The sequence below is a fragment of the Actinomadura meridiana genome (assembly GCF_039537545.1).
GTDB lineage: Bacteria > Actinomycetota > Actinomycetes > Streptosporangiales > Streptosporangiaceae > Spirillospora > Spirillospora meridiana.
The window spans coordinates 762,779-819,543 of sequence record NZ_BAABAS010000005.1 but is presented as its reverse complement, the minus strand read 5'-3'; the positions used below and the strand labels follow the sequence as shown (position 1 = coordinate 819,543).

At 71.5% G+C, this 56,765-nt stretch carries 53 protein-coding genes (1 of these 53 cut by a window edge); 16 read left to right on the top strand and 37 right to left on the bottom strand.

The features are described from left to right. From ABD808_RS13065 to ABD808_RS12980, 18 genes are all read right to left on the bottom strand, one after another. Window positions 1-1,030 carry the 5' portion of a glutamate synthase subunit beta gene (locus ABD808_RS13065; protein ID WP_344895113.1) on the bottom strand. Its footprint begins 434 nt before the window's first position, so the window shows 1,030 of its 1,464 coding nt (coding positions 1-1,030); the start codon lies at window positions 1,028-1,030; the stop codon falls past the left edge of the window. A 19-nt stretch (window positions 1,031-1,049) separates the two neighbouring features. Continuing rightward, window positions 1,050-5,642, bottom strand: coding sequence for a glutamate synthase large subunit (gene gltB, locus ABD808_RS13060; protein WP_344895110.1), 4,593 nt, complete (start codon window positions 5,640-5,642; stop codon window positions 1,050-1,052). Between the two features lie 192 nt (window positions 5,643-5,834). Beyond that, entirely contained in the window at window positions 5,835-6,866 is a 1,032-nt protein-coding gene (locus ABD808_RS13055; RefSeq protein ID WP_344895107.1) for a hypothetical protein, read from the bottom strand. An 11-nt stretch (window positions 6,867-6,877) separates the two neighbouring features. Continuing rightward, complete coding sequence (locus tag ABD808_RS13050; protein ID WP_344895104.1) at window positions 6,878-7,678, bottom strand: hypothetical protein; 801 nt, start codon at window positions 7,676-7,678, stop codon at window positions 6,878-6,880. Window positions 7,679-7,765: 87 nt separating this feature from the next. Next, window positions 7,766-8,467 (bottom strand): VIT1/CCC1 transporter family protein, encoded by a 702-nt coding sequence (locus ABD808_RS13045; protein WP_344895101.1) that lies wholly within the window; start codon window positions 8,465-8,467, stop codon window positions 7,766-7,768. Window positions 8,468-8,470: 3 nt separating this feature from the next. After that, window positions 8,471-9,577, bottom strand: a complete 1,107-nt coding sequence (lgt, locus tag ABD808_RS13040; RefSeq protein ID WP_344895098.1) for a prolipoprotein diacylglyceryl transferase — start codon at window positions 9,575-9,577, stop codon at window positions 8,471-8,473. A 41-nt stretch (window positions 9,578-9,618) separates the two neighbouring features. Next, on the bottom strand, window positions 9,619-10,434 hold the full coding sequence (locus ABD808_RS13035) for a DsbA family protein (protein ID WP_344895095.1): 816 nt from the start codon (window positions 10,432-10,434) through the stop codon (window positions 9,619-9,621). 254 nt (window positions 10,435-10,688) lie between these two features. Continuing rightward, window positions 10,689-11,462: a DsbA family protein gene (locus ABD808_RS13030; protein ID WP_344895092.1), complete on the bottom strand. Its 774-nt coding sequence runs from the start codon at window positions 11,460-11,462 to the stop codon at window positions 10,689-10,691. A 59-nt stretch (window positions 11,463-11,521) separates the two neighbouring features. Continuing rightward, window positions 11,522-12,013, bottom strand: coding sequence for a vitamin K epoxide reductase family protein (locus tag ABD808_RS13025; RefSeq protein WP_344895089.1), 492 nt, complete (start codon window positions 12,011-12,013; stop codon window positions 11,522-11,524). 175 nt (window positions 12,014-12,188) lie between these two features. Further along, window positions 12,189-13,001, bottom strand: coding sequence for a tryptophan synthase subunit alpha (gene trpA / locus ABD808_RS13020; protein WP_344895086.1), 813 nt, complete (start codon window positions 12,999-13,001; stop codon window positions 12,189-12,191). After that, window positions 12,998-14,209, bottom strand: coding sequence for a tryptophan synthase subunit beta (trpB, locus tag ABD808_RS13015; protein WP_344895083.1), 1,212 nt, complete (start codon window positions 14,207-14,209; stop codon window positions 12,998-13,000). Before trpB ends, trpA begins: the two co-directional genes overlap by 4 nt. 96 nt (window positions 14,210-14,305) lie before the next feature. Beyond that, window positions 14,306-15,112 carry an indole-3-glycerol phosphate synthase TrpC gene (trpC, locus tag ABD808_RS13010; RefSeq protein ID WP_344895080.1) on the bottom strand — a complete coding sequence of 269 codons (807 nt, stop codon included), beginning with the start codon at window positions 15,110-15,112 and terminating at the stop codon, window positions 14,306-14,308. A 79-nt stretch (window positions 15,113-15,191) separates the two neighbouring features. Next, on the bottom strand, window positions 15,192-15,611 hold the full coding sequence (locus ABD808_RS13005; RefSeq protein ID WP_344895077.1) for a DUF2752 domain-containing protein: 420 nt from the start codon (window positions 15,609-15,611) through the stop codon (window positions 15,192-15,194). Window positions 15,612-15,672: 61 nt separating this feature from the next. After that, the gene (locus tag ABD808_RS13000; RefSeq protein ID WP_344895074.1) at window positions 15,673-16,338 is read right to left on the bottom strand and encodes a response regulator transcription factor; all 666 of its coding nucleotides are present in this window, start codon (window positions 16,336-16,338) and stop codon (window positions 15,673-15,675) included. Beyond that, complete coding sequence (locus tag ABD808_RS12995; RefSeq protein WP_344895071.1) at window positions 16,335-16,925, bottom strand: Trp biosynthesis-associated membrane protein; 591 nt, start codon at window positions 16,923-16,925, stop codon at window positions 16,335-16,337. The genes ABD808_RS13000 and ABD808_RS12995 overlap by 4 nt, the downstream gene beginning before the upstream one ends. Then, the gene (gene hisI / locus ABD808_RS12990) at window positions 16,922-17,308 is read right to left on the bottom strand and encodes a phosphoribosyl-AMP cyclohydrolase (protein WP_344895067.1); all 387 of its coding nucleotides are present in this window, start codon (window positions 17,306-17,308) and stop codon (window positions 16,922-16,924) included. The genes ABD808_RS12995 and hisI overlap by 4 nt, the downstream gene beginning before the upstream one ends. A gap of 133 nt (window positions 17,309-17,441) precedes the next feature. Beyond that, window positions 17,442-17,648, bottom strand: coding sequence for a cold-shock protein (locus tag ABD808_RS12985; protein WP_018657218.1), 207 nt, complete (start codon window positions 17,646-17,648; stop codon window positions 17,442-17,444). Window positions 17,649-17,896: 248 nt separating this feature from the next. Further along, window positions 17,897-18,589: a TIGR03085 family metal-binding protein gene (locus ABD808_RS12980; RefSeq protein WP_344895063.1), complete on the bottom strand. Its 693-nt coding sequence runs from the start codon at window positions 18,587-18,589 to the stop codon at window positions 17,897-17,899. Between the two features lie 185 nt (window positions 18,590-18,774). On the opposite strand from ABD808_RS12980, the gene ABD808_RS12975 reads away from it, so the two are divergent. The 4 genes from ABD808_RS12975 to ABD808_RS12960 all read left to right on the top strand — a co-directional run bounded on the left by ABD808_RS12975 (window position 18,775) and on the right by ABD808_RS12960 (window position 24,376). Further along, window positions 18,775-20,658 carry an ABC transporter ATP-binding protein gene (locus tag ABD808_RS12975; RefSeq protein WP_344895404.1) on the top strand — a complete coding sequence of 628 codons (1,884 nt, stop codon included), beginning with the start codon at window positions 18,775-18,777 and terminating at the stop codon, window positions 20,656-20,658. Further along, window positions 20,655-22,454: an ABC transporter ATP-binding protein gene (locus ABD808_RS12970; protein WP_344895060.1), complete on the top strand. Its 1,800-nt coding sequence runs from the start codon at window positions 20,655-20,657 to the stop codon at window positions 22,452-22,454. Before ABD808_RS12975 ends, ABD808_RS12970 begins: the two co-directional genes overlap by 4 nt. Window positions 22,455-22,528: 74 nt before the next feature. After that, complete coding sequence (locus ABD808_RS12965; RefSeq protein ID WP_344895057.1) at window positions 22,529-23,809, top strand: hypothetical protein; 1,281 nt, start codon at window positions 22,529-22,531, stop codon at window positions 23,807-23,809. Window positions 23,810-23,899: 90 nt separating this feature from the next. Continuing rightward, a complete protein-coding gene (locus ABD808_RS12960; RefSeq protein ID WP_344895054.1) occupies window positions 23,900-24,376 on the top strand; it encodes a hypothetical protein in 477 nt (158 codons plus the stop codon). Window positions 24,377-24,387: 11 nt separating this feature from the next. Here the strand turns inward: ABD808_RS12960 and ABD808_RS12955 are convergent, their stop codons facing one another. Then, window positions 24,388-25,041, bottom strand: a complete 654-nt coding sequence (locus ABD808_RS12955) for a phosphorylase family protein (protein ID WP_344895051.1) — start codon at window positions 25,039-25,041, stop codon at window positions 24,388-24,390. A gap of 126 nt (window positions 25,042-25,167) precedes the next feature. On the opposite strand from ABD808_RS12955, the gene ABD808_RS12950 reads away from it, so the two are divergent. Both ABD808_RS12950 and ABD808_RS12945 read left to right on the top strand, forming a co-directional pair. After that, on the top strand, window positions 25,168-25,512 hold the full coding sequence (locus ABD808_RS12950) for a hypothetical protein (protein WP_344895048.1): 345 nt from the start codon (window positions 25,168-25,170) through the stop codon (window positions 25,510-25,512). A 60-nt stretch (window positions 25,513-25,572) separates the two neighbouring features. Further along, on the top strand, window positions 25,573-26,748 hold the full coding sequence (locus ABD808_RS12945) for a winged helix DNA-binding domain-containing protein (RefSeq protein WP_344895045.1): 1,176 nt from the start codon (window positions 25,573-25,575) through the stop codon (window positions 26,746-26,748). 19 nt (window positions 26,749-26,767) lie between these two features. On the opposite strand, the gene ABD808_RS12940 is transcribed toward ABD808_RS12945, so the two are convergent. Next, on the bottom strand, window positions 26,768-27,349 hold the full coding sequence (locus tag ABD808_RS12940; protein WP_344895042.1) for a hypothetical protein: 582 nt from the start codon (window positions 27,347-27,349) through the stop codon (window positions 26,768-26,770). 202 nt (window positions 27,350-27,551) lie between these two features. Here ABD808_RS12940 and ABD808_RS12935 point away from each other — a divergent pair, with 202 nt between their 5' ends. Continuing rightward, window positions 27,552-29,264 (top strand): CocE/NonD family hydrolase, encoded by a 1,713-nt coding sequence (locus tag ABD808_RS12935; RefSeq protein ID WP_344895039.1) that lies wholly within the window; start codon window positions 27,552-27,554, stop codon window positions 29,262-29,264. 2 nt (window positions 29,265-29,266) lie between these two features. Here the strand turns inward: ABD808_RS12935 and hisF are convergent, their stop codons facing one another. The 8 genes from hisF to ABD808_RS12895 all read right to left on the bottom strand — a co-directional run bounded on the left by hisF (window position 29,267) and on the right by ABD808_RS12895 (window position 35,559). Beyond that, window positions 29,267-30,028, bottom strand: coding sequence for an imidazole glycerol phosphate synthase subunit HisF (hisF, locus tag ABD808_RS12930; protein ID WP_344895036.1), 762 nt, complete (start codon window positions 30,026-30,028; stop codon window positions 29,267-29,269). Next, on the bottom strand, window positions 30,025-30,744 hold the full coding sequence (gene priA / locus ABD808_RS12925; RefSeq protein WP_344895033.1) for a bifunctional 1-(5-phosphoribosyl)-5-((5-phosphoribosylamino)methylideneamino)imidazole-4-carboxamide isomerase/phosphoribosylanthranilate isomerase PriA: 720 nt from the start codon (window positions 30,742-30,744) through the stop codon (window positions 30,025-30,027). The genes hisF and priA overlap by 4 nt, the downstream gene beginning before the upstream one ends. A 35-nt stretch (window positions 30,745-30,779) precedes the next feature. Continuing rightward, window positions 30,780-31,415, bottom strand: a complete 636-nt coding sequence (hisH, locus tag ABD808_RS12920) for an imidazole glycerol phosphate synthase subunit HisH (RefSeq protein WP_344895030.1) — start codon at window positions 31,413-31,415, stop codon at window positions 30,780-30,782. Further along, window positions 31,412-31,582 (bottom strand): hypothetical protein, encoded by a 171-nt coding sequence (locus tag ABD808_RS12915; RefSeq protein WP_344895027.1) that lies wholly within the window; start codon window positions 31,580-31,582, stop codon window positions 31,412-31,414. Before ABD808_RS12915 ends, hisH begins: the two co-directional genes overlap by 4 nt. Before the next feature lie 2 nt (window positions 31,583-31,584). Next, entirely contained in the window at window positions 31,585-32,178 is a 594-nt protein-coding gene (gene hisB / locus ABD808_RS12910; protein ID WP_344895024.1) for an imidazoleglycerol-phosphate dehydratase HisB, read from the bottom strand. Beyond that, window positions 32,175-33,275 carry a histidinol-phosphate transaminase gene (locus ABD808_RS12905; protein ID WP_344895021.1) on the bottom strand — a complete coding sequence of 367 codons (1,101 nt, stop codon included), beginning with the start codon at window positions 33,273-33,275 and terminating at the stop codon, window positions 32,175-32,177. The genes hisB and ABD808_RS12905 overlap by 4 nt, the downstream gene beginning before the upstream one ends. Then, on the bottom strand, window positions 33,272-34,579 hold the full coding sequence (gene hisD, locus ABD808_RS12900; protein ID WP_344895019.1) for a histidinol dehydrogenase: 1,308 nt from the start codon (window positions 34,577-34,579) through the stop codon (window positions 33,272-33,274). Before hisD ends, ABD808_RS12905 begins: the two co-directional genes overlap by 4 nt. Before the next feature lie 164 nt (window positions 34,580-34,743). Further along, window positions 34,744-35,559 carry a PhzF family phenazine biosynthesis protein gene (locus ABD808_RS12895; protein WP_344895016.1) on the bottom strand — a complete coding sequence of 272 codons (816 nt, stop codon included), beginning with the start codon at window positions 35,557-35,559 and terminating at the stop codon, window positions 34,744-34,746. Window positions 35,560-35,689: 130 nt separating this feature from the next. On the opposite strand from ABD808_RS12895, the gene ABD808_RS12890 reads away from it, so the two are divergent. Then, window positions 35,690-36,352 (top strand): LON peptidase substrate-binding domain-containing protein, encoded by a 663-nt coding sequence (locus tag ABD808_RS12890; RefSeq protein ID WP_344895013.1) that lies wholly within the window; start codon window positions 35,690-35,692, stop codon window positions 36,350-36,352. Between the two features lie 52 nt (window positions 36,353-36,404). Then, window positions 36,405-36,902, top strand: a complete 498-nt coding sequence (gene ybaK, locus ABD808_RS12885) for a Cys-tRNA(Pro) deacylase (RefSeq protein ID WP_344895010.1) — start codon at window positions 36,405-36,407, stop codon at window positions 36,900-36,902. Here ybaK and ABD808_RS12880 read toward each other — a convergent pair. Beyond that, window positions 36,786-37,406 carry a hypothetical protein gene (locus tag ABD808_RS12880; RefSeq protein WP_344895008.1) on the bottom strand — a complete coding sequence of 207 codons (621 nt, stop codon included), beginning with the start codon at window positions 37,404-37,406 and terminating at the stop codon, window positions 36,786-36,788. The genes ybaK and ABD808_RS12880 overlap by 117 nt on opposite strands. Window positions 37,407-37,501: 95 nt before the next feature. Here ABD808_RS12880 and ABD808_RS12875 point away from each other — a divergent pair, with 95 nt between their 5' ends. Then, window positions 37,502-38,221 (top strand): DUF6882 domain-containing protein, encoded by a 720-nt coding sequence (locus ABD808_RS12875; protein WP_344895005.1) that lies wholly within the window; start codon window positions 37,502-37,504, stop codon window positions 38,219-38,221. Between the two features lie 12 nt (window positions 38,222-38,233). Here ABD808_RS12875 and ABD808_RS12870 read toward each other — a convergent pair whose 3' ends face one another. From ABD808_RS12870 to ABD808_RS12860, 3 genes are all read right to left on the bottom strand, one after another. Next, a complete protein-coding gene (locus ABD808_RS12870) occupies window positions 38,234-38,635 on the bottom strand; it encodes a hypothetical protein (protein ID WP_344895003.1) in 402 nt (133 codons plus the stop codon). Window positions 38,636-38,639: 4 nt separating this feature from the next. Beyond that, window positions 38,640-42,170: a DNA polymerase III subunit alpha gene (dnaE, locus tag ABD808_RS12865; protein ID WP_344895000.1), complete on the bottom strand. Its 3,531-nt coding sequence runs from the start codon at window positions 42,168-42,170 to the stop codon at window positions 38,640-38,642. A 126-nt stretch (window positions 42,171-42,296) separates the two neighbouring features. After that, on the bottom strand, window positions 42,297-43,151 hold the full coding sequence (locus ABD808_RS12860) for an AraC family transcriptional regulator (protein WP_344894998.1): 855 nt from the start codon (window positions 43,149-43,151) through the stop codon (window positions 42,297-42,299). 286 nt (window positions 43,152-43,437) lie between these two features. On the opposite strand from ABD808_RS12860, the gene ABD808_RS12855 reads away from it, so the two are divergent. The 3 genes from ABD808_RS12855 to ABD808_RS12845 are packed head-to-tail and all read left to right on the top strand — an operon-like array spanning window position 43,438 to window position 44,901. Continuing rightward, window positions 43,438-43,821, top strand: a complete 384-nt coding sequence (locus tag ABD808_RS12855) for a chorismate mutase (protein ID WP_344894995.1) — start codon at window positions 43,438-43,440, stop codon at window positions 43,819-43,821. A gap of 55 nt (window positions 43,822-43,876) precedes the next feature. Beyond that, complete coding sequence (locus tag ABD808_RS12850) at window positions 43,877-44,593, top strand: AzlC family ABC transporter permease (protein WP_344894993.1); 717 nt, start codon at window positions 43,877-43,879, stop codon at window positions 44,591-44,593. Next, the gene (locus ABD808_RS12845; protein WP_344894990.1) at window positions 44,590-44,901 is read left to right on the top strand and encodes an AzlD domain-containing protein; all 312 of its coding nucleotides are present in this window, start codon (window positions 44,590-44,592) and stop codon (window positions 44,899-44,901) included. The genes ABD808_RS12850 and ABD808_RS12845 overlap by 4 nt, the downstream gene beginning before the upstream one ends. A 42-nt stretch (window positions 44,902-44,943) precedes the next feature. On the opposite strand, the gene ABD808_RS12840 is transcribed toward ABD808_RS12845, so the two are convergent. Genes ABD808_RS12840 through ABD808_RS12830 form a run of 3 tightly spaced genes read right to left on the bottom strand, consistent with a single transcriptional unit; the run spans window position 44,944 to window position 46,897 of the window. Continuing rightward, the gene (locus ABD808_RS12840; protein ID WP_344895402.1) at window positions 44,944-45,876 is read right to left on the bottom strand and encodes an RluA family pseudouridine synthase; all 933 of its coding nucleotides are present in this window, start codon (window positions 45,874-45,876) and stop codon (window positions 44,944-44,946) included. 14 nt (window positions 45,877-45,890) lie between these two features. Beyond that, a complete protein-coding gene (lspA, locus tag ABD808_RS12835; protein ID WP_344894987.1) occupies window positions 45,891-46,511 on the bottom strand; it encodes a signal peptidase II in 621 nt (206 codons plus the stop codon). After that, a complete protein-coding gene (locus ABD808_RS12830; RefSeq protein WP_425548924.1) occupies window positions 46,484-46,897 on the bottom strand; it encodes a TraR/DksA family transcriptional regulator in 414 nt (137 codons plus the stop codon). Before ABD808_RS12830 ends, lspA begins: the two co-directional genes overlap by 28 nt. A 668-nt stretch (window positions 46,898-47,565) precedes the next feature. Between ABD808_RS12830 and ileS the strand changes: the two genes are divergently transcribed. Together ileS and ABD808_RS12820 are read left to right on the top strand one after the other, a co-directional pair. Next, window positions 47,566-50,841 (top strand): isoleucine--tRNA ligase, encoded by a 3,276-nt coding sequence (gene ileS / locus ABD808_RS12825; RefSeq protein WP_344894985.1) that lies wholly within the window; start codon window positions 47,566-47,568, stop codon window positions 50,839-50,841. A 338-nt stretch (window positions 50,842-51,179) separates the two neighbouring features. After that, window positions 51,180-52,445: a helix-turn-helix domain-containing protein gene (locus ABD808_RS12820; protein ID WP_344894982.1), complete on the top strand. Its 1,266-nt coding sequence runs from the start codon at window positions 51,180-51,182 to the stop codon at window positions 52,443-52,445. Window positions 52,446-53,103: 658 nt separating this feature from the next. On the opposite strand, the gene ABD808_RS12815 is transcribed toward ABD808_RS12820, so the two are convergent. Continuing rightward, entirely contained in the window at window positions 53,104-54,246 is a 1,143-nt protein-coding gene (locus ABD808_RS12815) for a site-specific integrase (RefSeq protein ID WP_344894980.1), read from the bottom strand. Window positions 54,247-54,789: 543 nt separating this feature from the next. Here ABD808_RS12815 and ABD808_RS12810 point away from each other — a divergent pair. Then, window positions 54,790-55,557: a DUF1707 SHOCT-like domain-containing protein gene (locus ABD808_RS12810; protein ID WP_344894977.1), complete on the top strand. Its 768-nt coding sequence runs from the start codon at window positions 54,790-54,792 to the stop codon at window positions 55,555-55,557. Window positions 55,558-55,563: 6 nt separating this feature from the next. On the opposite strand, the gene ABD808_RS12805 is transcribed toward ABD808_RS12810, so the two are convergent. Further along, window positions 55,564-56,652 carry a PspC-like choline-binding domain-containing protein gene (locus ABD808_RS12805; RefSeq protein WP_344894975.1) on the bottom strand — a complete coding sequence of 363 codons (1,089 nt, stop codon included), beginning with the start codon at window positions 56,650-56,652 and terminating at the stop codon, window positions 55,564-55,566. Window positions 56,653-56,765 lie beyond the last annotated feature (113 nt).

Below are 56,765 nucleotides of genomic sequence, written 5' to 3'. Positions count from 1 at the left end.
CGAGTTCCTCGTGGGCGCTCTCGACCTTGAACAGCATCGGGTACGTCGGCCACGGCTGCGCGTCCGGACGGGTCTCCGGCGGGCGCGGCATGATCTCCAGCTGGGTGACGGACGCGGCGCCCTGCCGGATCGCGGTGCCGAGGCAGTCGGCGCCGGTGTCGCCGCCGCCGATGACCACGACGTGCTTGCCCTGCGCGGAGATCGGCGACTCCTCGAAGTCGCCCTCCTGCACGCGGTTGGACGGCGGCAGGTACTCCATCGCCTGGTGCACGCCGTTCAGCTCGCGTCCGGGGGCGGGCAGGTCGCGCCACACGGTCGCGCCGCCCGCGAGGACGACGGCGTCGTGGCGCGCGCGCAGCTCGTCGGCCGTGATGTCGACGCCGACGTCCACCGACGTGACGAACACGGTGCCCTCGGCGCGCATCTGGTCGAGACGCCGGTCGAGGTGCCGCTTCTCCATCTTGAACTCGGGGATGCCGTAGCGCAGCAGGCCGCCGACGCGGTCGGCGCGCTCGTACACGGTGACGTCGTGTCCGGCGCGGGTGAGCTGCTGCGCGGCGGCGAGGCCCGCGGGCCCGGAACCGACGACCGCGACGCTCTTTCCCGTCCTGGTGGTCGGCGGCTGCGGACGCACCCAGCCCTCGGCGAACGCCCGGTCGATGATCTCGACCTCGACCCGCTTGATCGTCACCGGGTCCTGGTTGATGCCGAGGACGCAGGCGCTCTCGCACGGGGCGGGGCACAGCCGCCCGGTGAACTCGGGGAAGTTGTTGGTCGCGTGCAGCCGCTCGATCGCCTCACGCCAGTCCGAGCGGTGGACGAGGTCGTTCCACTCGGGGATGAGGTTGCCGAGCGGGCAGCCCTGGTGGCAGAACGGGATGCCGCAGTCCATGCAGCGGCTCGCCTGCTTCTCCAGCCGGTCGTGGCCGAAGTCCTCGTAGACCTCGGACCAGCTCCGGATCCGCACGTCGACCGGGCGGCGCTTCGGGAGCTCCCGCCGGACGGTCAGAAAACCCTTCGGGTCGGCCATGTGAAGGAGTCCCCCTCTCTCAGCTCTGCGCGGCGGCCATGACGGCCTCGTCGACGTCGCGGCCCTCGGCCTCGGCCTCGGCCATGGCGGTCAGCACGCGCCGGAAGTCCCGCGGCATGATCTTGGTGAAGCGGGTCGCGGCGGTCGCCCAGTCGTCCAGCAGGCGGCGCGCGACGGCGGAGCCCGTCTCGGCCAGGTGCCGTTCGACCAGCGTCCGGACGTCGTCCACGTCGCCGGAGTCGAGCGGTTCCAGGTCGACCATGTCGCCGTTGACGCGGTCGGGCACCAGGTCCAGGACGTAGGCGATGCCGCCGGACATGCCCGCCGCGAGGTTGCGTCCCGTCGCACCGAGGATGACGGCGCGGCCGCCGGTCATGTACTCGCAGGCGTGGTCGCCGACGCCCTCGACGACGGCGGTGGCGCCGGAGTTGCGGACGCAGAACCGCTCGCCGACGATCCCGCGGGCGAACAGCTCGCCCGAGGTCGCGCCGTACAGGATGACGTTCCCGCCGATGATCTGCTCCTCGGCGGCGAACCCGGCGTCCGCCGGGGGACGCAGCGTCAGCCGCCCCCCGGACAGGCCCTTGCCGACGTAGTCGTTGGCGTCGCCGACGAGCCGCAGCGTGATGCCCCGCGGCAGGAACGCGCCGAACGAGTTGCCCGCCGACCCGGTGAACGTGATGTTGATCGTGTCGTCGGGCAGGCCGTCCGCGCCGCGCTCCCGGGTCAGCTCGTGCCCGAGCATCGTCCCGACCGTGCGGTTGATGTTGCGGATGGGCAGTTCCAGGTTGACGCGGGTGCCGTGCTCGACGGCGCCCTCCGACAGCTGCATCAGCGTGTTGTCGAGCGCCTTCTCCAGGCCGTGGTCCTGGACGGTGGTGCGGCGCAACGCGGCGCCGTCCGGGACGTCGGGCGCGTGCAGGATCGGCGCGAGGTCGAGCCCGGACGCCTTCCAGTGCTCGACGGCCTCGCGGGTGTCGATCAGCTCGACATGCCCGATCGCCTCGTCGAGCGTCCGGAACCCGAGGGCCGCCAGGTACTCGCGGACCTCCTCGGCGATGAACTCGAAGAAGTTCACGACGAACTCGGGCTTGCCCGAGAACCGCTGCCGCAGAACCGGGTTCTGCGTGGCGACGCCGACCGGGCAGGTGTCGAGGTGGCAGACCCGCATCATGACGCAGCCCGACACCACGAGCGGCGCGGTCGCGAAGCCGTACTCCTCCGCGCCGAGCAGCGCGGCGACGACGACGTCGCGGCCGGTCTTCATCTGCCCGTCGGTCTGCACGACGATGCGGTCGCGCAGGCCGTTCAGCAGCAGCGTCTGCTGCGTCTCGGCGAGGCCCAGCTCCCACGGCGCGCCCGCGTGCTTCAGCGACGTCAGCGGGGACGCGCCGGTGCCGCCGTCGTGCCCGGAGATCAGCACCACGTCGGCGTGCGCCTTGGACACCCCGGCCGCGACCGTGCCGACCCCGACCTCAGCGACCAGCTTGACGTGGACGCGCGCCGCCGGGTTGGCGTTCTTCAGGTCGTGGATGAGCTGCGCCAGGTCCTCGATGGAGTAGATGTCGTGGTGCGGCGGCGGCGAGATGAGGCCGACGCCCGGCGTGGAGTGCCGGGTCTTGGCGATCCACGGGTACACCTTGTGGCCTGGCAGCTGGCCGCCCTCGCCGGGCTTGGCGCCCTGCGCCATCTTGATCTGGATGTCGTCGGCGTTGGTGAGGTACTCGGAGGTGACGCCGAACCGGCCGGACGCGACCTGCTTGATCGCGCTGCGGCGCAGGTCGCCGTTGGCGTCCGGGACGAAGCGGGCCGAGTCCTCGCCGCCCTCGCCGGTGTTGGACTTGCCGCCGAGCCGGTTCATCGCGATCGCGAGGGTCTCGTGCGCCTCGGCGGAGATGGACCCGTACGACATCGCGCCGGTGGAGAACCGCTTGACGATCTCCGCGACGGACTCGACCTCGTCCAGCGGCACCGGCGCCCGCTCGCCCTCCTTCAACCGGAACAGGCCGCGCAGCGTCATCAGCCTCTCGGCCTGCGAGTCGACGGAGGCGGTGTACTCCTTGAAGATCTCGTACCGGCGGGTGCGGGTGGCGTGCTGGAGCTTGAACACCGTGTCCGGGTTGAACAGGTGCGGCTCGCCCTCGCGGCGCCACTGGTACTCGCCGCCGACCTCCAGCGTCCGGTGCGCGAGGTCGTTGCCGCCCGGCGGGTAGGCGCGGGCGTGCCGCTGGGCGGCCTCGCGGGCCAGCACGTCGAAGCCGACGCCGCCGAGCCGGGACGTGGTCCCGGTGAAGCAGCGGGACACGACCTGCTCGCCGAGCCCGATCGCCTCGAAGATCTGCGCGCCGGTGTAGGACGCGACCGTGGACACGCCCATCTTCGACATGACCTTCAGGACGCCCTTGCCGTACGCCTTGACCAGGTTCCGGACGGCCCCGTTCACGTCACGCGCCGCGTCGCCGCCCTCGATGGCCCCGCTGCGGACGAGGTCCTCGACGGTCTCGATCGCCAGGTACGGGTTGATCGCGGACGCGCCGTATCCGATGAGCAGCGCCATGTGGTGGCACTCGCGGGCCTCCCCGGTCTCGATGATGAGGCCGACGCGCGTGCGGGTCTTCTCGCGGATCAGGTGGTGGTGGACGGCGCCGGTCAGCAGCAGCGACGGGATCGCGGCATGCGCGGAGTCGGCGCCGCGGTCGGACAGGACGATGATCCGCGCGCCGTCCTCGATCGCCCGGGTGACCTCGGCGTTGATCTCCTCAAGACGGGACTGGAGTGCCTCTCCCCCACCGGCCACGTCGTACAGGCCGTGCACGACGTGGGCGCGCAGGTGCGGCAGCGACCCCTCGTCGTCAATGTGGATGATCTTCGAGAGCTCGTCGTTGTCGAGGATCGGGGTCGGCAGCACGAGCCTGCGGCACGACTCGGGCCCCGGCTCCAGCAGGTTGCCCTCCGGGCCGAGCGTCGACTGCAACGAGGTGACGAGCTCCTCGCGGATCGCGTCCAGCGGCGGGTTCGTGACCTGCGCGAACAGCTGCTTGAAGTAGTCGAACAGCAGCCGCGGACGCTCCGACAGCACCGCGATCGGCGTGTCGGTGCCCATCGACCCGATCGGCTCGGCGCCGGTCCGCGCCATCGGCGTCAGGATGATCCGCTGCTCTTCGAGCGTGTAGCCGAACGACTGCTGGCGCTTCACCAGCGTCTCGTGCGTCGGGATCTCCCGCTCGCGGCGCGGCAGCTCCTCGAACCGGACCAGGCCCTCGTGCAGCCACTCGCCGTACGGGTGCGCGGCGGCCAGCTCGGCCTTGACCTCGTCGTCCTCGACGATCCGCCCGGCGGCGGTGTCCACCAGGAAGATCTTGCCGGGCTGGAGGCGGCCCTTCCGGACGACCTTGGCCGCCGGGATGTCGAGCACGCCCGCCTCGCTGGCCAACACGACCAGGCCGTCGTCGGTCACCCAGTACCGGCCGGGCCGCAGGCCGTTACGGTCCAGGACGGCGCCCGCGACCGTTCCATCGGTGAAGCTGACGCTGGCGGGGCCGTCCCACGCCTCCATCAGCGTCGAGTGGAACTCGTAGAACGCGCGGCGCTCGGCGTCCATCTCGGCGTGGTTCTCCCACGCCTCCGGGATCATCATCAGCACGGCGTGCGGCAGCGACCGGCCGCCGAGGTGCAGCAGCTCCAGGCACTCGTCGAACGACGCGGTGTCGCTGGCCTCGATGTCGATCACCGGATAGATCCGGGACAGGTCGCCCGGGATCAGGTCCGACTCCAGCAGCGCCTCGCGGGCCCGCATCCAGTTCCGGTTGCCCTTCACCGTGTTGATCTCGCCGTTGTGGGCGATGAACCGGTACGGGTGGGCCAGCTCCCAGGCGGGGAACGTGTTGGTCGAGAACCGCGAGTGGACGAGGGCGATCGCGCTGGTGAACCGGCGGTCCGACAGGTCGGGGAAGAACGGCTCCAGCTGCGGGGTCGTCAGCATCCCCTTGTAGACGATCGTCCGGCTGGACAGGCTCGGGAAGTAGACCGCCACGTCCTGCTCGGCGCGTTCGCGCATGCAGAACACGACGCGATCCAGCTCCAGGCCCGTCGTGCCGTCGTGCGGGCCGCCGGGCTCGGCGGCGACGAACAGCTGCGCGAAGTGCGGCATGACCCGGCGGGCGGCGGGGCCGGTGAAGTCGGGATCGTGGGGAAGCTCACGCCACCCGAGGACCGTCAGGCCCTCCTCGGCGCACAGCGCCGCGACGTGCGCGGTCACGGCGGCGCGCTCGTCGACGTCGCTCGGCAGGAACGCGATGCCCGCCGCGTATGCACCCGGCTCGGGCAGCGGGAAGTCGCAGACCTCGCGGAAGAACGCGTCCGGAAGCTGGACGAGGATGCCGACGCCGTCGCCGTCGTCCGGCTCGGCGCCGACGGCGCCCCGGTGGTCGAGGTTCTTCAGGACGGTCAGGGCGTTCTGCACGATGTCGTGGCTCGTGCGGCCATGCAGGTCGGCGACGATGCCGACGCCACAGGCGTCGTGCTCGTTCGCGGGGTCGTAGAGGCCCTGGGCGCGGCCAGCGGCCGTCGCGCCGGGCGTGCGGGCAGCAGGTGTGAAGGCGGCAGCGGCCATCAACCCTCCCGTCGTCGTCGTGTCACTGCTTCGGAGTCAGTGCAGGCACGGGACGGCGTTGGCCCTGCTGCGGTGAGATGACATTACAGCACTGCCGGGATCATGCCCGGCTGCCCCAGATCGCGAAACTTCCGAGCGTGGATCCGACCGTGCGTCATCTCACAGTGGTTTAGACCAGTCTACCCGGGTCGATCAGTTTGAAGCGCGGGCGGCCCTGCCCAGAACGGCCGGGGCCTGCCCGCCCGCGATCAGCAACGACAGCAACGTCTCGTCCTTCTCGTCGCCCTTGCCGTCCACGCGCTCCGCCCACGTGACGACGGCGAAATGGCCCATGGCGAGACCGCGCGCCATGCCGAAGCCGCGTCCGAACCCGTCCAGCGGGGCGGGCGCCTCCAGCGGCCGGACGAAACCCGCGCCACGGGTCTTCTCCAGCGTCTCGACGAACCGGTCGGCGTCGGCCGACTGGGCCAGGTTGAACACCGCGACGGCCAGGGCGTGGTCGTCGTCGGCGTAGATCCCGCGGACCGCCTGCGTGCAGCCGCCCTCGCCCAGCACGTCACCGACGGTGCCGCCCCACACGGCGGCGGCGCAGTCGCCGTCCAGCCGCTTGGCCCGCAGCTTCACCTTCACGTCGCTGTCGGGGACCGCCAACTCGGTGGCGCTGGACGGGAACGCCTCCGCGATGGTCAGCGGCGCCGAGTCCGTGGAGCGGGACGCGATGCCCGCGTACGCCTCCGTCGTCGGGGAACTGGAGTAGGAGTCGGGCGACGGGCCCGTCCCGGCCGGTTTCCCGATCTTCGCGTGGGCAGTGACGCCCCCGTGGGCGGCGTCGCCGCCGTCCCGCAGGACCAGGACGCCCAGCCCGACGAGCACCAGCACGCCGAGCACGGCCGCCGCGCCGAAGTACAGCTTCGGCCCGTGCTGCTTCCCGCCGCGCCGTTTCTTGCCAGAGCGCTTCTTGCCAGCGCGCGGCGGCGGGACGGTCTCGTGGGCGTCGTCGTAGTCGGCGCCGTACTCGGACGACCCGTCGCCGACCGGGGCGGGCGGCGGCGGGGCGGGGCGTTCCTGGCGGGGCGGGCGGCGGGCCGGGGTACGGGAGCGCGGGGCGCCCGAGCGGCCCGGCGCCGACCGTCGCGGGCCGGGCCGTCCCATGCCGGACGGCCTGCCCTGACGGCTCACCGGCGCCCGCCGGGGGCCGCCGCGACGCGGTTCATCGGGATCCACGAACGCGCAGACTACTGGCCGGGCTTGCCCGTGGCGGCCAGGTCGAGCCGTCCGTACAGGAAGTCGGCCGCGTTCTCGATGACCAAACTCACGTCGATCATCTCGTTGAGCGAGCTGGGCTGCGCCCCGCCGGCCCGCTCCACCAGCGTGATCACCGCGTAGTGGCCGTAGGTCTTGGCGTAGGCGGCGCTGAACCCGGCCCCGGACGCGGGCACCCCGGGCGCCTTCAGCAGGGTCGGCCAGCCCGCGTCGGTGCGCGGGTCGAGGTCGCGGAGGACCTGCTTGACGCCCTCCTCGCCGTTCAGGTTGATCACGATGAACTGGCCGACGTGCTGCTTGTCGGCGCTCACGTAGGCGGACCGGACGATCTGGGTGCAGCCGAACTTGGCGAGGTCGCCCTGCAACCGGGCGCCCCAGGTCGCGGCCTTGCAGTCCGACGTCAGGTCGGACGCGGCGAGCGCGTAGGTCTGGCCGCCCGACTTCAGGTTCTTGGCGGAGAACGCCTCGCCCTCGGTGATGGCGCGGCCGTCGGCGGACCTGGCCGCGATCGAGCCGAAGCCCTCGCCGTCGTAGTCCGGCGTGTACGCGGTCGGCAGGACCTTGCGCGGGGGCGCCTTCTCCGTCCCGCCGCCGGTCAGCATCGTCACCGCCACGATCGCGACGGCGACCGCGACCAGCGCGGCGGCGCCGCCGAACAGGAGCTTCGGGCCGGGAAGCCGGCGGCCCGGTTTCTTGTCGTCGTCCGGCCAGAAGTCCCGGCCGCGGCCCTTGCGCCCGGCCTGCGGGGAGCCTGTGTCACGAGCCTCGATCACGCCCCGGAGCTTAGCGGCCCCGGCGCTCCCCGCGTGGCCAAAAGGGCGTTTCATCCAGATTCCTTTGGGGAAGGACGAACCGTCCTATCAGCCGGTGCCGATCAGCGCGCCGACCCCGTAGGTGATCCCCGCGGCGGCGGCGCCGAACAGCAACTGCCGCGTCCCGCCGAACCACCAGGCGCGGGTCGTGACCCGTGACACCAGGGCGCCCGCCGCGAACAGCCCCGCCGCCGCGACGCCCGCGGCGGGCCACAGCGACGACGCGCCCAGCAGGTACGGAAGCACCGGCAGGACCGCCCCGATCCCGAACGACAGGAACGACGAACCCGCCGCCAGCACCGGGGACGGCAGGTCGCCAGGTGTCACCCCGAGCTCCTCCCGGGTGTGCACCAGCAGGGCCTCGTCCGGGTCGCGCGACAGCTGCCGCGCGACCTCAGCCGCGGTCTCCGGGTCGACGCCGCGCGCCTCGAACACGCCCGCCAGCTCCCGCTCCTCGGCGCCCGGATGCCGGGCGAGCTCGCGCCGCTCGACCTCGATCTCCGCCTCCGCCAGCTCCGACTGGGACGCGACCGAGATGTACTCCCCCGCCGCCATCGAGAACGCGCCCGCCGCCAGGCCCGCGAGACCCGCCAGCAGGACGACCCGCTGGGTCGCGTGGCCGCCCGCCACACCGGCGATCAGCGCGAAGTTGGACACCAGTCCGTCCATCGCGCCGAACACGGCGGGCCGCAGCCAGCCGCCGGTGACGTCGCGGTGCTGGTGATGGCGTTCCGAGGTCCGGTCGGTCAAGCGTTACTTCCCGTCCTTGACGGGCTCGCCCTTCTCCAGCTCCACGGCGTCTTCGGCTTCCTCGGCGTCCTCCGCCTGGTCCGCGTCCTCCGGCCGCTCGGGCTTCTCGGGCTCGTCGGCCTCAGCGTCCGTGGGCGCGGGATCGTCCTGCTCGTCGGCGGGCTCCTCGGCCGCGTCCGCCGCGTCGTCCTTCGCCCTGGCCTCTGTCTCGGACTCGGACTCCGGTTCGGCGGTGGCCGGGGTGTCGGACACCGGCTCCGCGCCCGGCACGACGACGATCTCCGGGTCGGTGCGGCCACGGGCCTGGTACATGTAGGCGACGGCGGCGACGAACAGGAGGAACGACGTCCAGTCGTTCAGCCGCAGGCCGAGGATCTCGTGCGCGTCGTCGATGCGCAGCGCCTCGATCCAGGCCCGTCCCACCGTGTAGGCGGCGACGTAGAGCGCGAACGCGCGGCCGTGCGTGAGCTTGTAGCGCCGGTCAGCCCAGAGGATCAGAATCGCGACGCCCACGCACCACAACGACTCGTACAGGAACGTCGGATGGTAGTGGGCGATGTCGGCGTACTTCGGGTCGAGCGCGGGCCCGCCGTCCAGCACCGGACGGTGGCTCTCGTCGATGTCGACGGCCCAGAAGGCGTCCAGCGGCCTACCGTACAGCTCCTGGTTCCAGTAGTTGCCCCAACGGCCGATGGCCTGCGCGAGGACGATGCCCGGCGCGACGGCGTCGGCGAGCGCGAGCGCGGAGATTCCGCGCCGGCGGCACGCGATCACGGCACCGAGCCCGCCCGCCGCGACCGCGCCCCAGATGCCGAGGCCGCCCTTCCAGATCTCCAGCGCGCGGAGCGTGTCGCCGCCCTCGCCGAAATAACGCTGGTAGTCGGTGACGACGTGGTAGAGCCGCCCCCCCACGAGGCCGAACGGCACCGCCCACACGGCCACGTCGATGATCACGCCGGACGTGCCGCCCTTGGCCGCCCAGCGGCGTTCGCCCAGCCAGACCGCGACGACGATGCCAAGAATGATCATGACGGCGTAGGCGCGGATCGGGATCGGCCCAAGGTGCCAGACGCCCTGCGAGGGACTCGGTATATAAGCCAGCGGCTCCATGACCGCAGACGTTACCCCCTCCGGGACGCGATCCGCGCCGTCTACGGCGTCGCCGCGTCGCCGCCGGTCGCCCCGACGCTCGACCGCGCCCCACCGGACGCCGGGGCCCGCCCGCCGCCCGCCTCGGCGACGGCGTCGCGCAGCCCGTCCGGCGAGCCGAGCAGGTCATGGTCGACCTTCGCGCCGTTCAACGCCAGGTACGGCGTGGCGTCGACCCCGACCCGCCCGGCCCGGGCACTCGCCTGGTCGACCTGGTCGATCCGCTGGGACCCGGTGACGCACGTGGCGAAGTCCGGACCGGTGACGCCCAGTTCGGCGGCCCACGCGGTCAGGTTCTCGTTGGTGAACCCGAGATCGCCTTCCGCGGGCTGCTCGTTGAAGAGCCGGTCGTGGTACTGCACCCACCGGTCGGCGGGCAGGCACGCGGCGGCGTTCGCGGCCCGCCGCGAGTTCGACATCAGCGGCTCCTGCTGGAAGAGCTGGAACGGCCGGTAGACGACCTTGACCCTGCCCTCGGCGGCGAGCCGCTTGATCGTCCCGCCGACCCTGGCCTCCATCGCCCGGCACGCGGGGCACTGGAAGTCCTCGTAGACGTCCAGGACGGGAGTGGTCACGCCCGGCCGCGCCATCGCGACGGCGCCGTCCGGCTCCCGGGCCGTGGGGGCGAGCGGGCCCTCGTAGGAGTCGACCACGACCTCGTCGCCACCGCCACGGGACACGGCCACCACCACCGCCACGATCACCACGGCCGCCATCGCGACACCGCCGAGGACGACCAGCAGCAGCCGCTGCCGCCGCTGCCGGACCGCGATCCGCGCCCGTTCCCCCGTGGGCGGCTCCCACTGTTGCTGGCTCATCCCGATCCCCCGATCGCCGTACCCAGATCAACGCCGGACCCGAGCAGACACCGTGCCCGACCAGACACCGTGCCCGCTTAGGCACCGTGGTCAACCAGACACTGTGCGTAGTCGCTCGTTTACGCATGAGGGTAGCGGTGAGCCGGGGCTGAGTCCGGCGAAGCGGGAACGCGACGCGCCGCGCCGATCGTCGGGATCGGCGCGGCGCGGTCAGCCTGGTGCGGTGTGGCGGTGTGGCGATGTAGCGGGGCGGGCTACTTCCCGGCGGCGCGGGCGCCCTCGATGGCGGCGCGCAGCGCACCCGGGTTCATGATCTCGCCGCCCTGGAGCTGCTTGCCGTCCAGGAAGACGGACGGCGTGCTGTCGACGCCGCGCTGCTGCGCGTACTTGGTCATCGCGTCGACCTGCGGCTTCTTCTGCTCGTCCCGGACGCACTTCTCGAAGTTGGCGTCCTTGACACCGACGTCCTTGCCCCACTTGACCAGGTCGTCGGGCGAGAAGCCCTTGTCGCCCTCGCGAGGCTGGTACTTGTACAGCGCGTCATGGTAGGAGAGCCACTGCGGCGCCGGGACGCACAACGCTGCCTCCGCCGAGCGCAGCGAGTTGATCTTCACCGGGTCCTCCATCTGGCCGAACAGATGGAACGGCCGGTAGACGACCTTGACCTTGCCCTCCGCCGCCAGCTTCACGATCGTGTCGCCGCTGGTCCCCTCGAACTGCTTGCAGATCGGGCACTGGAAGTCCTCGAAGATCTCCAGGGTCGGCTTGGCCACGCCCGCGTTGGCCATCACGATCGAGCCGTCCTGCTGGCGGCTGAGCGGGGCGACCGCGCCGGTATGCGGCTCGGCCCGGCCGTTCTTGCCCTGGCGGTCGATGATCAGCACGGTCCCGACCACGATGACCGCGACCGCGACCACGGACCCGAGGACGATGGCGAGCAGCCGCCGCTGCTTCGCACGCGCCGCCTGCCGCTTGCGCTCGGAGGCCAGACGCTCCCGGGCGGACCGCTCACGTGCGGCCTTGCTCATGGGGTTTCTCCTATTGCGAGGGCGCCGCACCGCCACGGTGCGGCGCGGTCACGGCGAGACTAGTCGACTTGACCGATTCGCCGGAATTCGTCGATCAGAACGAGGATGAAGAGCAGGACGGTCACGGTGTGGACCCCGCTGCACCACAGGCAGATCTTGTGCAGGATCGCCAGTTCGACGGTGACGAGGTAGACGACGAAGAGCATGCCGATCGACACGCTCACCACCCGTCCCCACCGCAGGGGCGGCCAGGTCGACCGCAGCGCCCACGGCGTCATCAGCGCGGCGAACGCCACGAAGAACGCCAGGCCGAGCAGCGGCATGGGAACCCCGACCAGCGTCGAGTACTCGCTGGTCGTGACCGCGTGGCAGTCGACGGTCTTGGTCGCCGAGCACACCAGTGCCCCGTCGTTGTAGTGCGCGATCGTCAGGTACACGGAGATCCCGAACCCGACGAGCGTCAGGATCCAGGCCGCGACCTGCGACCATGCGGGCGGCAACGGCGGCGCGACCGTCCCGGCCCGCTCGTTCGCCGTCATCTCTTGCGTCATCGTGATCCTTTCCGGACCGCCTCACCCGGCGAACACACCTTACGGGAGAGCGGCGGAACCACAAGCACAACTCGGAGGCACCGTCCGCGAGTTCCCGAAATCCGCCGATGGAGCGGATCAAGGGCCCGAAGACAGCGCTCCGAACACAGCGCCCCAGGGCTCGGTGCCCCGGAGGTCAGCGGCCCGCGCGGACTCCGGCGGCCAGCTCCTCGGTGAGCGCCCGGAGGCTCGCCAGGCCGGACGCCGCGTCGGGCGCGTCCAGCAGGCGGCGGACGAACGCCGAACCGACGATCACGCCGTCGGCGAACCCGGCGACCTCGGCGGCCTGCGCGCCGTTGCCGACCCCGAGGCCGAGCCCGACCGGCAGGTTCGTGCCCGCCTTGTCGATGACCGTGCGGGTGCGTTCGACCAGGCGCGGCGCGCCGGTGTCGACGGCGGTCCTGGCGCCGGTGACGCCCATCAGCGACGCCGCGTACACAAAGCCCCGGGACGCCGTGGTGATCGTCTCGATGCGCTCGTCGGTGGAGCTGAGCGCGACGAGGAACACCCGGTCGAGGTCATGTGCGTCGGACGCCTCCAGCCAGTCGCCGCCCTCTTCGGGCGTGAGGTCGGGCGTGATCAGCCCCGAGCCCCCGGCCGAGACCAGGTCGCGGGCGAACCGGTCGACGCCGTAGTGGTCGACGGGGTTCCAGTACGTCATGACGAGGGTGGGGACGCCGGTGGCGGCGACGGCCTCGACCATCCGGAAGACGTCGGCGACGCGCACGCCACCGACGAGCGCCTGGTGCACGGCGTCCTGGATCGTCGGGCCGTCCATCATCGGGTCGGTGTAGGGGAGGCCGATCTCGATCACGTCGCAGCCCGCGTCGACCATCGTCAGCGCCGCGTCGATGGAGCCCTGGACGCTCGGGAACCCGGCGGGAAGGTAGCCGACCAGCGCGGCGCGGTTCTCCGCTTTGGCCTTGTCGTAGGCGGTCCTCGCGGTCACTGCCCCTCCTCGGAGATCAGGCCGAAGAACCCGGCGGCGGTGTGCATGTCCTTGTCGCCGCGCCCGGACAGGCACACGACGACGGTGGCGTCCGGCCCGAGCTCGGGGCCGACCTTCAGCGCGCCCGCGAGCGCGTGCGCGGACTCGATGGCCGGGATGATCCCCTCGGTGCGGCACAGCAGCGAGAACGCGTCCATCGCCTCGGCGTCGGTGATCTCGCGGTACTCGGCGCGGCCGGAGTCGCGCAGCCAGGAGTGCTCGGGGCCGACGCCGGGATAGTCGAGGCCCGCGGAGATCGAATGGGTCTCCTGGGTCTGGCCGTCGGCGTCCTGCAACAGGTACGTGCGCATGCCGTGGATGACGCCGAGGGAGCCGCCGACGAGCGTGGCGGCGTGCCGGCCGGTCGCGACGCCGTCGCCGCCCGCCTCGAACCCGAACAGCCGGACGGACTCGTCCGGGACGAAGGCGTGGAACGCGCCGATCGCGTTGGAACCGCCGCCGACGCACGCGATGACGGCGTCCGGCAGGGCCCCGATCAGGTCGAGGCACTGCCGCCGCGCCTCCACGCCGATGATCCGCTGGAAGTCGCGGACCATCATCGGGAACGGGTGCGGCCCCATCACGGACCCGATGCAGTAGTGGGTGTTCTCGACGGTGGCGACCCAGTCGCGGAACGCCTCGTTGCAGGCGTCCTTGAGGGTGCGGCTGCCGGTCCGCACCGGGACGACCTCCGCGCCGAGCATCCGCATCCGCGCGACGTTGAGCGCCTGCCGCTTGGTGTCGACCTCGCCCATGTAGACGGTGCAGTCGAGGCCGAGCAGCGCGGCGGCCGTGGCGGTCGCGACGCCGTGCTGGCCCGCGCCCGTCTCGGCGATCACGCGGGTCTTGCCCATCCGCCGGGTCAGCAGCGCCTGCCCGAGTACATTGTTGATCTTGTGGGAGCCGGTGTGGTTGAGGTCCTCGCGCTTGAGGAGCACGCGGACGCCCGCGTGCTCGGAGAACCGCTTCGCCTCCGTCAGCAGGCTGGGACGGCCCGCGTAGTTCGCGAGGAGATCGTCCAGCTCGGCGGTGAAGGCGGGATCGTGCTTGGCGGTCTCGAACTCGCGGGTCAGCTCGTCGAGCGCGGCCATCAGCGCCTCGGGGGCGAAGCGGCCGCCGAACGCGCCGAAATGGCCCGAGACGTCGGGCAACGCAGAGTCGATGGTCATGAGAAAACGGGTCCTGTCATACGAGAAGGGGCTCTGTCACGAAAGGTGATAGCCCCGCCATCGCTCCCTGAGCGGCTCGACCTGCATGCCCGTACCCTATCCGCTCTGCCGCAGGGCCGGGTGCGCGCCCGCGGCGACGAGGTCGGCGACGGCGGTGCGCGGGTCCTTGCCGATGACCAGGCTCTCGCCGACCAGCACCGCGTCGGCGCCGCTGGAGGCGTAGGCGAGCAGGTCGTGCGGCCCCCGCACCCCCGACTCGGCGATCTTGACGACGTTCTTGGGGATGGTCGGCGCGACCCGCGCGAACACGCCGCGGTCGACCTGGAGGGTGCGCAGGTCGCGCGCGTTCACGCCGATGACCTTGGCGCCCGCGTCGACGGCGCGGGCGGCCTCCTCCTCGGTGTGGGCCTCCACGAGCGGGACCAGGCCGATCGACTCGGCCCGCTCGACCAGCGAGACCAGGGCGTCCTGCGCCAGCGCCGCGACGATCAGCAGGGCCATGTCGGCGCCGTGCGCCCGTGCCTCCCACAACTGGTAGGAGGTGACGATGAAGTCCTTGCGCAGGACACAGACGTCGACGTTGGCGCGGACCTCGGCGAGATCGTCCAGGCTGCCGCCGAAGCGGCGCCGCTCGGTCAGCACGCTGATCACCTTCGCGCCGCCGGACTCGTAGTCGCGGGCGAGGGCGGCGGGGTCGGCGATCGCGGCGAGCGCGCCCTTGGACGGGCTGCTGCGCTTGACCTCGGCGATGACCGAGACCCCCGGCGCGCGCAGCGCGGCCAGCGCGTCCCGTGGGGCCGGGGCGTCCGCCGCCTTCTGCTTCAGGACGTCGAGCGGGACCTCACGCTGCCGTTCGGCGAGATCGGCCCGGACGCCGTCAACGATCTCGTCCAAAACGCTCAAGGTCGCAGGCCCCCTCTTCCCAAGTCGTTCCGTCCACCGATCGTAGCCGCCCCGTCGGACGGTTCGGCATCCGGGATGTCTAGGGCGCCAGCGCCTGCGCGAACGGCAGATTGCGCACCACCCAGAACACCAGGACCACCCCGACGAACGAGTACGCCACCACGGGCCGCAGGATCGCGCTGTGCATGGGCATCCCCCGCGTCCGCAACACCGTCCAGCGCGCGAACAGGTAGCCGAGCACGGGCAACAGCAGGAAGACCAGCGGATTGAACCCGAACGCGGCCCCCACGTCCCCGTGCGTGAGCGCATGCACAAGCCGCATCAACCCGCAGCCGGGGCAGTAGTAGCCCGTGATCGCGAGGAACGGACACGTCGGGTAATGCCCGGACTCGTTGGGATCTCGAACCGCCACCACCAGCGCCGCCGCGGCGACGCCCGCGAGGACGGCGCCCGGCGCGAGAAGCCCCCGTCCCCGCACCCGCACCGACGCTTGAGTCACGACTCCAGGGTAGGCCCGCCCACAGGCTTGAGCCTCGGGCACTGGCCGCGAGGTGCGGAGATCAGAGATCGAGGACGTAGCCGACGCCGCGAACCGTCCTGATGGGGTTGCCCTGGCCGAGCTTGGCGCGGAGCTGGGCCACGTGGACGTCCACCGTGCGGCTTCCGGCGCCCGCGCCCGGACCCCAGGCGGCGTCCAGGAGCTGTTCGCGGGTGAAGACGCGGCCGGGGTTGGCCATCAGGAACTCGAGGAGGTCGAACTCGGTGACGGTGAGGGCGACGCGGCGGTCGTCGATGGCGGCGGAGCGGCTCGCGGGATCGAGCGCGACGGCCCCGGCGCGCAGCAGGCCCGGCGATTCGGTGGGGGCGGCGCCGCGCAGGGCGTCGGCGACGGCGCGGGCCAGGGCGCGGGGGCTGAACGGGCGGCCCACGTGATGGTCGCCGAGAGCGCGGGCGACGGACGGGTCGATCGGCCCGGTCACCGCCACGACGGGCGCCGGGCGCGCGGCCTCGGCGACGCGGCGGTACAGGTCGGCGGGCAGGGCGCTGACCGACAGGTCGAGGACGACCACGTCGGGACGGCCCCGTTCGGCGGCGCCGGGCGCCCGCGCGGGGTCGCCCTCGATCTCGACGTCGAAGCCCTCGCGGGCCAGGTAGCGGCGTTGCAGTTCGGCGACGGCGGGGTCGTGCTCGACGACGAGGACGAGCCCGCCGCCGTCGGTGCTCACGACCGCCCGTTCGTCTGGACGGTCGGGTCCTCGCCCCGGTCGAGGGACTTCCAGAGGGCGGACGGGTCGTCGTCCGGCACGGCGGCCGCCTTGCGCGGGGTCGCGCGGTCGTAGCGGGCGGACATGCCGGGCCAGCGGGCGCCTCGCACGGCGGTGACGGTCCCGGCGGCGACCAGCAGGACTCCCCCGGCGACGGAGACCGTCCACCAGAGGTTGACGTGCACGGCGGGGTCCGAGCCGAGCTTCAGCAGGGCGCTCTTGTCCCCGGCGGCCGACAGGACGGCGGAGTGCCGGACGGCGACGGCCGAGGCGTAGACGATCCCGGCGCCGAACAGCGCGAGGAGGACGCCGACCCCCGCGCGCACGCGCCCGCGCGTCGCGAACAGGGCGGCGAGGCCCGCGAGGCCCGCCCAGCCGAGGGCGCCCGGCGCACCGCCGAGGTCGCCGCCGGTCAGGGTCTGCGTGAACGGGGTGATGGCGTCCTCGGCCTTGACGGTGGCCCAGGCGCGGCTCGCGGCGAGAAGGGCGAGACCGGCTCCGGCGGCGCACCCGAGCGCCGTGAGGCCGCGTTCACGCCCGGGGGTCATGACGCGTCCGGCTCGGGGCGCTCCCCGACCACGGCGGTCAGGACGTCGGCGTCCCAGCAGGTGCGGTCGCCGGTGTGGCAGGCGGCGCCGATCTGGTCGACCTGCACCAGGATCGCGTCGGCGTCGCAGTCCAGCGCGACCGACTTGACCCACTGCTGGTGACCGGACGTCTCGCCCTTCACCCAGTACTCCTGGCGGCTGCGCGACCAGTAGGTGCAGCGGCCGGTGGTGAGGGTGCGGTGCAGGGCCTCGTCGTCCATCCAGCCGAGCATGAGCACCTCGCCGGTGTCGTACTGCTGGGCGATGGCGGGCACGAGCCCGTTGGGGTCGCGCTTCAGACGGTCGGCGATCTTGGGGTCCAGATTGGACGGTCGAACGGACATGGGCTCCATTGTGCCGCCTGCCGCCCGATGACCCGGCACGGGGCGCGCGCGAACACCCCGGCTTGCGCGAACACACGCGAAAAGGCCCGCCTCCCCGGTCGGGGGGACGGGCCCAGACGTACGACTACGGGCTTTACAGGGGGACGACCTGGTCAGCCTGCGGACCCCGGTTACCCTGCGTCACCTCAAACTGGACGCGCTGATTCTCGTCCAGAGTGCGGTACCCGGAGGACTGGATAGCCGAGTAGTGGACGAAGACGTCCGGCCCGCCACCGTCCACGGCGATGAAACCGAAGCCCTTCTCGGCGTTGAACCACTTCACGGTGCCCTGCTGGGGCATGTCTTTCTCCTTGCGGCAAAACCTGGGCCCACACCTCGCGGGCCCGTGCGGTCGCTGCGGAACGCCCTCGCCCCCGGTACGGTCCCGGAAAAGCCAAAACGCCCGCTGCCATCAGTCCGCGGGCGTCTTGAACGATCGAGAACCACGACTGCAACCGACCGCACCACCGTATCACCGGTTCCGCGTAAAGCGGAGGAGCCGCATCGCTTGCGATTCTCCTCTCCGCGAACCGCGCCGTTACCTGGCCGTTAAAGACTCCAACCGGTCTCGGTCAGGGTCTTGACAGCGTCCGTCGCCCCCGTGAGCCGGACGTTCGCGACGTCCCCCCGTCCCAGGGCCCACAGGACGAGTTCGCCCACGGGCCCGTGGACGCGGACGTCACCGCGACCGCGCCGTGACACCTGGACGGTCCGCCCGTCCGGCTGTACGAGCGTTACCCGAACGTGAACTTTTCTTAGGACAAAGCGGGCAATTTTTATGCGTCGCCAGAGCAGTTCCTCTAGTTCCGGGGAGATCTCTCGAGGCTCCCAGTCCGAGCGCGCGCGCCGGACGTCCTCATGGTGAACAAAGAACTCCACGCCGTTGGCGATTTTGTCCACACCGGGAAGCGCGTACGGCGAGAACTTCGGCGGTCCCTGCCGAAACCGTTCCAGCAGGCGGTCGAACGGCACGGCCCGCGCCGTCCGGCGTCGCACGCGCTCGGTGTAGAAGGACAGCGGGCCCAGGAGTATTCCCAGGGCGGCGTCCGGGCGTCCTTCCCGGATGACGAGATGGGCGGCCAGGTCGCGGGCGTCCCACCCGGCGCACTCGGTGGCCGCGTCGGGACCCGCGGCCGCGAGGGCGTCCGCCAGTGCCCGCCGCTCGTGCCGGACCGGGTCGATCCGGGGGGCGTGGGGCGTCGTCCCCCCGCCGGAGACCGGGCCGTCGTCGGTGCTGCTCATCACATGATCGTAAGCCGGGGCGGGTGGGGCGGGAATAAGCACGTGGCCTGGATGGTAAGGAATATCCGGGCCCACATACCCCCACAACCCCGGCCAGGGGGCACATCTCGGGCTGCCTTCGCGCGATAGGAGTCGCTGTGCCACCTGCGTCCAAACGGGTCGACCCGCATGTCCTCCGGGAGGGGATGGGGGTGCTCTCGGTCGCGGTCCGGGCCGAGCCCCGGATCTTCACCCTCTCGGTCCTCGGCAGCGCGCTGTACGCGGCGATGACCGTGGCGACGGCGCAGGTGCTCGGCTGGGCGACGCAGGAGGTCGTGCTCCCGGCGTTCGAGTCCGGGCACACCACGGCCGGGGCGCTGGCCGGGGCGTCCCTCGCGATCTTCGCGGTGGCGCTGCTCAAGGCGATCGGCGTCGCGAGCCGCCGCTACTACGCGGGCGTCATGCAGTACCGGCTCCAGGCCGGGTACCGGCGCGCGGTGACCCGGCAGTACCTGCGGCTGCCGCTCGCCTGGCACCACCGGCATCCGACCGGGCAGCTGCTGTCGAACGCCAACGCGGACGTCGAGGCGGTGTGGGCGCCGATCGCGCCGCTGCCGATGGCGGTCGGCGTCGTGTTCATGCTGCTGATCGCGGCCGTGTCGATCCTGCTCACCGACGTGGTCGTGGCCGGGGTCGGGTTCCTGGTGTTCCCCGCCATCGCGCTGATCAACGTCGTCTACCAGCGGAAGCTGGCGCCAGTGGCGACCCGCGCGCAGCAGCTGCGCGCGGAGGTCAGCGAGGTCGCGCACGAGAGCTTCGAGGGCGGCCTGGTCGTCAAGACCCTCGGCCGCGAGGAGGCCGAGACCGAGCGGTTCACCGAGCGGGCGGAGGCGCTGCGGGACGCGAACATCGCGGTCGGCCGCATCCGCGGTCTGTTCGACCCGGTGCTGGAGGCGCTGCCGAACCTCGGCGTCCTCGCCGTCCTGCTGATCGGGTCGGTGCGGCTGGACTCGGGCGCGATGACGGCGGGCGACCTGGTGAACGTCGCGTACCTGTTCACGCTGCTGTCCTGGCCGATCAGGGCGCTGGGCTGGGTGCTCGGAGAGGTGCCGCGCAGCGTCGTCGGCTGGGAGCGGGTCCGGGCCGTCCTGGACGCGACCGGTTCCCTCCCGTACGGGGACGGCGCGCCCGCCGAGGCCGGGAAGGCGGCGAAACTGGAGGTCAAGGAGGTCCGCTTCTCCTACGAGGCCGCCGAGTCGGGCTCTGGTGAGGGGACGACCCCCCACGCCCCCGGGAACGCCACGGGGCGGCGCGTCCTGCACGACGTGTCGTTCGCCGCCTCCCCCGGCCGGACCATCGCGGTCGTCGGGCCCACGGGCTCCGGCAAGTCGACGCTGACGTCGCTGCTGGTCCGGCTCGTCGACCCGGCCGACGGGTCGGTGCTGCTGGACGGCGCCGACCTGCGGGACGTGCGGCGCGGCGGGGTCGCCGAGACGGCCTCGCTCGTCCCGCAGCAGACGTTCCTGTTCGACGACACCGTCCGCGGCAACGTGACCCTGGGCCTGGACGTCCCGGACGAGCGGGTCTGGGAGGCGCTGCGCCTCGCGCAGGCGGAGGGCTTCGTCGCGGCGCTCACCGAGGGGCTCGACACCCGGGTCGGGGAGCGCGGGGCGACGCTGTCGGGCGGGCAGCGGCAACGGCTGGCGCTCGCGCGGGCGCTGGTCAGGCGGCCCCGGTTGCTCGTGCTGGACGACGCGACGTCCAGCGTCGACCCGCAGGTGGAGGCGCGCATCCTGCAGAACCTGCGGGACGCGCAGACCGGCGAGGCGGGCGGCGCGACCGTCGTGGTCGTGGCGTACCGCAAGGCGACGATCGCGCTGGCCGACGAGGTCGTCTACCTGGAGCACGGCCGCGTCACCGGGCGCGGCGCCCACGCGGACCTTCTGGAACGGTCTGAGGGCTACCGCAACCTGGTCAACGCCTACGAGCAGGCCGACGCCGAGAAGGCGGAGCAGGAGGACGCGGGGCAGTCGAAACAGGCTGGCGCGGAACGGGAAACGGTCGAAGGCGGCGAAGGGGCTCTGGCATGACGGTCGCGACTGGGACGGGGCTGAGCGACACCGCCGCCACCACGGAGGGCGCCTTCAGCACGCTCAAACGCGGTGTCCTGCTGAGCCCGGAGTTCCGCGCCGGGCTCGCCGGGACGCTGGTGCTGGCGCTGCTGTCGACGGCGGGCCGCGTGGTGGTGCCGATCGCGGTCCAGCAGACGATCGACAAGGGCCTCAGCGGCACGGACGGCCCCGACATCGGCTTCATCCGCGCGGCGGTGGCGCTGTGCGCGGTGGCGGTGCTGGTCACGGCCGTGTGCGCGTATCTGATGAACGTCCGGCTGTACAAGACGTCCGAGGGCGGCCTCGCCGGGCTGCGGACCAAGGCGTTCCGGCACGTGCACGACCTGTCGATGCTGACGCAGAGCGGGGAGAAGCGCGGCGCGCTGGTGTCACGGGTGACCGGGGACGTCGACCAGATCAGCCAGTTCATGCAGTCGGGCGGGCTGATGTTCATCGTGTCGATCGGCCAGTTGGTCGTCGCGAGCGTGCTGATGCTCGTCTACTCGTGGCAGTTGGCCCTGCTGGTGTGGCTGGCGTTCCTGCCGCTCGGGTGGGCGCTGCGGCACTTCCAGCGGATCCTGTCCGCGTCCTACATGCTGGTGCGGGAGAAGATGGGCGACCTGCTGGCCGCGGTCAGCGAGTCCGTCGTGGGCGCCCCCGTGATCCGCGCCTACGCCTCCGAGGAGCGGACCGGGCGGCGCGTGGACGAGACCGTCGACGCGCACCGCGACGCCCAGACCCGCGCCCAGGCCATGGTGGCGCTCACCTTCCCGGTCAGCGAGCTGGTCGCGGCCGTCGCCACCGCCGGGGTCGTCATCGCCGGGACCCTGCTCGGCGTGGACGGCCACCTGTCGGCCGGTGAGCTGGTCGCGTTCCTGTTCCTGGTCACGCTGTTCGTCAGCCCGATGCAGACCGCGACCGAGGTGTTCAATCAGGCGCAGAACGCGATCGCCGGGTGGCGGCGGGTGCTCGGCGTGCTGGACACCGTCCCGGACGTCGCCGACCCCGGCGACGACGGCGAGACGCTGCCGCGCGGCCCGATCGAGGTGCGGTTCGAGTCGGTCGGGTTCGCGTATCCGGGCGGGCCGCCCGTCCTGCACGACGTGACGGTGGACATCGCGCCGCGCAGCCGCGTCGCGGTCGTCGGCGAGACCGGTTCCGGCAAGACGACGTTCGCCAAGATCCTCACCCGTCTCATGGACCCCGCGTCCGGCCAGGTCCTCGTGGACGGGGTGCCGCTCGACCGCGTCCGGTTCTCGTCGTTGCGGGAACGGATCGTCATGGTGCCGCAGGACGGTTTCCTGTTCGACGCGTCCCTGGCCGACAACATCCGGTACGGCCGCCCGGACGCGACCGACGACGACCTCGTCCTCGCCCTGACCGAACTCGGCCTCGCGGACTGGCTCGACGGCCTCCCGGACGGTCTGGCCACCCCCGTCGGCCAGCGCGGCGAGTCGCTGTCGGCGGGCGAGCGGCAGCTGGTGGCGCTGGCCCGCGCGTACATCGCCGACCCGGACCTGCTCGTCCTGGACGAGGCGACCTCGGCCGTGGACCCCGCCACGGAGGTGCGCATCCAGCGCGCCCTGGACGGCGTCACGCGGGGCCGCACCGCAATCTCCATCGCCCACCGGCTCTCCACGGCGGAGGCGGCCGACGAGGTCATCGTGTTCGACGCCGGACGGATCGTCCAACGCGGCCCGCACGCCGATCTGGTGACGCGGCCGGGCGTCTACGCGAACCTCCACACGTCCTGGACGGCGCAGCGCGCCCTGTGATCGAACCCTGTGATCGAAACCACGACCACCTAAAACACTTGCCCGATATCTGGTCTCGTGCGCATTCTGCTGGGGTGAATAACGAGGTCGTGTTGGAATCGGCGAGCACGCTGCACGGTCAGCTACAGCGTGGGCTCGGGAGGGCCGCGCGGCGCGCGGCGGACAGGCCAGGTGCGGGCGAGTACGTGTACGACTGCATCCGGCGGGATCCGAGGTGGGACCGCCAGTGCGAGTCACGGCGCCTGTACTACGCCCGGTTGATGGTCGACCTTGAGATGCCGACGGGGCCGGTCGCGGCTCATTTGTTCGATCCGTCCGACTCCAGCGCCGACGGCGACGAGTGGCGGGTCGATCTGGCGTTGGGCGTGCTGGCGGACCTGGTCCGGTTGAGCAGGCGGGAGGCGGCCGAGCCGCTGCGCCAGTACGCGGAGGAGGGCGGGCAGTGGTTCGACGCGGTCGTGGAGCTGATCGACCTTGAGGACCCGGCGCTGACCCTCGGCCTGGACGAGCTCGTCGCCGCCCGGTGCGACGCCTCGGATCTCGCGCTGCTGATCCCGGCGCACCGCAACCCGGTGATCGAGGCGTGGGCGGCCCGGCAGCCGAGCATCGCCGCGGCCCTGGCGCGCCAGCGGGAGGCGGGACGGGCGGCGCGCCGGGCGATGGCGACGGCGCCGGGACGGGACGCGCAGAGCGAGGCCGAACTGCTGGACCTCGCCCGGCGCCGGGGCGAGGGAGCCATCTCGGCGATCTTCGAGCTGGGCCGCCGCCGCACGCTCGCGCTGCTCGACCTGGCGGAGGAGCTGCTGCCATGTGACGGCACGGACCCGGACCCGGGCCCGAGCCGGTACGGCGGGGCGGTGTGCCGGGCGCTGCGGGAGTACGGCACCGAGGCGCTGCCACGGGCGCGGGCGTGGGCCGCGCAACGGGGCGTCTGCGCCGACATGGGGCTCAGCATCCTCGCCAGGTACGGCACCCGCGAGGACGTCCCGCTGCTGATGACGGAGCTGCACGACGCCGTCGACCGGCGCGAGTGGGCGTCCGCCGCCAGCCCGATCGAGGGGCTCGGACGGCTGCGCGCTGGTGAGGCCGTCCCCCTGTTGAAGTCCGCTTGGACCGAGTCAACGTACGCCTATCTGAGACCCCGCATCCTGACCGCGCTGACGAGAACGGCCCCGCACACGGCCGAGGCCTACACCGTCGAGGGCCTGTGGGACTGCGAGGAGGGCGTCCGGCTGGAGGCGGCGCAGTTCGCGCCGATCACCTCGGACACCCGGATCCGGCTGCAACGCCTGCACCACGACACGTCGGAGGAGGCGGACGTCCGCGCCGCCGCCGGGGCGCGGCTGGCCGCCTGAGAGCCCGACGGAAACGAACCCGATGAACCCCGCCGGGGCGTGGCGCGTATTCACCACCCGAATCGCGTCTCACGCCCCGGAGGAAGAGCGATGGGTTCCCGACACCTTTCCGGCCTCGTTTCCGGCCTCACCAAACCCGCCCTGCTGTGCGCCGTCGCGACGCTGCCGTTGGCGGCGGGCTGCTCGGCGAAGTCGGACGCCTCGTCCGACGGCGGCGGCACGGCCGCGAAACCGGCCAGCCTCCAGCAGCTCGCCGAGCGGACGGGCTGCTCGCCGACCGGCACGCGGAAAGTGGCCGACCTGGAGCAGGGCAACTGCAAGAACGCCCGTGGACGGTACGTCCTGCTCAGCTTCACCACCGACACGGGCATGAACGCCTGGCTGCACGAGGCGAAACCGTGGGGCGGGACGTACCTGGTCGGGGCCCGCTGGGTCGCGGTCAGCACGGACACGACCCTGGAGTCGCTCCGCAAGGACCTGGGCGGCGAGATCGTCCACGGCGACGGCCACGGTGAGAGTCACGGTGGCGGTCACGGCGGCGCGAGTCACGGCATCGGTCACGGCTGAGCGCCGGTCCGTCAGGGCGTGCGGGCCTCGGTGCCCCGCTCGTCCTCGCCGCGCACCAGCAGAAGGCTCCAGCGTTCGATCGCGGGGCCGGTGCGGGCCAGGACGCGGCGCGCGGCCAGACCGCGTCCGATCACGCCCGGATGAAACAGCGGGTGTCCGGGCCCGTCCACGACGACCCGCAGGGCCGCGACGGGACGGTTCCCGGCCCGCGCGGCGATCACGGCGGACTCCATGTCCGCCACCCGCGCACCGCCCGCGGCCCGCAGCGCCCGCTCCTTGCCGCGCACGACGTGGTCGGTGGTGACGAGCGACCCGACCTGCACGCTAAGGCCGTCGCGACCAAGCTCCTCGGCGAGCAGGCGCGGCGCGGAGCACGCCACCGGGTCGGTGTCAGGCCCGGTGCCGTGGATCTGGTCGGCGACGAGGATGTCACCCGGCCGCAGTCGTCCGTCGAGCGCGCCGCCGAAGCCGACGACGACGAGCGCGGCGCATGACCCGGGCAGCCGGTCGGCACGGCGGGCCCGGTAGCCGACCACCACGACGGGTGTGCGGGCGAGACCCCGGCGGACGGCGCGGGCCTCCACGCCCAGCGCGGCGCACACCACCGGCCCCACCATCGCCCGGGACTCCCCCGGCTCCGCGCCGGTCACCGGATCACTGGTCACCGGACCAGCGAAACACGGCGGCGGCGGAAGATCCAGCCGCGTCACCGCGCGGTACGACATCCGAGGCGGACAGATCAGCCTTCCGGACGGCGCCACGGGCGGAAGCGGGCATCTAGACTCCCCGACATGACCTCCTTTCCCGTTCGGCGGAAGCTGGCCGTCCTCCCCTTCGTCGCGCTGCCGTTCGGCGCCATGACCGCGTGCGGCGGCGAAGGCACCAACAGCTCCACCGACTGCGGCGTGAACTCGTGCACGGTGACGTTCGACCGGGGGGTCGAGGCCAGCGCCTCGATCCTCGGCATCAAGGCCGAGCTGGTGAAGGTGCAGGGCCAGATGGTCACCCTCAAGGTCGCCGGGCAGACGGTGACCGTGCCGGCCGGCGACGGCCAGCAGGCCGACGGGTTCGACGTCTCGGTCCAGTCGGTCACCGACGACAAGGTCGTCGTCAAGATCTCCGGCGGAGGCGGCTGACCTCCGGTCCGTCCCGTCCGGCCGGTCCGGGCCGCGCGTCCGGTCGGCTAGGATTCGCTCATGCGTTCGATGAGTGTGGCCGAGCGGCGCGCCAGGCTGGGCGTTCGCCACCGGCTGTCCCCCGGTGTCAGGACCGACGACGTCGCCGACATCGCGCGGTCCATGGTGGTGCTGCACGCCACCGACCCGGCCACCGTGTTCCTGTCGATCGCGGCCCGCAGCGTCGACGCCGTCCCCGCCGCGGTGGAGCGCGCCCTGTACGACGACCGGACGCTGCTGCGGATGCTCGCGATGCGCCGGACGATGTTCGTCGCGCCCGTCGAGCTCGTCCCGGTCCTCCAGGCGTCCACGGCCAACGCGATGGCCGCCAAGCAGCGCGCCACCTACTCCCGGCTGATCGAGCGGGGCAGCGACGTCAAGGACGTGCCCGCCCTGTTCGCGGAGGCCGAGCGGGCCGCGCACGAGGCGCTGCTGGCGCGCGGGGAGGCGACGGGCGCGCAGCTCAGCACGGACGTGCCGCTGCTGCGAACGCAGGTCGACCCCGCCCCCGGCAAGTCGTACTCCCGGCCGACGGGCATCACCACCTGGGTTCTCGTGACGCTCGGCTGCGAGGGACGCATCGTCCGGGGCCGCCCCAACGGGTCGTGGACCAGCAGCCAGTACCGGTGGTCGCCGGTCGAGGCGTGGCTGCCCGGCGGCATCGCGGACGTCCCCGCCGCCACCGCTCGCGCCGACCTCGTCCGCCACTGGCTGCGCGCGTTCGGGCCCGCCCCGGTCGCCGACCTGAAGTGGTGGACGGGCTGGACGGCGGGCGACGTCACCAAGGCCCTCGCCCTCCTCGACGTGACCGAGGTCGACCTCGGCGGCGCCACCGGCGTCGTCCTGTCCGACGACCTCGACCCGGTGCCCGCGCCGCAACCGTGGGCGGCGCTGCTGCCCGCCCTCGACCCGACGCCGATGGGGTGGCGCGAGCGCGGCTGGTTCCTCGGCGACCACGGGCCCCGCCTGTTCGACCGCAACGGCAACGTCGGCCCGTCGGTGTGGTGGGACGGCCGGATCGTCGGGGGCTGGGCGCAGCGCGCGGACGGCGAGATCGTCGTCCGCGTCCTGGAGGACGTCGGCGCCGACGCCGTGGCCGCGATCGACCGGGAGGCGGCGCGGATGGCGGCCTGGTACGGCGACGTCCGCGCGATCCCCCGTTTCCGCACGCCGCTGGAACGCGAACTCACGTCCTGAGCCCAGCGGGCCCGGCGGGTCAGCGGCCGTAGGGTCCGGAGAGGTGGGCGGCCCCGCGCTTGGCGCCGCCGCGCCGCACGATGATGACGACGAACGCGATGACCGCGACGCCGCCGAGCCCCAGCGCGACCATGACGGCGAGGCCGATGTACCCGTGGACGGTGTCGTCCGGCGTCACCAGAATGGGGCCCTCGGTGCCACGGCACGTGAGCAGCGCCCTCCCGGAGACCGGCGCCTCGAACGACGCGGTGTAGCGGTACTCCGGGTGCTCGGAGGCGCTCCAGGAGTTCTGCCGCGTCAGCCGGATCGGCCCGGACCGCTCCCCCACCTTGACCGAGCACGCGAACGGCGACAGTCCGCCCGTCCGCACATACAGAAAGTAACCGTGGGCCCGGGAAAGCTGGATCGTCACCCCGGTCTCGGGGCTCCCCGCCGCCGACGGGCCGTCAGCCGCCTGCGCGTCGTCCCAGAGGGCGGCGACCAGCGCGAGGAGCCCGGCGACCGCCACCACGACCAGCACGGCGGGCAGCGCGTACCACCTGGCGGAAGGCCTGATGGGCGGCGGTGCGGTCCACGACGAGCCCGCCTGACCGGGCCCCATGGGGGGCGGTCCCATCGGCGGGTTCGACCCGGGCCACATGTGTCCCTCCACGGGGAAGACAGTGCGAACGCAACGATCCCAGAGAACCCCTGCCCCCGCCAGAGAGCCCTGCTGGGCCCCGCCGGTCGCACCGCGGCGGTTGCACGGAGCGTGAACGGTTACCTTACTAAGTAGTAGTCAACGCGGTGGAGACGGAGGCGCCATGGCACTTCGGGACCGGCTCGGCGCCCCGCCGATCAGGCTTCCGCATCCCCGTGGGCTGGCCCGGTACAGCGTCGAGCGCGACCTGCCGGTGACCATGCCGGACGGGGTGACGCTGCTCACCGACCGGTACGTCCCATCCGGGGTGGAACGCCCGCCCACGCTCCTGGTCAGGACCCCGTACGGGCGGCGCGGCCCGGCGGCCCTCGCCAACGGGCTCCTGTTCGTGCCGTTCGGGTTCCAGCTGGTCGTGCAGAGCGTGCGCGGGACGGGCGGGTCCGGCGGCGAGTTCGACCCGCTCGGACGGGAACGCGACGACGGGCTGGCGACGGTCGAGTGGCTGAAGCGGCAGCCCTGGTTCCACGGCTCGTTCGGCGTGTTCGGCCCGAGCTACCTCGGCTACGCGGCGTGGGCGGTCGCGGCGGAGGCGGGCCCGGAGCTGAAGGCGATGTCGTTGCAGATCACCGCGTCGTCGTTCCGGGACGCCGCGTACGTCGGCGGGTCGTTCGCGCTGGAGTCGACGCTCACCTGGACCGACCTCACGCACCGGCAGCGGGGGCCGTTCGGCATGCTGACCGCGCCGCTGACGGCCCGGCGGCACGCCGTCCGCGCCGCCCGGTCCGGCCGCCCCCTCTCCGAGCTGGACGTGCTGGCGGGCGGCGAACCGATGCGCTTCTACCAGGACCTCCTCGCCAACCACACCGCCGTCTCCCTCGCTGACAGGGCCACCGGGAACGGTTACTGGGACGACCGCGACTTCAGCGGCACGGTCGGGAACGTCACCGCGCCCGCCACCCTCCTCGGCGGCTGGTACGACGTGTTCCTGCCCTGGCAGGTCAGGGACTATCTCGCGCTACGCGCCGCCGGGCACGTCCCGTACCTGACGATCGGGCCCTGGTGGCACACCGACGCCCGGCACGGCCTGGTGACGATCCGCGAGTCGCTCGCGTGGTTCCGCGCGCATCTGCTGGGCGACCCGTCCGGACTGCGGCGCGACCCCGTCCGCGTCTACGTGACCGGCGCCGGTGAGTGGCGGCACTACCGCGACTGGCCGCCGCCGGGGACCCGCCGGGCCCGGTGGCACCTGCACGCGGGCCGCGGGCTCGGCGAGGACGGCCCGGCCGACGCGCCCGCGAGCACCTACCGCTTCGACCCGGCCCGGCCGACGCCCGCGCTCGGCGGTCCGACGCTGCTCGGCAGCTCACGGCCGGTCGACAACCGGCCGCTGGAGCGGCGGCCCGACGTCCTGGTGTTCACCTCCCCCGCCCTCACCGCCGACCTGGACGTCGTCGGGCCCGTGTCCGCCGACCTGTTCGTCCGGTCCGACCGGGAGCACACCGACTTCATCGTGCGGCTGTGCGACGTCGCGCCGGACGGGGCGTCCCGCAACGTGTGCGAGGGCGGCCTGCGCCTGCCCGCCGCCACCGACCGGCCCGTCGGGACGCGCGGCGTCCGCCGCGTCACGGTCGACCTGTGGCCCACCGGGCACCGGTTCGCGCGCGGGCACCGCGTCCGCGTGCACGTCACCAGCGGCGCCCACCCGAAGGTCGCCGCGAACCCCGGCACGGGCGAGCCGCTCGCGACGGCGTCCCGGAGGGTCACGGCCCACCAGGAGGTGTTCCACGACCCCGACCACCCCTCGGCGATCATCCTCCCGATCGTGGAACGCTCCGCCGAGGCGACCGTGCCCGCCCCGGACGAGGAAAGAGCCTGACCTCAGCGGACGGGGCTGCCGGAGGCGCGCAGCGCGTCCTTGACCTCGGAGACCTTGATCTCACCGAAGTGGAAGACGCTGGCGGCGAGAACGGCGTCGGCGCCCGCCGCCACGGCGGGCGGGAAGTGCTCCACGGCCCCGGCGCCGCCGCTGGCGATCACCGGGACGGTCACCGCGGCCCGGATCCGACGCAGCATGTCCAGGTCGAAGCCCGCCTTGGTGCCGTCGGCGTCCATCGAGTTCAGCAGGATCTCGCCGACGCCGAGTTCGGCGCCCTGACGGGCCCAGTCGACCGCGTCGATGCCGGTGCCCCGGCGGCCGCCGTGCGTGGTGACCTCGAAGCCCGACTCCGTCCCGTCGGCGCGGCGCGCGTCCACCGACAGCACGACGCACTGCGACCCGAACCGGTGCGCGGCCTCCCGCAGGAACTCCGGGAGCGCGATCGCGGCGGTGTTCACCGACACCTTGTCGGCGCCCGCGCGCAGCAGCCGGTCGATGTCGTCGACGGTGCGGACGCCGCCGCCGACCGTCAGCGGGATGAACACCTCCTCGGCGGTGCGGCGGACGACGTCGTAGGTGGTGGCGCGGTCGGCGCTGGACGCGGTGATGTCGAGGAACGTCAGCTCGTCGGCGCCCTCGGCGTCATAGCGGCGGGCCAACTCGACGGGATCACCGGCGTCGCGCAGGTTCTGGAAGTTGACGCCCTTGACCACGCGCCCGGCGTCGACGTCCAGGCACGGGATCACTCGCACGGCGACCGTCACCGCACGGCCTCCAGGGCCTCTTCCAGCGTGAACGCGCCCGCGTAGAGCGCCTTGCCGACAATGGCGCCCTCGACGCCATCCTTCACGAGCCCGGTCAGGGCCCGCAGGTCGTCCAGGGACGAGACGCCGCCGGACGCGATGACCGGCTTGTCCGTGCGGGTGCAGACCTCGCGGAGCAGCTCGGTGTTGGGGCCGCGCAACGTGCCGTCCTTGGTGACGTCGGTGACCACGTAACGGGGGCAGCCGTCGTCCTCCAGACGCGCGAGGACCTCCCACAGGTCGCCGCCCTCCCGCGTCCAGCCGCGCGCGGCGAGCGTCGTGCCGCGCACGTCCAGCCCCACCGCGATCCGGTCGCCGTGCGAGGCGATGATCTTGCGGCACCAGGCGGGGTCCTCCAGCGCGGCGGTGCCGATGTTGACGCGGGCGCAGCCGGTGGACAGGGCCGCGTCCAGCGAGGCGTCGTCGCGGATGCCGCCGGACAGCTCCACCTTCACGTCCAGCCGCCCGGTCACCTCGGCGAGCAGCTCACGGTTGGACCCACGCCCGAACGCGGCGTCCAGGTCGACGAGATGGATCCACTCCGCGCCCGCGTCCTGCCAGGCCAGCGCCGCCTCCAGCGGCTCACCGTAGGAGGTCTCGGTACCGGCCTCGCCCTGAACCAGGCGGACGGCCCGCCCATCCGCGACATCTACAGCGGGAAGGAGCGTCAAGGACATGCGAAAACCCTATCGAGGCAGAAGGGACGGGATGCTCAGCTGAGGGTGGTCAGCCAGTTGTGGAGGAGGGTGGCTCCGGCGTCGCCGGACTTCTCCGGGTGGAACTGGGTGGCGCACAGGGGGCCGTTCTCGACGGCGGCGACGAAGCGGTCGCCGTGTTCGGACCACGTGACGCGCGGTGGCGGGATGAGGCCGGTCGGGTCGGGTTCGAGGTCCCAGCTGCGCGCGGCGTAGGAGTGGACGAAGTAGAACCGCGCGTCGCCCAGGCCCTGGAACAGGGTCGAGTCGGCGGGGGCGTCGATGGTGTTCCAGCCCATGTGGGGGACGACGGGCGCGTCGAGGCGGTCGACCGTGCCGGGCCATTCCGCGCAGCCCTCGGTGGTGACGCCGTGCTCGATGCCCTTGGCGAACAGGATCTGCATGCCGACGCAGATGCCGAGGACGGGACGCCCCCCGGCGAGGCGGCGGCCGATGATCTGGTCGCCGCGGACCGAGCGCAGGCCCGCCATGCACGCCGCGAACGCGCCGACGCCCGGGACGACCAGGCCGTCGGCGGCGAGGGCGGCGTCCCAGTCGGCGGTGACGGTCACGTCCGCGCCCGCGCGGGCGACGGCCCGTTCGGCGGAGCGCAGGTTGCCGGACCCGTAGTCCAGGATGACGATCGAGGTCACAGCCACAGCACGCCCCCGGTGAGGACGGCCGCGGCCAGCACGAACACGACCACCGCCGCGATCTTCAGGCCCTGCTTGACGAAGCTGTACACGCCCGCCAGCAGGAACACCCCGACCGCGAGGATCACGACGTTGCCGTAGGTGAAGTGCAGGTCGCCGATGTGCACCTTTAGAGGGCCCCCTTGGTGGACGGGATGCCGTGCACCTTCGGGTCGAGCGCCACGGCGTCGCGCAGCGCCCGGGCGAGGGCCTTGAACTGGGCCTCGACGATGTGGTGCGCGTTGCGCCCGTACGGGACGTTGACGTGCAGCGCCACCCGCGCGTTCGACACGAACGACTCGAACACGTGCCGGGTCATCGTGACGTCGTACTCGGGGCCGATCATCGGGGCCATGCCGTCGGGCTCGGTGTGCACCAGGTACGGGCGGCCCGACACGTCGACGGTCACGTGCGCGAGCGCCTCGTCCAGCGGGACGGACGCGCTGGCGAAGCGGTGGATCCCGGACTTGTCGCCGAGCGCGTCGCGGAACGCCTGGCCGAGCGCGATCGCGGTGTCCTCGATGGTGTGGTGGCTGTCGATGTGCAGGTCACCGGCGGTCTTGACGGTCAGGTCGAACGATCCGTGCTTGCCGAGCTGGGTCAGCATGTGGTCGAAGAACCCCACGCCGGTCGCCACGTCGACCTGCCCGGTGCCGTCCAGGTCGATCTCGACGAGGACCTGGGTCTCCCCGGTCCCGCGCTCGACTCGTCCCTTGCGCGTCACAGACTCTCCTTCAGTACGTCGTTCAGGGCGGCACGGAAGGCCGCCATCTCGCGGGGGGTGCCGACGCTGACCCGCAGCCACTCGGGCGGCCCCACCTCCCGGATCAGCACGCCGCGGTCGAGCAGGCCCTGCCAGACCGCGCGGCGGTCGGGGAACGTCCCGAACAGGACGAAGTTGGCGTCGGAGTCGGCGACCCTGAGCCCCTCGCCGCGCAGCCACGCGACGAGGTTGTCGCGTTCCCCGCGCAGCGCGTCGACGCCGCCGAGCAGTTCCTCACCGTACGCGAGGGCGGTGCGTGCGACGGCCTGGGTGACGGCCGACAGGTGGTACGGCAGCCGGACGAGCAGCAGCGCGTCGACCACGGCGGGGTCGGCGGCGAGGTAGCCGAGCCGCGTCCCGGCCATGGCGAACGCCTTGGACATCGTCCGGGTGACGATAAGGCGGGGGTGGCCGTCCAGCAGCGTCAGCGCGGACGGCGTCTCCGCGCGGCGGAACTCCGCGTACGCCTCGTCGACGACGACCATCCCGGGCGCGGCGGCGAGCACCGCCTCGATCGCGGGCAGCGGCAGCGCGGTGCCGGTCGGGTTGTTCGGCGAGGTGAGGAACACGATGTCGGGACGGTGCTCCTCGACGGCGGCGACGGCCCGCGCGGGTTCGAGGCCGAAGTCCTCGTCACGGGAGGCGTTCACCCACCGCGTCCCGGACACCCCCGTGATGATCGGGTGCATCGAGTAGGACGGTTCGAAACCCAGCGCCGAGCGCCCCGGCCCACCGAACGCCAACAGGGTCTGCTGAAGGACCTCGTTGGACCCGTTCGCGGCCCACACCCGCTCAGCCGTCAGACCCGCGCCAGGCGTGTCAGTGTTCAGGAAAGCCGCAAGGTCTTCGCGGAGCGCGACCGCGTTCCGGTCGGGGTAACGGTTGAGCGTCCCGGCGACGTCCATGACGGCTTCGCCGAGGGCTTTCACGAGGCGTTCGGACGGCGGATACGGGTTCTCGTTCGTGTTCAGTGCGTATGGGACGTCCAGCTGCGGCGCGCCATAGGGTTCGCGGCCGCGCAGGTCGTCACGCAACGGCAGATCGTTGAGCGACGTCACGACGGGACCTCCCAGTCGAAGCGCGCCTTCAGAGCCGCGCCGTGGGCGGGCAGATCCTCGGCCTCGGAGAGCGCGACGACGCGGCCGGTGGCCTCGGCGAGGGCGTCGCGGTCGTACTCGACGACGTGGACGCCCCGGAGGAACGACTGCACCGACAGCCCGGACGAGTGGCAGGCGCACCCGCCGGTCGGCAACACGTGGTTGGACCCGGCCAAGTAGTCGCCGAGCGACACCGGCGCGTGCGGCCCCACGAAGATCGCCCCCGCGTTGCGGACGCGGGCCGCGACGGACCCCGCGTCGGCGGTGTGGATCTCCAGGTGCTCGGCGGCGTAGGCGTCCACGACCTTGAGGCCGTCGTCGACGGAGTCGACCAGCACGATGCCGGACTGCCGCCCGGCGAGGGCCTCGGTGATCCGTTCGCTGTGCCGGGTGCGGGCGACCTGCGCCTTCAACTCGGTCTCGACCTCGTCGGCGAGCCGCGCCGAGTCGGTGACCAGGACGGCGGCGGCGAGCGTGTCGTGCTCGGCCTGGCTGATCAGGTCGGCGGCGACCTCCACCGGGCTCGCGGTCGCGTCGGCGAGGATCGCGATCTCGGTCGGACCGGCCTCGGCGTCGATGCCGATCACGCCCTTGAGCAGCCGTTTCGCGGCCGCGACATAGACGTTGCCCGGCCCGGTGACGAGGTCGGCGCGCGGGCACTCCTCGGTGCCGTGCGCGAACATCGCGATCGCCTGGGCGCCGCCCGCCGCGTGGACCTCGTCCACGCCGAGCATCGCGCACGCCGCCAGGATCGTCGGGTGCGGCAGGCCCCCGAACTCGCGCTGCGGCGGCGAGGTGACCGCGAGCGATTCGACGCCCGCCTCCTGCGCGGGCACGACGTTCATGACCACGCTGGACGGGTACACGGCCCGCCCGCCCGGCACGTACAGGCCGACGCGCCCGACCGGAATCCACCGCTCGGTGACGGTGCCGCCGGGCACCACCTGCGTGGTGACGTCGGCGCGACGCTGGGCGCGGTGGACCACGCGGGCCCGCCGGATGCTCTCCTCCAGCGCGTCCCGGACGGCGGGGTCGAGCTCGGCGAGCGCCCGGTCGAGCTCGGCGACCGGGACACGGGTGGTCTCCAGCTCGACCCCGTCGAACGCCTTCGTGTGCTCCCGCACCGCCGCCGAGCCACGATGGCGCACGTCGTCGCAGATGGGCCGCACCTTGTCCAGGGCGGCCTCGACGTCGAGTTCGGCGCGGGGCAGCACGGAGCGCAGCTCGCCGGGCAGCGAGCCGCGCAGGTCAATACGGGAGATCACCCCTCCAGTCTATGTTGATCCAGGGGGGCGACCCCCTGGAACCCCCGTCACGACGCAGGCGATCCTCACGCCGCTGTTGCGGTTCCTTTGCATGTCGCGGTTTTGCGCGTCGCTGCGGTCGCCCGCGTCGGCGGGTGACGGTGGCTGGGGTTCGGGTCCGGGGGTCAGACGCTCAGGTCGCCGTCCAGGATGGTGATGGCCGTGCCGGACAGGATGACTCGGTCGCCGCGCAGTGTGACGTGGACGTGGCCGCCGCGTGCGGACGCCTGGTAGCCGGTCAGGGTGTCGCGGCCGAGGCGCGCCGCCCAGTGCGGGGCCAGGGCGCAGTGGGCCGAGCCGGTCACCGGGTCCTCGGCGTCGCCGGGCAGGACGCGCGGGGCGAAGAAGCGGGACACGAAGTCGTGGTCACGGCCCGGGTCGGCCGCTGCGGTGACGATCACGCCGCGTGCGTCGATCTCGGCCAGCGCCCGCGTGTCGGGGACGAGGCCGCGCACGACGTCCTCGGAGGCGACGTCGACGACGAGGTCGTTCTGAGCGTTGCGGGCGACGCCGCCCACGGGTGCGTCGAGCGCGTCGGCGAGGCCGTCCGGGACGTCGGCGGGCTTGGCGGGACAGGCCGGGAAGTCCATCGACAGCCGCCCGGTCTCGTCCCGGGTGACGGTGAGGACCCCGCTCCTGAGCGTCCGGAACCGGATCGGACGGCCGGACGGCACGGCGTCCGTCTCGTACAAAGCGTGCGCGGAGGCCATGGTGGCGTGGCCGCACAGTGCCACCTCCATGACGGGCGTGAACCAGCGCAGCTCGAAGTCGGCGCCGCCGTCAGCGTCGTCCGGGCGGACGAACGCGGTCTCGGAATGCCGCATCTCGGTGGCGACCCGCTGCATCCAGCCCGGGTCACCGGCGTCCGGCAGCAGGCACACCCCGGCGGGGTTCCCCGCGAACGGTCGGTCGGTGAAGGCGTCCACCACGAGCATCCTCATGCGACGACGTTACCGTGACGATGACATCCGCTTCACACTGTGAAAAATCGCCCCTTACCAAGATCATCAGACAGGACGTAGGCTGGCGCCGAAGGCGCTTCCCGGCGGCGCCCAGAACGTGGGAGAGACAGTGACCGAGCGGCTGGCCCTGTTCCCCCTGGGCACCGTCCTGTTCCCCGGCCTGATGCTGCCGCTGCACCTGTTCGAGGACCGCTATCTCAGCATGATCGGCGACCTGCTGGACCGGCCGGAGCCGCGCGGCTTCGGCGTCGTCGGGATCGAGCTCGGCCACGAGGTCGGCGAGAGCGCCGCGCACCGGCTCGCCGAGATCGGCTGCGTCGCCGAGCTGCGCGACGCCCGGGAGCATCCCGACGGCCGCTACGACATCGTGACGGTGGGCGCCCGCCGCTTCCGGCTGAAGGAGCTGGACCGCTCACGCCCCTACCTCCAGGGCGAGGTCGAGTACCTGCCCGAGGAGCCCGGCACCGACCCCGAGCCCGCGGCGCTGCGCGTCCGGCGGCTGTTCCGCCTCTACCGGCACCGGCTGGCCACGTCGGGCGCGGGCTCGTTCGAGAAGGGCGAGCCGCCCGACGACCCGGTCTCGCTGTCCTACGTGATCGCGGCGTCGCTCGTCCTGGACGGCCACGAGAAGCAGCGCCTGCTCGAATGCGAGGACGCGGCGCTGCGGCTGGAGACCGAGGGCCACCTGCTCGCCAGGGAGAACCGCATCCTGGACGTCCTGCCCATGATCCCCGCCGGGCAGTTCCTGGACGGGTCGTTCAACCCCAACTGAGCGAGCACGCACTGAGCGGGCACAAGCTTGGCGGGCACGGCACACTTCTCCCATGAGCACAGGCAAGGGCCGGGGCGGCACGGGCACCCCGGCGACGGTCGTGGCGGCCAAGGCGAAGATCGAGTTCACGCTGCACCCCTACGAGCCGGACCCGGACGCCGACTCCTACGGGCAGGCCGCCGCCGACGCCCTCGGCATCTCGCCCGACCAGATCTTCAAGACGCTGCTCGCCGACGTCGACGGGCGGCTCACCGTCGGCGTCGTGCCGGTGTCGGCCTCCCTGGACCTCAAGGCCCTCGCGGGCGCGGCGGGCGGCAAGAAGGCGCGGATGGCCGAGCCGCGCGACGCCGAACGCGCCACCGGGTACGTCGTCGGCGGCATCAGCCCGCTCGGGCAGCGCAGGCGACTGCCGACCGTGATCGACGAGTCGGTGTCAGCGCTCGCGACCGTCTACGTCTCCGCCGGACGGCGCGGACTCCAGATCGAACTCGTCCCCGCCGACCTCGTCCGCCTCACCGACGCCCGGCTTGCCGCGATCGCCCGCGGGTAGCCTGCGCACGACCAGTTCCAGCAGCGCGTAGACGGCGACGGCGGCCACCGCCCAGAAGACGAGGACGCCCTTGGCCCGCAGGTCGGCGACGCCGGTCACGGTGGCGCCGTCGCGGGCGTCGCGGACCTTGTCCTGGAAGTCGCCGAGGCCGATCATGTGCCCGGTCCTCCAGGCGAGGTAGGCGGCGGCGACACCGCCCATGGCCAGCCCGAGCAGCAACGCGATGTCGTGGCCGACACGGCCGCCCGCGATGTAGGCGGCGATTCCGCACAGAGCGCCGGCGGCCAAGGCGATCAGGGCGAAGCGCGCGTCCACCCCGATGGGCCCCTGGCCCTCAGGATCGGCGAGCAGCGGCTCACCCTGGACGATCAGGTAGGTGACCTCGGGAGCGGTCTTCGCCCACAGCAGTCCAGCGAGCGGACCGAGCAGCGCCACAGCGACGGCGGTCACCGCCCAGGTCATCAAGAACCTCGCCGCCGAGAGCCTGCCGGGGGGTTCCCGCACCACGTACGCTCCTCGTTGGAAGTCCTCTGACAGCGAAAGCCTAGCCTGTCAGACAAGGCCCACGATCGCCTCGACCAAGGGATAATGTGCCCGACATGTCCGGATTCAGTCCCGCGTTCGAACGCCTCGGCGCCGCCCTGGCGGCCGTCGTCCTGCAGCAGCAGGAGACGCTCGCCGAGTTCCTGCCGCGTGAGGACTGGAGCGCCGACCTGACCGCCCGCACCTACTCCAGCGGCGGCGTCACCGTCCGGGTCTCGCTGCTCGGCAGCTACGCGAGCCGCGAGCGCACCTGGCTGTGGGGCTGGGCCAACCCCCAGTTCGGCGACGCGCACCCCGCCGTCCGGCCCACGCTCGTCCTGCGGACGGTCGGCGAGCGGCTCGGCATCACCGAGTTCACCACCCCCGAGGTCGATCTGTCCTGGTACGAGGGCCCGGCCGGGCACGGCGGCGAACTGATCGCGATGGCGGCGGGCGGTGTCCTCGGCGGCGCGGGCTACATCGGGGCGGGCTACGAGGGCGGCTCCGCGTACCTGCACGTCGACGACCCGCAGGCACCGCCCGCCCGCTGGGACCCGATCCCCCTGCCCCGCATCCTGACGAACGCGACGAGCCTGTTCCCGCACGAGCCGCGCCTGACGCTGGCCGGATACCTGTCCCACCACCGCGTCCCCTACCGTCAGACCGACCTGCTGACCGAGGCGTTCCTCTCGGACGGCGGCACCGCGCAGGCCCGTTTCGACGGACTCGGACGCTGCGTCAACTGGCGCGTGGAGGCGTCGGGCACGCCCGTCCCGGTGCCGTCACCGGGGTGGTGAACCCGCCGCCGATCAGTCGGGGCTGCGCCAGCGGATGGCGCCCGCCTCGTCCAGGACGAAGCTCGTCGTGGGGACCTGGGCGTGGTCGTACGGGGTCTCCGACGACGGCGGCAGCGTGTTCGGCGTCCGCCACTTGATCGCCTGGTGGACCGCGCAACCGCAGCCCGGGTCCAGCGGAGCGGGGCAGGCGGCGATCGCGTCGCGGAAGGCGGCGGTGTCGGGCGCGTTCATCCGCCACCACCAGTACTTCTCGAAGTCGGCGGGGTTGCCGGTGTCCCAGTCGTCGAACGAGTAGTACTCGACCACCGCGCCGCCACAGGCGGCGCAGGCGCTGACCGAGTACCGCCACGCGGCCTCGTTCGCCAGGACGAGCAGGCGCGTCAGTTCGGGGGCGGCGCAGCAGCGGGACGGCATCGGGTCAGCCCAGGCACGACGGGCCGAGAAGCTGCTTCAGGTCGCCCATCAACGCCGGGGACGGCGCCACGCGAAGCCTGTCGTCCAGCCGGACGACCGTGGTACGCGGACCGTTCTGGACGTGGAGGTGCACCTCCGACCTCCCGGGATGGGTGACCAGCACCTCCTTCAGGCGCGAGACGGTCGGCGGGGTGCAGCGGCCGAGCGGCATCGTGACCGAGAACGGGCCGGTCGCGTCGGTGATGGTCAGGTCGGGCTGGGTGACCTCCATCGCGATGATCTTCGCGACGTCCTCGCGGCGGTCCAGCTTGCCCTTGACGATGAGGATCGCGTCCTCGGCGAGCAGCGTCGAGCACAGCTGGTAGGCCGACGGGAAGCACAGCACCTCGATCGAGCCGCCGAGGTCCTCCAGCTGGAACATCGCCCACGAGTTGCCCTGCTTGGTCACCTTGCGCTGGAGGCCCGACAGCAGCCCGGCGAGGACCACGATCTGGCCGTCCGGACGCTCGCCCTCGTTCAGGACGGCGATCGTGCAGTCGGCCTCGCGCTCCAGGATGTGCTCCACGCCGAGCAGCGGGTGGTCGGAGACGTACAGGCCGAGCATCTCGCGCTCGAACGCGAGGAGGGTCGTCTTGTCCCACTCCTCGCCCTCGGGGATCGCGACGGCGAAGGCGTCCTCGCCGCCGTCGTTCTCCAGGGCGCCGAAGAGGGAGTCCTGGCCGACGGCCTCCTTGCGCTTGATGTCGATGACGGAGTCGATGGCCTGCTCGTGCACCATCAGCAGCGCCTTGCGCTGGTGGTCCAGCTCGTCGAACGCGCCCGCCTTGATGAGCGACTCCACGACCCGCTTGTTGCAGACGATCGGCGGGACCTTGTTGAGGAAGTCGTTGAAGTCGGTGTAGGCGCCCTTCTCCTTGCGGGCGGCGACGATGCCGTCCACCACGTTCGTGCCGACGTTGCGGACCGCCGACAGGCCGAACCGGATCTCGGTGTCGCCCAGCGGGGTGAAGTCGGCCTCGGACGTGTTGACGTCCGGCGGCAGCACCGTCAGCCCCATCCGGCGGCACTCCGACAGGTAGAGCGCGCTCTTGTCCTTGTCGTCGCCGACGGACGTCAGCAGCCCCGCCATGTACTCGGCCGGATAGTTCGCCTTGAGATAGGCCGTCCAGTAGGAGACCAGCCCGTACGCGGCGGAGTGCGCCTTGTTGAAAGCGTAGTCGGAGAACGGGACGAGGATTTCCCACAGCGTCTTGATGGCCGCGTCGGAGTAGCCGCGTTCGCGCATGCCCTCGGAGAACGGCTTGTACTCCTTGTCGAGGACCTCCTTCTTCTTCTTGCCCATCGCGCGGCGGAGAAGGTCCGCTTGTCCGAGCGAGTAGCCGGCCACCTTCTGCGCGATCGCCATGACCTGCTCCTGATAGATGATCAGGCCGTAGGTCGTGTCGAGGACGTCCCTGAGCGGGTCCTCCAACTCGGGATGGATCGGGGTGATCTCCTGCTGGGCGTTCTTGCGGAGCGCGTAGTTGGTGTGCGAGTTGGCGCCCATCGGGCCCGGCCGGTACAGGGCGATGACGGCGGAGATGTCCTCGAAGTTGTCCGGCTTCATCAGCCGCAGCAGCGACCGCAGCGGCCCGCCGTCCAGCTGGAACACGCCGAGCGTGTCGCCGCGGCCGAGCAGCTCGTAGGTCTTCTTGTCGTCGAAGGACAGTTCCAGCAGTTCGAGCTTGACGCCCTTGTTCTTCTCGATGCCGCGCAGCGCGTCGTCGATGATCGTCAGGTTGCGCAGGCCCAGGAAGTCCATCTTCAACAGGCCGAGCGTCTCGCAGGTCGGGTAGTCGAACTGCGTGATGATCGCGCCGTCGGCGTCCCGGCGCATGATCGGGACATGGTCGGTGATCGTCTCACCGGACATGATCACCCCGGCGGCGTGCACGCCGGTCTGGCGGATCAGGCCCTCCAGGCCCTGCGCCAGGTCCATGATCTGCTTGACGTCGGTCTCTTCGTCGTACAGCTTGCGCAACTCGCCCGCCTCGCCGTGGCGGGGGTGCTTGTCGTCGAAGATGCCCGACAGCGGGATGTCCTTGCCCATGACGGCGGGCGGGAACGCCTTGGAGATGCGGTCGCCGAGCGCGTAGGGGAAGCCGAGGACGCGGCCCGCGTCCTTGATGGCGGCCTTCGCCTTGATGGTGCCGAACGTGGCGATGTAGGAGACCTTGTCGGCGCCCCACTTCTCCGTCGTGTACCGGATTACCTCGGCGCGGCGATCTTCAGGGAAGTCGATGTCGATGTCGGGCATCGACGCGCGTTCGGGGTTAAGGAACCGCTCGAAGATCAGCCCGTGCGGGATCGGGTCGAGGTCGGTGATGCCCATCGCGTACGCGATCAGCGACCCGGCGGCGCTGCCTCGGCCGGGGCCGACCAGGATGCCGTTGTTCTTGGCCCACATGATGAAGTCGGCGACGACGAGGAAGTACGACGGGTACCCCTTGCCGAGGATGACGCCCATCTCGTAATCGGCCTGCTCCCTGTACCCCTCGGGCAGGCCGTCGGGGAAGCGGCGCTCCAGGCCCTGCCAGACCTCCTTGCGGAACCAGCTCTCCTCCGTCTCGCCCTCGGGGACGGGGAAGCGGGGGCTGAGGTCGCGGTGCTCGAACATGCCCTCGGGCTCGACCCGCTCGGCGATGAGCAGCGTGTTGCGGCAGCCCTCCGCCCAGATGTCGGACGAGTCGATGGCGCGCATCTCGTCGGCGGTCTTGAGGTAGTAGCCGCTGCCGTCGAACCGGAACCGGTCGGGGTCGGCGAGCTGCTTGCCGACCTGCACGCACAGCAGCGCGTCGTGCGCGGTGGACTCCGACTCGTGCGTGTAGTGGGAGTCGTTGGTGACGACCGGCGGGATGTTCAGCCGTTTGCTGATCTCGATGAGCCCGTCGCGGACGCGGCGCTCGATGTCCAGCCCGTGGTCCATCAGCTCAAGGAAGTAGTTCTCCTTGCCGAGGATCTCCTGGAAGGTCGCGGCGGCCTTGAGCGCCTCGTCGAACTGGCCGAGCCGCAGCCGGGTCTGCACCTTGCCGGACGGGCAGCCGGTCGTGCCCATGATCCCGGCGGCGTGCTCGGCGAGGAGTTCCTCGTCCATCCGGGCGTACTTGAAGACGAAGCCCTCGGTGTAGCCGCGGCTGGACAGCTTGAACAGGTTGTGCAGGCCGGTCGCGTCACGCGCCCACAGCGTCATGTGGTTGATCAGACCGCCGCCGGAGACGTCGTCGCGCTTCTGGCTCGGCTCGCCCCACTGGATCTTCTTCTTGTGGTAGCGCGACTCCGGCGCCATGTACGCCTCGATGCCGATGATCGGCGTGACCCCGGCACCCATGGCCTGCTTGTGGAAGTCGTAGGCGCCGTGCATGTTGCCGTGGTCGGTCATGGCGATCGCCGGCATCTTCTGCCGCCCGACCTCCTCGAACATCTGCTTCAACCGGGCGGCTCCGTCGAGCATGGAGTACTCGGTATGAACGTGCAGGTGAACGAAAGAGTCGGCCATGCCTGCTGCGCCTCCTGCTGCTCGTCGCATGCGACCGCGCACGTACCTCGCGGTACGTGTCGCTCTCGTGGTCCCGGGGGAAGATCGTCAACTCGGTGGGGGCCGGGCCGACGCGGTGCTCAGAGCCTAACTCGCTTCTTCCGTCCCACGCGCCCCGACGCGCCCAATCGTGCGGGCACTACGGTAGGCGCCCGGCGGAACACCGAGGGTGCGCTTGAAGTGCCGGGTCAGATGGGCCTGGTCGGCGAACCCGGTGCGGACGGCGGCCTCGGCGGGGCGCAGGCCCTCGTCCAGCAGGGCCCGCGCCTCCCGGACGCGCACCTGGTTGAGGTAGGCGTGCGGCGGCAGGCCGACGGTGTCGCGGAACGCCCGCAGTAGCGGGAACGGGCGGGCTCCGACGGCGGCGGCCAGCTCGTCCAGCGACGGTGGTTCGACGAGGCTGGCGTGCAGGATGTCGCGGGCCTCGCGGACGGCGCGCGGCATCCCGGCGGGCTCGTCGCGCGGCTGGAAACCGCGGGCGTGCCGGGCCAGCAGCCGCGCCACCGTCGCCTTGAGCAGGGTGGACGCCGCCAGCGCGTCGCCCTTCTCCCCCGCCCGGTGCAGGGCGTGCAGCAGCCGGGCGGCGGCCGGATCGGTCACGACGGGGTCGGGGAACGCGGGCGTGCCGGGCCGCGCGCCCAGGTCGGCGGCGACGCCCGTCACGACGTCCACCGGCGGGTAGATCACCTGGTAGGCCCAGCCCTCGGGCGTGCCCGCGTGCCCGCCGTGGACGACGTCGGGGTTGACCAGGACGACCGAGCCCGGACCGGCGCGGTGCACGCCGCCCGCGTGCTCGAACTCCTCCACGCCAGCGTCGATGACGCCGAACACGTACCCCTCGTGCGTGTGCCTGGTGAAGCGGTGCGTCACGAAGCGGGCCCGCAGCAGATCGACGTCCGGCACCGCCGGATGGCGGTAGTGGTGCGCGACCTCATCCCCCATGGCGATCCCCCATGGGGCACATGGTAGTTGGAACGTCTCAATCTCCGAGATGATCGCTCCGGTGATTGACGGGCACCCGCCGTCCCGACATACCATCGGAACCGTGGAACGTCGCCATTTCAGGTTTACGCGGCCGGCTCCGGGTGAGCCGACCGTCGCCATGACCTGAGCGACGCCCCGGAGCCGGCCAGGCAGAGCCCTCGGGCTCTGCCTTTTCTGTTGATCGAAGCGGCCCCGGGCACGGGCTCCCCCTGCGCGAGCGGCCGCCGCACGAGAGGGAACCGCCATGCACGACCAGGTCATCGACCCGACGGAGCCCACCGCGTCCTGCCCGGCCTGCGGCCGGGCGCACGCGGCGGACGAGCTGCGCGTCCCGCTGCCGTCCGCCGCGTCGGTCGGCACGCTCGGCGAGGCCAGGACCGCGATCGACGGCCTCGACGCCGCGCTCGCCACCCTGCTGGAGCGCCGCGCCGAGATCGCCGCCGTCGTCCAGCGGCTCAAGCCGGTCGGCGGCCACGCCGGACGCGACCCGGGCCGCGAACGGCAGATCGTCGAGGCGATGGCGGCGCGGGCCCCGTCCCTCGGCGCCGACCGTCTCGCCCGCATCATGACCGCCGTGATCGAGGCCGGGCTGGACGCCGCCGCCGACGCCGCCGAGGCCCCGCGGTGAGCCCGTGCAAGAACGTTCAAGATCCGGGGGCGCGCCCGGGCCTACCGTCGGCGGCATGAGCGTCACCGAGGTGGAGGAGGTAGACGCGCCCGGTTCCGGCACGCGGCGGTCCGCCGTCCGGGACGGAGTCGGCGTCGGGATCGCCGTGGGCGTGTCCGGGGTCGCGTTCGGCGCGGCGGGCGTCACGGCGGGCCTGACCGTCGCGCAGACGTGCGCGCTGAGCCTGCTCGCGTTCACGGGAGCGTCCCAGTTCGCGCTGATCGGAGTGATCGGCGGGGGCGGCGGGCTCGTCGCCGGGTCGCTCGGCGCGGTGCTGCTCGGCGGGCGCAACGCCCTGTACGGGATGCGGCTCGCGCACACGCTGGACGTGCGCGGCTGGCGGCGGCTCGTCACCGCGCAGGTCGTGATCGACGAGACCACCGCCGTCGCGACCGCGCAGCGCGGACGCGACGCGGCCCGGGCCGGGTTCTACGCCACCGGCCTGACCCTCTACCTGCTCTGGAACCTCACGACGCTGCTCGGCGCCGCGGGCGCGGCCCGGCTCGGCGATCCGGACGCCGTCGGCCTGGACGTCCTCGGCCCCGCCGCGTTCCTCGGCCTGGTGTGGCCGCGGCTCACCGCCGGACGGACCGAGGTGAAGGTCGCCCTCGCCGCCGTCGTGATCGCGGTCGCGGCGACGCCGCTGCTGCCGCCCGGCGTGCCCGTCATGCTCGCCGCCACCGCCGCGCTGCCCGCCATGCTCAGGAGGACGCCGCCGGGGAGGACCGCGTGAACGTCTGGATCGCGGTGATCGCCACCGGCCTCGGCTGCTACGCGCTGAAGATCGCCGGGCTCGTCACGCCGCAGCGCGTCCTCGCCGACCCCCGGGTCCGGCGGTTCACCGAACTCGTGCCCGTGGCGCTGCTGACGGCGCTGATCGCCGTTCAGGCGCTCGCCGACGGCAGGGCCCTGGAGTTCGACGCCGCCCGCATGGCGGGCCTCGCCGGGGCCGTCGTGGCGCTGCTGCTGCGGGCCCCGTTCCTGGTGGTGCTGGCCGTCGCGGCGGGCGTCGCCGCCGGGCTGCGGCTCCTCGGGGTCTGACTGCCGGGACAGGGGGTCTGACCAGGATTCGGGGTCGGACCGTCAGGACTCGTCCCGGACGATCTCCAGCACGCGCGCCAGGTCGTCCGGGTACGGGCTCTCGAACTCCACCCACTCGCCGGTGGCCGGGTGCTCGAACCCGAGCCGCACGGCGTGCAGCCACTGCCGCCGCAGCCCGAGCCGCTCCGCCAGGGTCGGGTCGGCCCCGTACAGCAGGTCGCCGACGCACGGATGCCGGATCGCCGACATGTGCACCCGGATCTGGTGGGTGCGGCCCGTCTCCAGGTCGATGTCGAGCAGCGACGCCGCGCGGAACGCCTCCACGGTGTCGTAGTGCGTCACCGACGGCCTGCCGCCCGCCACGACCGCGAACCGCCCGTCGCCGGACGGATGCCGGTCGAGGGGCGCGTCGACCGTCCCGCGGAACGGGTCGGGATGCCCCTGCACGAGCGCCTGATAACGCTTACCGACCCGGCGTTCCTTGAACGCCCGCTTGAGCCGCGAGTAGGCGACCTCGCTCTTCGCCACCACCATCGCTCCGGTGGTGTTGGCGTCCAGCCGGTGCACGATGCCCTGCCGCTCGGACGCGCCGCTCGTCGCGATCGTGTGCCCGGCGCCGAGCAGCCCGCCGAGGACGGTCGGGCCCGTCCAGCCGGTCGTGGGGTGCGCGGCGACGCCGATCGGCTTGTTCACCACGAGGATGTCGGCGTCCTCGTACAGGACGCCCATTCCGGGGACCGGCTCGGCGACCGGCACGGGCGGGGCGGGCGGCGGCGGAAGCGTCACCTCGAGCCAGGCGCCCGCGTGCAGCCGCTCCGACTTGGTCGCGACCGCGGCCCCGTCCAGCAGGACGTCGCCCGCCGCGATGATGTCGGCGGCGCTGCCGCGCGACAACCCGAACAGCCGGGACAGGGCGGCGTCGATCCGCTCGCCCTCAAGCCCGTCCGGGACGGGGAGGCTCCGCACCACGCCCATCCGCGCCTCGCCCATCAGCACTTCTCCCCGGCCTCTGACTCGCCCGCCGACTCCCCCGCGCCGTCGTTCTTCTCGTTGGTGAGGCGCGTCCCGTCCACCTGGAGACCCCGCGCCGCCAGCAGGACGGCGAGGATCCCGCCGCACACGATCGCCGAGTCGGCCAGGTTGAACACCGGGAAGTCGGGCACCTGGATCCAGTCGACGACATGGCCCTTCAGCGGTCCCGGCTCGCGGAACATCCGGTCGATCAGGTTGCCGCAGGCGCCGCCGAGCAGCAGGCCCAGGCAGATCGCCCATGGGACGCTGCGCAAGTTGCGGGCCGTGCGCAGGATCGCGACCACCACGCCGATGGCGATCACCGTGAAGATGATCGTGTAGCCGGTGCCGATCGAGAACGCGGCACCGCTGTTACGGGTCTCGCGCAGCGTCAGCAGGCCGCCGAGCAGCCGGATCGGCTCCTCGTCCCGCAACGTCGCGACGATGACCGACTTGGACACGATGTCGGCGATCAGCGCGGTCAGCGCCACGGCGACCAGCACGCCGACGCGGCGCGGCCGAGGAGATCCCGTGGATTCCTCGGCCCCGCCCTCTGGGTTCGTTGAGTCGCTCAGCGACGTTCCTCGCGTTGTTTGCATGTCACACACAGGGTCGCACGGGGGAAGACCTGGAGGCGCGCCTTGCCGATCGGCCTGGCGCACGACTCGCAGGTCCCGTACGTCCCGGTGTCCATCCGCTGGACGGCCCGCTCTATCTGGGCGAGCAGGTCCTGTGAATTGTAGGACAACGCCAGCTCGTGCTCGCGCTCGTAGGTCTTGGCGCCCGCGTCGGCCTGGTCGTCGCCCGCGCCGTCGCTGGTGTCGCCCTCCGCGATCTGGCTCGCCGACGCCGCGATCTCCGTGCGCAGCGCCTCGACCTGCTCCTGGAGCCCGGTCCTGACCTCGGCGAGTTCGGCGGCCGTCCACTGGTGCTCGCCCTCGCGGACCGGCAGCTCCGCCGCCCGCACCGGGGCCCGGCCGTCCAGCCGCGCCCGCGCGCCGCTGGGCTTGGTCGCCACTCCCGCCCCGCCCTTGGACGCGGCGGACCCGCGCCTGGTCGGTTTCGCGTTTTCAGCGGGCTTCTTCTCAGCGGGCAGAACGCCCCTCTTCGCGCCGGCCATGTCGGCCCCCCTCGCGCTGATCGCCTCGACGGGCAGTGCGGGCAGCATAGGTCCCCTCTCCGATACGCGGCAAACAACCTGGGCCGCGTTACCGACCGCTTATGCCCCGCCGCCGAACGCCCGGAAACCCCAGCGCGACGCACGACATCGCAAAGGAACGGGCACGTCCCTCACCCCGGGCGGGACGGAAAGCGGCGGTGCGACGCCAGCGCCTAATCCGGTTAAGTCATGGTGCATACTTGAATTCTGAGTCACAGCTAGAAGTCGTATCGGCAGGCCGCGATGGGAACACCTGCCGCCGCACGCAGCCATGAGCGACCCGGGGACGGTGCGAGCCCGGGGGCGAGCCCGGCGGTCTGATCACCCCGGAGCCGCCGGAGGAACCGTCCGCGATGCCCGCGGGCCCAGTAGAACCGGCAGCCGAGACTCGAACGAAGCGGACCGCGCCCTGGGCGTGGTCAAGGAGGGTGGTACCGCGGGGCACTCGCCTCGTCCCTCCGGTCAACGTCACGACGTTCCGGAGGTCCGCCATCGTGAGCCCCGCTTCCCGGCCGGGATTCCGCCCGCTGCCCGCGCAGGTCGATCTGCCCGCCCTCGAGCGCGACATGCTGCGCCGCTGGCGGGAGAGCAAGGTCTTCGAGCGGTCGCTGGAGCGCACCGCGTCCGGCCCCAGCTGGGTGTTCTACGAAGGCCCGCCGACCGCGAACGGGATGCCGGGCGTCCACCACGTCGAGGCGCGCGTGTTCAAGGACGTCTTCCCGCGCTTCAAGACCATGAAGGGCTACCACGTCCCCCGCAAGGCGGGCTGGGACTGCCACGGGCTGCCCGTCGAGGTGGCCGTGGAGAAGGAGCTCGGGCTCACCGGCAAGAAGGACATCGAGGAGTACGGCGTCGCGGAGTTCAACGCCCGCTGCCGCGAGTCGGTCCTGCGCCACGTGGACGCGTTCGAAGAGATGACCGAACGCATGGGCTACTGGGTCAACACCGACCAGGCCTACCGGACGATGGACCCCGAGTACGTCGAGGCCGTCTGGTGGTCCCTGAAGCAGGTGTTCGACAAGGGCCTGCTGTTCCGCGACTTCCGCATCACGCCCTACTGCCCGCGCTGCGGGACGGGCCTGTCCGACCATGAGCTGGGACAGCCCGGCGCGTACGAGACGGTCTCCAGCCCGTCGGTGTACGTGCGGATGCCCGTCACGTCCGGTCCGCTCGCCGAGATGGGCGCGGCCCTGCTCATCTGGACGACGACGCCGTGGACGCTGGTGTCCAACACCGCCGTGGCCGTCCACCCGGACGTCACCTATGTGGCGGCCCGTCCGGCGGGGTCCGACGAGGTCCTCGTCGTGGCCGAACCCCTCCTCGACCAGGTTCTCGGAGAGGACGCCGAACGGCTCGCCACCTACCAGGGCACCGAACTCGAACGCACCACCTACCAGCGTCCGTTCGAGCTGGTCGACATCCCGGACGCGCACTACGTCGTCCTGGGCGACTACGTCACCGTCGAGGACGGGACGGGCCTCGTCCACCAGGCCCCCGCGTTCGGCGCCGACGACATGACCGTCTGCCGACGGTACGACATGCCGGTCGTCAACCCCATCGGGCCGGACGGCCGGTTCCTCCGCGAAGTCCCCATGGTCGGCACCAAGTTCTTCAAGGACGCCGACGAACCCCTCACCGACGACCTGCGCGCGCGCGGGCTGCTGTTCCGCGGCGGCCACTTCGAGCACAGCTACCCGCACTGCTGGCGCTGCCACACCGCCCTGCTCTACTACGCGCTGCCCGCCTGGTACATCCGCACCACCCAGATCAAGGACCGGCTGCTGGAGGAGAACGAGAAGACCAACTGGTACCCCAAGACGGTCAAGCACGGCCGGTACGGGGAGTGGCTGCGCAACAACGTCGACTGGTCACTGTCCCGCAGCCGCTACTGGGGCACGCCCCTCCCCCTGTGGGTCTGCTCAGAAGACGAAAGCCACATCACCTGCGTCGGCTCCCTCAAGGAACTCGGCGACCTCACCGGCAAGGACATGACGGGGCTCGACCCCCACCGCCCTTACGTCGACGATGTCACCTTCCCTTGTCCAGCCCGTGTCGGAGACGCGAAATCGGACAGGTGTGGGGCGGAGGCCCGCCGCGTCCCCGACGTCATCGACGCCTGGTACGACTCCGGCTCGATGCCGTTCGCGCAGTGGGGCGCCCCCCACCGCAACAACGACATCTTCGAGAACTCCTACCCCGCGCAGTACATCTGCGAGGCCCAGGACCAGACCCGTGGCTGGTTCTACTCCCTCATGGCCGTCGGGACGCTCGTCTTCGACAGGTCGTCCTACGAGGACGTCGTGTGCCTCGGGCTGATCCTCGCCGAGGACGGCCGCAAAATGAGCAAGCACCTCGGCAACGTGCTGCGGCCCATCCCGCTCATGGACGAGCACGGTGCCGACGCCGTCCGCTGGTTCATGGCCGCGAACGGCCTCCCCTGGGCGTCCCGCCGCGTCGGGCACACCGCCCTGGAGGAGATCGTCCGCAAGGTCCTGCTCACCTACTGGAACACGGCGTCGTTCTTCGTCCTGTACGCCAACGCCGCCCAGGCACAGGGCCAGGCCTGGACGCCCGACCGCCGGGCCGAGGCGCCCGCGCCCGCCGACCGTCCCCTCCTGGACCGCTGGGCCCTCGCCGAACTGCACCGCACCGTCCGCGAGGTCGACGCGGCACTGGAGGAGTACGACACCGCCAAGGCGGGACGCGCCCTCGCGCAGTTCGTCGACAACCTGTCCAACTGGTACGTCCGCCGCTCCCGCCGCCGCTTCTGGGACGGCCCGCACACCTCGGACGGCTCGTCCGCGTTCGCCACCCTCTACGAGTGCCTGGAGACCCTCACCCGGCTGATGGCCCCGATGGTGCCGTTCATCACCGACCACGTCTGGGACGTCATCCGCCCGTCCGACGCCCCCGAGTCGGTGCACCTCACCGACTGGCCGACCGTCGACGAGACCCTCCTGGACGCCGGCCTCACCGCCCAGATGGCGCTCGTCCGCCGCCTGGTCGAACTCGGCCGCTCCGCCCGTGCCGCCAGCGGCGTCCGCACCCGCCAGCCCCTCGGCCGCGCCCTGGTCGGCGCCGCCCACTGGTCGACCCTGCCCGACCAACTTCGCGCGCAGATCTCCGAGGAACTCAACGTCCTCGGCTTCGAGGAACTGTCGTCCATCGGCGGCGACCTCGTCGAGTACGAGGTGAAGCCCAACTTCCGCGAACTCGGCAAGCGCCACGCCAAGGACACCCCGAAGGTCGCCAAGGCCATCACGTCGACGGACCCGGCGGCCCTCGTCCAGGCCCTCCGCGCGGGCACCGCCGACGTCGACGCCCCAGGCGTCGGGCCGGTCTCCCTCACCCCCAACGACGTGATCGTCACCGAACGCCCCCGCTCCGGCTGGGCCGTCGAGAGCGCCGCGGGCGAAACAATCGCCCTGGACCTCACCGTCACCCCGGAACTGCGCCGCGCGGGCCTCGTCCGCGAGGCCGTCCGCCTCGTCCAGGAGGCCCGCAAGGCCGCCGGCCTGGAGGTCACCGACCGCATCGACCTGTGGTGGGAGGCCACCGGCACCGACCTCGCCGAGGCCCTCCGCGCCCACACCGAAGAATTCGCCACCGAAGTCCTGGCCGCCACAATCACCGAAGGCCGCCCAGAATCCCTCCAAGCAACCAGAGACAACGACCTAGGCCTAACGCTGTATCTATTGCAGTCCACTCCTCCTTCGGGCCCTGGGGGCCCTCAGTCAAGCACACCCGACACGCAGTCTGACGGGGCATGATGCATAGCGGTTGACCTGGTGAAATGCCGGTCTTGCTTCCCTCTGAGTCAGGGGCGGCCGCGTCGAATCTGCGGGGGCTGGCTCCCGGTGTGGCTCCCTGGCTCCCCCCGGGTCGGCGTGGTGGGGCTCGCCGAACGGTAGCCGTCCGCCGGGCGACAGACGGTCGGGAGCGTTGAGATTCGCTTTGCGTGATGTTCGCTAACCCCCGGCATGTGGGCGTGCTGGGGGTTACCTTGTAAGGGATTGTCGGCCTGTGGGTAACAGTCGGACAAAAGCGCCGTACGGGTCGGGTCATAGCGATCAACCGGGAGGGCGGACGGGTGGAACCAGTCGGAGCGATGACGTTCGGTCAGAAGCTGACTGAGTTGATGGCTGCGCGTGGTCTGTCACTGCGGCGGATGGCCAAGCAGGTCTATTGCGACGCTAGCCACGTGTCCAAGATCCGCAATGGTCACCGGTATCCGTCCGAGGAGCTGGGGAAGGCTCTTGACGCCGCGCTGGACGCCGGTGGGGAGCTGGTAGCGCTCATCCCCAAGCGGGAGCGGACCAAAGATCGAAACGCGCCTTTGGTGGGTATGGTGCAAGAGAGTCATACCCCCAACCGGGAGGACGACGTGAGACGTCGCGCCGCGCTACAGGTGATCGCCGCGATAAGTGCGGGGATCGCGGTTCCGCCACAAGCCCTTGAGACAGCGTTGTCGGGAATTGAAGATGCGTTCGGAAATCCACTCGACATCGCTGAATGGGAACGCCTCGTCGCCGATTACGATTACCAGCTTCACAGTTCTCCCGCTGGCGCGCTTATCGGTGACCTGACCACCGATATCGTTGCGATTGGCGAACTTTTCAAACGCCGCCTTCCGCCGTTGCAGCAAGCTAGTTTGTCGCGTGTGTGTGCGGCGCTTTCTGGGCTTCTGGCGATTGAGTTCGGGGACGCTGATGACCGGCGTTCCGCGCGTATCGCATGGAACAGCGCCATTAAGGCGGCGGATGCGTCCGGCGACCAGAAAATGCAGGTATGGACGCGGGGGCGCGCTGCTCAAGACGCTTTTTGGACGGGACGCGCGCCGGTTGTGGTGGCGAAACTCGCTAATGAAGCGGAGCAAATAGCAGGCGGGGATTCTTCGCCTGGATTGGCGCGCGCTTATGATGCGCGTGCCTGGCTTGCGGTTCAGGAGTGCGACAAGGCAAATGTCTACGCGAGGCTCGCGGACGTGAACCGTACGTGTGAGCAGATATCCGATTCCGGGGGCACCCAATCGGTTTTCGAGTATCGGGAGACACAGCGGCTCTGGAGTGAGTCATTCGCTTATGTCCATGTTGGAGACGAACGCGCTGAAGCGTCCTTGTCTCAGGCTCGTTCGTTGTATCCTGCGAATGCGCTTGCTCCGCATGTGAATCTGACGCTGATGGAATCGGTGTCTCTGGTCAGAGGGCGAGAGGTCGGGGAAGGACTTCAATTGGCGTTGACCGCGCTTGAAGGGCAAGGGCGGACAAGTGCCGGGGGCCGCCTATTGGCTAGCTCTGTGCTCTCCATTCTTCCGCCAAAGGATCGGGCTTTGCCGGAGGCGCGTGAAATCCGTACGATAACGGCCACAGTTTAGTTCCTATCGGTCTGCGCGTCGGCTATCGCGTCTGGTTTCGCGTCCGGCTTCACGAAAGCGAAAACGGCACGGCGGTGTATGTCCTGGTCGGTGGTATCGAGCGGACCCAAAGGGCTGGCTAAATTTCTTACAGAAATCCGGCGTCGGGGCCTCCGGCCCTGCTCCTCGGCTACCCCTGTCCCCCTTCTCTCTCAATTCCGTGCCACTCTCTCGTCCGCCTTTCCCCTTGGGGGATTCTTGTTCGCCGTGCCTTTCGGCGCACCGCTCGGTGTTACTCTCGGCGCGCCCTTCGGCGCGTCGCCCGGTGTGGCTTTCCGCGCACCTTTGGGCGCGCCCTTCGGGGTGCGCCGGTGGTTCACGTCTTCCCTGGTCAACGGGGGTACTCGGTCCGCTGCTCGTGCGGGATCTCTATCGTTCGCGGCGGGATGCGGGCGTGTACTGCGGGCGGCGGGTGTGTGTGCCCCTGGCTGCGCTCGTGGCCTGCACGGTTCGTTGTGGCCTGTCGGGCGGGGTGCGTGTGCCGGAAACGGGGGAGAGGTCGTCTATGGCTCTGAGAGGCACGCAGACGGGCCAACGACTCGCCGGAGTAGCCGGGAAGGGGCGGGAACGCGGAAGCCCCTGACGGGGACCGTCAGGGGCTTCCGGGTGGGTGGGGTGATCAGGCGGCGTGGAACACGCTATTGATCACGTCGGCGCTTTGCCGGTGAACCGGGCGCAATACCTTGCGGTAGTGCTTTTCCAGCGTGCGCACCGTGTGACCGCACAAATCGGCGATGACCTCACGCGGTACGCCGTTGTAGGACATGACGCTGACGAATGTCGTCCGTGTTTCTCGCACCGCCCACGATTCCGGGTCGGTGATCCCTGCCGCTTTGAGTACGTTACGGAACTCGTAACGCGCCGTGCGTTGCGTGTAGGCGGTACCGTCCGGGCGCGTGAATACCGCCGTGTCGTCGGTGACCTTCCCGCCGAACGCTTCGAACTCTTTGGCCTGCATTTCTCGCCACGCTTTGAGTGCCGTAATGGCGATATCGGCCAATTCCAGTGACCGGACCGATTGTTTCGTTTTCGTCTTTCCTTGGTAGCGGTCGGCACGCACGACCGATACCGTTCCCGCGTCCAGGTCAAGCCCGTACCATTTCAGGCCGTTCAACTCGTCCCCGCGCAATCCGCTCGTCAGAGCGAGGATCACCGACGCGCCAAAGCGCAACCGAGAGGGAACCTCCGCGCTCGCACGTCCTAGAATCGCGTGTACCTGGTCGGGCGTGAAGCTCTTGCTTTCGCGTCCGTCGTTCTTGCCCTGAATGTTGGGAACCATTCGGGACACGTTCCGGTCCGTCACGTTGTGAATGATCGCACGGTCGAGCGCGCTGGAAAGCAGACCGTGAATGTTCGTGAGGGTCGTTGTCGCGTGATCCTCGGCAAGGACGATCAGCCATTCTGATACGTGCGTGGGGGTCAGTTCGTCCCGCACTTTGAGTGAACCGATTCTCGTGATGTGATTCCGGTTCCACGACCGTAGACCCTCGATGGTCTTCGGTGCACGCCCCTGCCGCTCCAAGTCGTCAATGTAGTCGGTGACGACTGCCGAAACGGTTTTGTCTGCCTTGACAGTGCGGCCTTTGGCCAAGTCTTCCGTCAGCTTTTCAAGCTTGGTTTCGACGGCTGCCTTTGTCGTCGCTTTGCGCTTTGGACGGTTCCGCTTGCCGTTGGGGTGGTATCCGAGGTCCAGCACGCCCGTGTAGCCCTTGCCCTCACGGTAGATGCTGCCCTTGTACCCGTTGACGACTACCCTTGCCATTGCGTTCGCCTCTCGCCGTTGTCGAGTGGTGGACGAAGGGGAGGCCGGACGTTAGTGGCGTCTGGCCTTCCCGCCTTGACCTCATGTATTCGAACGTCTATTCGGACGAATGGGTTCCGGGGCGCCCTGCGATCGGGGCTCCCCTCATGGCTCCCTAGAGGTCATATCCACTTGTGAACCCCCGTTGACCTGGGGATTCACAGCATGGCACTTATGGGGCCCTCCATCGTCGTGAACCGCGGTGCGATCGCTGCATCGCTTCGACTCGCCTAGCGGCTCGCTGCGCGATCAGGTTTCTCGCGAGCTCGAAACCTGCCTTCGGACGCGATCGCAACGGTTGACCCCCTGCGTGGTTGCGGGCGGGGTTGAGGTGGTCGTGCGCCTCAACCCGACCCGCGGTCGCTGACGGGGGTTCTAGGGCTCGCCCCCTAGACAGATACAGCGGGCGGGGTTGAGGTGGTCGTGTGCCTCAGCCCGATCCGCAGTTGCTGACGGGGGTTCCAGGGGGTCGCCCCCCTGGACAGATAGGGAAGAATCTCTCTTGTGAGTTCTTCTCAGTCTGGGGTTCCCGAGGAGTCGTCGGCCGCCGCGCGTATGCGTGCTTCGGACGCTGATCGTGATCAGGTCGCCGATCGGTTGCGTGAGGCGCTGGCGGAGGGGCGGATCACGCCGGAGGAGCATGCCGAGCGCATCGACGCGGTGTACAACGCGAAGACGTACGCCGAGTTGGAGCCGGTGCTCCGCGATCTGCCGTCGGCGCAGGCGCCGCGGCCGCGGGTGGAGTTGCGCAAGGACGCGGAGGTGCAGGCGCCGCCGCCGGACGCGCAGTCGCCCAACCTCGTGGCGATTTTCAGCGGCGTCGAGCGGAGGGGGCGCTGGCTTGTCGAGTCGACCACGAACGTGACGTGCGTGTTCGGCGGCGCGGATCTGGACTTCCGGCAGGCGGTCCTCAGCCGGGGCGAGGTGACGGTCAACGTCACGTGCGTGTTCGGCGGGTTGAACATCGTGGTGCCGCCGGGGGTGCGGGTCGTCGCGTCCAACACGGCGATCTTCAGTGGGAACGACCTGCCGGAGGACGACACGACCGACCCGGACGCGCCCGTGATCCGGATCACCGGGACGCTGCTGTTCGGCGGTGTGTCGGTCAAGCGGCGGGCGGTCGGCGAGAAGGGCCGCAACCGCGACTGGCATCGGGAGCGGCAACGGCTGCACCGGGCACACCGCGACGACGTGCGGGACGAGCGGCGCGAACTGCGGGAGGAACGTCGCGAGCGGCAGCGGGAGCGGCGGGAGCGGCGGCGGCGCGACTGAGCGGTGTCAGTCGCGGGCGTGTTCGCGGTCGGGCTCGCACACCAGGCACGGCGTGCAGCCGCGTGACTTGGCCTCGGCGCGGGACAGGCCCTCCAGGTCGTCGGCGTCGTCGCCGATGTCCTGGATGAGGGCGCAGTCGACCCGGTGGTACCGCTTGGTGCCGCTCAGGATGCGGACCTGCGGGCCCTCGTCGGACGGCTTCTCGCCCTCGGACGCGGCCTGAGCGGGCTGGTCGCCGGTGGAGGGTGACTCCGGCTCGGGTTCGGCGGGCTCGGCCTTCTCCGCGGGTTTGGCGGCCTCCTTGGGCGCCAGGCCCGCGACGGGCATGTCAGTGAGCGTGGGACCTGCTGGCTCGGGCTTGGGAGCGGCGGGCCCGGAATCGACCGGCTTGGGGTCGGCGGGCTTCTTGTCGGCCCGCGGGATCTCGGCCGTCTTGTCGAGGGGGCCGGGCGCGGAGCGTTCCGGCGCCGGGTTCGCGAGGCCCGCCAGGGCGTTCTTGGGGGGCTCCGCGCCGGGCCGTGGAGGGATGGGCTTGTCTCCCGCCGCCTTGCCCGCGCCGGGTGACGCGGGTGCCGACGCCGCGGCGCGCGCCGCCAGTGCGGTGTCGGGCAAACAGGCGGTACAGGGGCTGAACCCCTCCTCCTTGGCCTCGGCGTAGGTGAGCTCCTCGGTGTCGCGCCCGGCGAGTTGGCGGCACGTGTCGAGGTGGTAGCGCTTGCGGCCGCGCACGACGAACACCAGCGCGTCGGCGGGGACGTCCACCGGCGGGGACGGGATCGTCATCTCGCCGGGGCCCGGTGCCGTGGACTTCGCGTCATTGGGGACGCGGACCGGCGGTGCGGGCTCGGTGCGCTTGCCCTTCTTGCTCTTGCGGGCGGGCGCCGTGGCGGCGCCCGGGCCGAACAGCTCCCTGCGACGCAGGAACACCCCGACGGCCAGGCACAGCGCGGCGGCGATACTGACGGCGATCGAGACGTAGATCACGTCGAGCGCGTTGTAGCCGAACACCTGGGCGCTGTCTCCGTTACTGGCGACGATTCCCGCTACCAGTATGGCGATCGCCACCACCACGAGAACGCCACTCAGGATGATCACAGGGTCTCTCCCACTCGTTCAGGCCGACCGGCGTCCTCGCCGACCGGCCCCGGCCGGACTCCCCGCGCCGCCGGGATGGCGGCGGTGCCATCCTCGGCGCGGCGATCGGGAAG

Excerpts from the sequence above, each read along its gene's own strand:
- gltB (WP_344895110.1), bottom strand. The coding sequence starts at position 5,642 with ATGGCCGCTGCCGCCTTCACACCTGCTGCCCGCACGCCCGGCGCGACG.
- lgt (WP_344895098.1), bottom strand. The coding sequence starts at position 9,577 with ATGGAGCCGCTGGCTTATATACCGAGTCCCTCGCAGGGCGTCTGGCAC.
- ABD808_RS13035 (WP_344895095.1), bottom strand. The coding sequence starts at position 10,434 with ATGAGCCAGCAACAGTGGGAGCCGCCCACGGGGGAACGGGCGCGGATC.
- ABD808_RS13030 (WP_344895092.1), bottom strand. The coding sequence starts at position 11,462 with ATGAGCAAGGCCGCACGTGAGCGGTCCGCCCGGGAGCGTCTGGCCTCC.
- ABD808_RS13025 (WP_344895089.1), bottom strand. The coding sequence starts at position 12,013 with ATGACGCAAGAGATGACGGCGAACGAGCGGGCCGGGACGGTCGCGCCG.
- trpB (WP_344895083.1), bottom strand. The coding sequence starts at position 14,209 with ATGACCATCGACTCTGCGTTGCCCGACGTCTCGGGCCATTTCGGCGCG.
- ABD808_RS12995 (WP_344895071.1), bottom strand. The coding sequence starts at position 16,925 with ATGACCCCCGGGCGTGAACGCGGCCTCACGGCGCTCGGGTGCGCCGCC.
- hisI (WP_344895067.1), bottom strand. The coding sequence starts at position 17,308 with ATGTCCGTTCGACCGTCCAATCTGGACCCCAAGATCGCCGACCGTCTG.
- ABD808_RS12985 (WP_018657218.1), bottom strand. The coding sequence starts at position 17,648 with ATGCCCCAGCAGGGCACCGTGAAGTGGTTCAACGCCGAGAAGGGCTTC.
- ABD808_RS12980 (WP_344895063.1), bottom strand. The coding sequence starts at position 18,589 with ATGAGCAGCACCGACGACGGCCCGGTCTCCGGCGGGGGGACGACGCCC.
- ABD808_RS12975 (WP_344895404.1), top strand. The coding sequence starts at position 18,775 with ATGGGGGTGCTCTCGGTCGCGGTCCGGGCCGAGCCCCGGATCTTCACC.
- ABD808_RS12970 (WP_344895060.1), top strand. The coding sequence starts at position 20,655 with ATGACGGTCGCGACTGGGACGGGGCTGAGCGACACCGCCGCCACCACG.
- ABD808_RS12960 (WP_344895054.1), top strand. The coding sequence starts at position 23,900 with ATGGGTTCCCGACACCTTTCCGGCCTCGTTTCCGGCCTCACCAAACCC.
- ABD808_RS12950 (WP_344895048.1), top strand. The coding sequence starts at position 25,168 with ATGACCTCCTTTCCCGTTCGGCGGAAGCTGGCCGTCCTCCCCTTCGTC.
- ABD808_RS12945 (WP_344895045.1), top strand. The coding sequence starts at position 25,573 with ATGCGTTCGATGAGTGTGGCCGAGCGGCGCGCCAGGCTGGGCGTTCGC.
- ABD808_RS12940 (WP_344895042.1), bottom strand. The coding sequence starts at position 27,349 with ATGGGGCCCGGTCAGGCGGGCTCGTCGTGGACCGCACCGCCGCCCATC.
- ABD808_RS12935 (WP_344895039.1), top strand. The coding sequence starts at position 27,552 with ATGGCACTTCGGGACCGGCTCGGCGCCCCGCCGATCAGGCTTCCGCAT.
- priA (WP_344895033.1), bottom strand. The coding sequence starts at position 30,744 with ATGTCCTTGACGCTCCTTCCCGCTGTAGATGTCGCGGATGGGCGGGCC.
- ABD808_RS12895 (WP_344895016.1), bottom strand. The coding sequence starts at position 35,559 with ATGAGGATGCTCGTGGTGGACGCCTTCACCGACCGACCGTTCGCGGGG.
- ybaK (WP_344895010.1), top strand. The coding sequence starts at position 36,405 with ATGAGCACAGGCAAGGGCCGGGGCGGCACGGGCACCCCGGCGACGGTC.
- ABD808_RS12875 (WP_344895005.1), top strand. The coding sequence starts at position 37,502 with ATGTCCGGATTCAGTCCCGCGTTCGAACGCCTCGGCGCCGCCCTGGCG.
- ABD808_RS12870 (WP_344895003.1), bottom strand. The coding sequence starts at position 38,635 with ATGCCGTCCCGCTGCTGCGCCGCCCCCGAACTGACGCGCCTGCTCGTC.
- dnaE (WP_344895000.1), bottom strand. The coding sequence starts at position 42,170 with ATGGCCGACTCTTTCGTTCACCTGCACGTTCATACCGAGTACTCCATG.
- ABD808_RS12860 (WP_344894998.1), bottom strand. The coding sequence starts at position 43,151 with ATGGGGGATGAGGTCGCGCACCACTACCGCCATCCGGCGGTGCCGGAC.
- ABD808_RS12855 (WP_344894995.1), top strand. The coding sequence starts at position 43,438 with ATGCACGACCAGGTCATCGACCCGACGGAGCCCACCGCGTCCTGCCCG.
- ABD808_RS12850 (WP_344894993.1), top strand. The coding sequence starts at position 43,877 with ATGAGCGTCACCGAGGTGGAGGAGGTAGACGCGCCCGGTTCCGGCACG.
- ABD808_RS12840 (WP_344895402.1), bottom strand. The coding sequence starts at position 45,876 with ATGGGCGTGGTGCGGAGCCTCCCCGTCCCGGACGGGCTTGAGGGCGAG.
- lspA (WP_344894987.1), bottom strand. The coding sequence starts at position 46,511 with ATGCAAACAACGCGAGGAACGTCGCTGAGCGACTCAACGAACCCAGAG.
- ABD808_RS12820 (WP_344894982.1), top strand. The coding sequence starts at position 51,180 with ATGACGTTCGGTCAGAAGCTGACTGAGTTGATGGCTGCGCGTGGTCTG.
- ABD808_RS12815 (WP_344894980.1), bottom strand. The coding sequence starts at position 54,246 with ATGGCAAGGGTAGTCGTCAACGGGTACAAGGGCAGCATCTACCGTGAG.